The sequence below is a fragment of the Streptomyces sp. NPDC048275 genome (assembly GCF_040652275.1).
GTDB lineage: Bacteria > Actinomycetota > Actinomycetes > Streptomycetales > Streptomycetaceae > Streptomyces.
In genome coordinates this window covers 57,672-114,734 of the sequence record NZ_JBEZLR010000018.1, presented here as the reverse complement: position 1 = coordinate 114,734, position 57,063 = coordinate 57,672, and the positions used below count along the sequence as shown (strand labels likewise).

At 69.0% G+C, this 57,063-nt stretch carries 49 protein-coding genes, 2 pseudogenes and 1 riboswitch (1 of these 52 cut by a window edge); of the genes and pseudogenes, 27 read left to right on the top strand and 24 right to left on the bottom strand.

Annotation, left to right across the window (positions count from 1 at the left end):
* Nucleotides 1-208: sensor domain-containing protein (locus AB0D57_RS14185; RefSeq protein WP_362071425.1), on the bottom strand; the 208-nt coding region annotated here is incomplete at its 3' end.
* 276 nt (nucleotides 209-484) lie between these two features.
* On the opposite strand from AB0D57_RS14185, the gene AB0D57_RS14180 reads away from it, so the two are divergent.
* The gene (locus AB0D57_RS14180; protein ID WP_362071423.1) at nucleotides 485-2,614 is read left to right on the top strand and encodes an MMPL family transporter; all 2,130 of its coding nucleotides are present in this window, start codon (nucleotides 485-487) and stop codon (nucleotides 2,612-2,614) included.
* Between the two features lie 107 nt (nucleotides 2,615-2,721).
* On the opposite strand, the gene AB0D57_RS14175 is transcribed toward AB0D57_RS14180, so the two are convergent.
* Complete coding sequence (locus AB0D57_RS14175; RefSeq protein WP_362071420.1) at nucleotides 2,722-3,177, bottom strand: ATP-binding protein; 456 nt, start codon at nucleotides 3,175-3,177, stop codon at nucleotides 2,722-2,724.
* A gap of 279 nt (nucleotides 3,178-3,456) precedes the next feature.
* Here AB0D57_RS14175 and AB0D57_RS14170 point away from each other — a divergent pair, with 279 nt between their 5' ends.
* The 9 genes from AB0D57_RS14170 (at nucleotide 3,457) to AB0D57_RS14130 (ending at nucleotide 13,443) form a co-directional block, all read left to right on the top strand.
* Entirely contained in the window at nucleotides 3,457-4,272 is an 816-nt protein-coding gene (locus tag AB0D57_RS14170; protein WP_362071418.1) for a hypothetical protein, read from the top strand.
* A gap of 142 nt (nucleotides 4,273-4,414) precedes the next feature.
* Nucleotides 4,415-5,164 carry a YcnI family protein gene (locus AB0D57_RS14165; RefSeq protein ID WP_362071416.1) on the top strand — a complete coding sequence of 250 codons (750 nt, stop codon included), beginning with the start codon at nucleotides 4,415-4,417 and terminating at the stop codon, nucleotides 5,162-5,164.
* A gap of 106 nt (nucleotides 5,165-5,270) precedes the next feature.
* Complete coding sequence (locus tag AB0D57_RS14160) at nucleotides 5,271-5,924, top strand: SCO family protein (RefSeq protein WP_362071414.1); 654 nt, start codon at nucleotides 5,271-5,273, stop codon at nucleotides 5,922-5,924.
* Nucleotides 5,921-6,382, top strand: a complete 462-nt coding sequence (locus AB0D57_RS14155; protein WP_362071412.1) for a copper chaperone PCu(A)C — start codon at nucleotides 5,921-5,923, stop codon at nucleotides 6,380-6,382. The genes AB0D57_RS14160 and AB0D57_RS14155 overlap by 4 nt, the downstream gene beginning before the upstream one ends.
* A 130-nt stretch (nucleotides 6,383-6,512) precedes the next feature.
* Complete coding sequence (locus tag AB0D57_RS14150; RefSeq protein WP_362071410.1) at nucleotides 6,513-8,396, top strand: copper resistance protein CopC; 1,884 nt, start codon at nucleotides 6,513-6,515, stop codon at nucleotides 8,394-8,396.
* 8 nt (nucleotides 8,397-8,404) lie between these two features.
* Entirely contained in the window at nucleotides 8,405-9,745 is a 1,341-nt protein-coding gene (gene efeB / locus AB0D57_RS14145; RefSeq protein ID WP_362071408.1) for an iron uptake transporter deferrochelatase/peroxidase subunit, read from the top strand.
* 70 nt (nucleotides 9,746-9,815) lie between these two features.
* The gene (gene pheA / locus AB0D57_RS14140; protein WP_362071406.1) at nucleotides 9,816-10,748 is read left to right on the top strand and encodes a prephenate dehydratase; all 933 of its coding nucleotides are present in this window, start codon (nucleotides 9,816-9,818) and stop codon (nucleotides 10,746-10,748) included.
* Between the two features lie 605 nt (nucleotides 10,749-11,353).
* Nucleotides 11,354-12,631 carry a serine--tRNA ligase gene (gene serS, locus AB0D57_RS14135; protein ID WP_362071404.1) on the top strand — a complete coding sequence of 426 codons (1,278 nt, stop codon included), beginning with the start codon at nucleotides 11,354-11,356 and terminating at the stop codon, nucleotides 12,629-12,631.
* Nucleotides 12,628-13,443, top strand: coding sequence for an HAD family hydrolase (locus AB0D57_RS14130; RefSeq protein ID WP_362071402.1), 816 nt, complete (start codon nucleotides 12,628-12,630; stop codon nucleotides 13,441-13,443). The genes serS and AB0D57_RS14130 overlap by 4 nt, the downstream gene beginning before the upstream one ends.
* A gap of 429 nt (nucleotides 13,444-13,872) precedes the next feature.
* On the opposite strand, the gene AB0D57_RS14125 is transcribed toward AB0D57_RS14130, so the two are convergent.
* The 5 genes from AB0D57_RS14125 to AB0D57_RS14105 all read right to left on the bottom strand — a co-directional run bounded on the left by AB0D57_RS14125 (nucleotide 13,873) and on the right by AB0D57_RS14105 (nucleotide 17,747).
* Nucleotides 13,873-14,106 carry a hypothetical protein gene (locus tag AB0D57_RS14125; protein WP_362071400.1) on the bottom strand — a complete coding sequence of 78 codons (234 nt, stop codon included), beginning with the start codon at nucleotides 14,104-14,106 and terminating at the stop codon, nucleotides 13,873-13,875.
* A gap of 76 nt (nucleotides 14,107-14,182) precedes the next feature.
* The gene (locus tag AB0D57_RS14120; RefSeq protein ID WP_362071398.1) at nucleotides 14,183-14,902 is read right to left on the bottom strand and encodes an ABC transporter permease subunit; all 720 of its coding nucleotides are present in this window, start codon (nucleotides 14,900-14,902) and stop codon (nucleotides 14,183-14,185) included.
* 10 nt (nucleotides 14,903-14,912) lie between these two features.
* A complete protein-coding gene (locus AB0D57_RS14115; protein ID WP_362071396.1) occupies nucleotides 14,913-15,824 on the bottom strand; it encodes an ABC transporter ATP-binding protein in 912 nt (303 codons plus the stop codon).
* Entirely contained in the window at nucleotides 15,821-16,738 is a 918-nt protein-coding gene (locus tag AB0D57_RS14110; RefSeq protein WP_362071394.1) for an ABC transporter permease, read from the bottom strand. The genes AB0D57_RS14115 and AB0D57_RS14110 overlap by 4 nt, the downstream gene beginning before the upstream one ends.
* A complete protein-coding gene (locus AB0D57_RS14105; protein ID WP_362071392.1) occupies nucleotides 16,728-17,747 on the bottom strand; it encodes an ABC transporter ATP-binding protein in 1,020 nt (339 codons plus the stop codon). Before AB0D57_RS14105 ends, AB0D57_RS14110 begins: the two co-directional genes overlap by 11 nt.
* A gap of 225 nt (nucleotides 17,748-17,972) precedes the next feature.
* Between AB0D57_RS14105 and AB0D57_RS14100 the strand changes: the two genes are divergently transcribed.
* From AB0D57_RS14100 to AB0D57_RS14075, 6 genes are all read left to right on the top strand, one after another.
* A complete protein-coding gene (locus tag AB0D57_RS14100; RefSeq protein WP_362071390.1) occupies nucleotides 17,973-18,815 on the top strand; it encodes a M24 family metallopeptidase in 843 nt (280 codons plus the stop codon).
* Nucleotides 18,812-20,578, top strand: a complete 1,767-nt coding sequence (locus AB0D57_RS14095; RefSeq protein ID WP_362071388.1) for an SDR family oxidoreductase — start codon at nucleotides 18,812-18,814, stop codon at nucleotides 20,576-20,578. The genes AB0D57_RS14100 and AB0D57_RS14095 overlap by 4 nt, the downstream gene beginning before the upstream one ends.
* Before the next feature lie 99 nt (nucleotides 20,579-20,677).
* Nucleotides 20,678-21,622: a MerR family transcriptional regulator gene (locus tag AB0D57_RS14090; protein WP_362071387.1), complete on the top strand. Its 945-nt coding sequence runs from the start codon at nucleotides 20,678-20,680 to the stop codon at nucleotides 21,620-21,622.
* Nucleotides 21,623-21,743: 121 nt separating this feature from the next.
* A complete protein-coding gene (locus AB0D57_RS14085) occupies nucleotides 21,744-22,292 on the top strand; it encodes an RNA 2'-phosphotransferase (protein ID WP_362071385.1) in 549 nt (182 codons plus the stop codon).
* A 131-nt stretch (nucleotides 22,293-22,423) separates the two neighbouring features.
* On the top strand, nucleotides 22,424-23,344 hold the full coding sequence (locus tag AB0D57_RS14080) for an LLM class flavin-dependent oxidoreductase (RefSeq protein WP_362071383.1): 921 nt from the start codon (nucleotides 22,424-22,426) through the stop codon (nucleotides 23,342-23,344).
* 98 nt (nucleotides 23,345-23,442) lie between these two features.
* On the top strand, nucleotides 23,443-24,369 hold the full coding sequence (locus tag AB0D57_RS14075) for a Cof-type HAD-IIB family hydrolase (RefSeq protein ID WP_362071382.1): 927 nt from the start codon (nucleotides 23,443-23,445) through the stop codon (nucleotides 24,367-24,369).
* Between the two features lie 49 nt (nucleotides 24,370-24,418).
* Here AB0D57_RS14075 and AB0D57_RS14070 read toward each other — a convergent pair whose 3' ends face one another.
* The 6 genes from AB0D57_RS14070 to hisC all read right to left on the bottom strand — a co-directional run bounded on the left by AB0D57_RS14070 (nucleotide 24,419) and on the right by hisC (nucleotide 34,854).
* Complete coding sequence (locus tag AB0D57_RS14070; protein WP_362071380.1) at nucleotides 24,419-25,483, bottom strand: peptidoglycan DD-metalloendopeptidase family protein; 1,065 nt, start codon at nucleotides 25,481-25,483, stop codon at nucleotides 24,419-24,421.
* Between the two features lie 161 nt (nucleotides 25,484-25,644).
* A complete protein-coding gene (locus AB0D57_RS14065) occupies nucleotides 25,645-27,330 on the bottom strand; it encodes a GAF domain-containing protein (RefSeq protein ID WP_362071379.1) in 1,686 nt (561 codons plus the stop codon).
* 114 nt (nucleotides 27,331-27,444) lie between these two features.
* Complete coding sequence (gene cydD, locus AB0D57_RS14060) at nucleotides 27,445-30,954, bottom strand: thiol reductant ABC exporter subunit CydD (RefSeq protein WP_362071377.1); 3,510 nt, start codon at nucleotides 30,952-30,954, stop codon at nucleotides 27,445-27,447.
* Between the two features lie 60 nt (nucleotides 30,955-31,014).
* The gene (gene cydB, locus AB0D57_RS14055) at nucleotides 31,015-32,022 is read right to left on the bottom strand and encodes a cytochrome d ubiquinol oxidase subunit II (RefSeq protein ID WP_362071375.1); all 1,008 of its coding nucleotides are present in this window, start codon (nucleotides 32,020-32,022) and stop codon (nucleotides 31,015-31,017) included.
* A gap of 20 nt (nucleotides 32,023-32,042) precedes the next feature.
* Nucleotides 32,043-33,560 carry a cytochrome ubiquinol oxidase subunit I gene (locus AB0D57_RS14050; RefSeq protein ID WP_362071373.1) on the bottom strand — a complete coding sequence of 506 codons (1,518 nt, stop codon included), beginning with the start codon at nucleotides 33,558-33,560 and terminating at the stop codon, nucleotides 32,043-32,045.
* Between the two features lie 217 nt (nucleotides 33,561-33,777).
* Entirely contained in the window at nucleotides 33,778-34,854 is a 1,077-nt protein-coding gene (gene hisC, locus AB0D57_RS14045; protein ID WP_362071371.1) for a histidinol-phosphate transaminase, read from the bottom strand.
* 408 nt (nucleotides 34,855-35,262) lie between these two features.
* Here hisC and AB0D57_RS14040 point away from each other — a divergent pair, with 408 nt between their 5' ends.
* The 3 genes from AB0D57_RS14040 (at nucleotide 35,263) to AB0D57_RS14030 (ending at nucleotide 38,733) form a co-directional block, all read left to right on the top strand.
* Nucleotides 35,263-36,375: a LacI family DNA-binding transcriptional regulator gene (locus AB0D57_RS14040; RefSeq protein WP_362071369.1), complete on the top strand. Its 1,113-nt coding sequence runs from the start codon at nucleotides 35,263-35,265 to the stop codon at nucleotides 36,373-36,375.
* Between the two features lie 235 nt (nucleotides 36,376-36,610).
* Nucleotides 36,611-37,681, top strand: coding sequence for a metallophosphoesterase (locus tag AB0D57_RS14035; protein WP_362071367.1), 1,071 nt, complete (start codon nucleotides 36,611-36,613; stop codon nucleotides 37,679-37,681).
* A 182-nt stretch (nucleotides 37,682-37,863) separates the two neighbouring features.
* Nucleotides 37,864-38,733: a hypothetical protein gene (locus AB0D57_RS14030; protein ID WP_362071365.1), complete on the top strand. Its 870-nt coding sequence runs from the start codon at nucleotides 37,864-37,866 to the stop codon at nucleotides 38,731-38,733.
* A 157-nt stretch (nucleotides 38,734-38,890) separates the two neighbouring features.
* Here the strand turns inward: AB0D57_RS14030 and AB0D57_RS14025 are convergent, their stop codons facing one another.
* The gene (locus AB0D57_RS14025; RefSeq protein WP_362071363.1) at nucleotides 38,891-40,393 is read right to left on the bottom strand and encodes a VWA domain-containing protein; all 1,503 of its coding nucleotides are present in this window, start codon (nucleotides 40,391-40,393) and stop codon (nucleotides 38,891-38,893) included.
* Between the two features lie 247 nt (nucleotides 40,394-40,640).
* Nucleotides 40,641-42,443 (bottom strand): phosphomethylpyrimidine synthase ThiC, encoded by a 1,803-nt coding sequence (gene thiC, locus AB0D57_RS14020; RefSeq protein WP_362071361.1) that lies wholly within the window; start codon nucleotides 42,441-42,443, stop codon nucleotides 40,641-40,643.
* Nucleotides 42,436-42,592, bottom strand: a riboswitch (TPP riboswitch). Its footprint overlaps the gene before it by 8 nt.
* Nucleotides 42,593-42,663: 71 nt before the next feature.
* On the opposite strand from thiC, the gene AB0D57_RS14015 reads away from it, so the two are divergent.
* Nucleotides 42,664-44,154, top strand: coding sequence for a YibE/F family protein (locus AB0D57_RS14015; RefSeq protein WP_362071359.1), 1,491 nt, complete (start codon nucleotides 42,664-42,666; stop codon nucleotides 44,152-44,154).
* 62 nt (nucleotides 44,155-44,216) lie between these two features.
* Here the strand turns inward: AB0D57_RS14015 and AB0D57_RS14010 are convergent, their stop codons facing one another.
* From AB0D57_RS14010 to AB0D57_RS13995, 4 genes are all read right to left on the bottom strand, one after another.
* Nucleotides 44,217-44,654 carry an SsgA family sporulation/cell division regulator gene (locus tag AB0D57_RS14010; protein ID WP_362071357.1) on the bottom strand — a complete coding sequence of 146 codons (438 nt, stop codon included), beginning with the start codon at nucleotides 44,652-44,654 and terminating at the stop codon, nucleotides 44,217-44,219.
* A 99-nt stretch (nucleotides 44,655-44,753) separates the two neighbouring features.
* Entirely contained in the window at nucleotides 44,754-45,527 is a 774-nt protein-coding gene (locus AB0D57_RS14005; RefSeq protein ID WP_362071431.1) for an IclR family transcriptional regulator C-terminal domain-containing protein, read from the bottom strand.
* Between the two features lie 364 nt (nucleotides 45,528-45,891).
* Nucleotides 45,892-46,104 carry a DUF5326 family protein gene (locus AB0D57_RS14000; protein ID WP_362071355.1) on the bottom strand — a complete coding sequence of 71 codons (213 nt, stop codon included), beginning with the start codon at nucleotides 46,102-46,104 and terminating at the stop codon, nucleotides 45,892-45,894.
* A 165-nt stretch (nucleotides 46,105-46,269) separates the two neighbouring features.
* The gene (locus AB0D57_RS13995) at nucleotides 46,270-46,587 is read right to left on the bottom strand and encodes a cupin domain-containing protein (RefSeq protein ID WP_362071353.1); all 318 of its coding nucleotides are present in this window, start codon (nucleotides 46,585-46,587) and stop codon (nucleotides 46,270-46,272) included.
* An 81-nt stretch (nucleotides 46,588-46,668) separates the two neighbouring features.
* Here AB0D57_RS13995 and AB0D57_RS13990 point away from each other — a divergent pair, with 81 nt between their 5' ends.
* The 5 genes from AB0D57_RS13990 to AB0D57_RS13970 all read left to right on the top strand — a co-directional run bounded on the left by AB0D57_RS13990 (nucleotide 46,669) and on the right by AB0D57_RS13970 (nucleotide 50,409).
* The gene (locus AB0D57_RS13990; protein WP_362071351.1) at nucleotides 46,669-47,049 is read left to right on the top strand and encodes a phage holin family protein; all 381 of its coding nucleotides are present in this window, start codon (nucleotides 46,669-46,671) and stop codon (nucleotides 47,047-47,049) included.
* 9 nt (nucleotides 47,050-47,058) lie between these two features.
* Entirely contained in the window at nucleotides 47,059-47,550 is a 492-nt protein-coding gene (locus AB0D57_RS13985; protein ID WP_362071349.1) for a low molecular weight protein-tyrosine-phosphatase, read from the top strand.
* A complete protein-coding gene (locus AB0D57_RS13980) occupies nucleotides 47,547-48,692 on the top strand; it encodes a cystathionine gamma-lyase (protein WP_362071347.1) in 1,146 nt (381 codons plus the stop codon). The genes AB0D57_RS13985 and AB0D57_RS13980 overlap by 4 nt, the downstream gene beginning before the upstream one ends.
* A 250-nt stretch (nucleotides 48,693-48,942) precedes the next feature.
* Nucleotides 48,943-49,848, top strand: coding sequence for a LysR family transcriptional regulator (locus tag AB0D57_RS13975; RefSeq protein WP_362071345.1), 906 nt, complete (start codon nucleotides 48,943-48,945; stop codon nucleotides 49,846-49,848).
* 78 nt (nucleotides 49,849-49,926) lie between these two features.
* Nucleotides 49,927-50,409 (top strand): NUDIX hydrolase, encoded by a 483-nt coding sequence (locus AB0D57_RS13970; RefSeq protein WP_362071343.1) that lies wholly within the window; start codon nucleotides 49,927-49,929, stop codon nucleotides 50,407-50,409.
* Nucleotides 50,410-50,457: 48 nt separating this feature from the next.
* Here the strand turns inward: AB0D57_RS13970 and AB0D57_RS13965 are convergent, their stop codons facing one another.
* The 4 genes and pseudogenes from AB0D57_RS13965 to AB0D57_RS13950 form a co-directional block, all read right to left on the bottom strand.
* Nucleotides 50,458-52,122: a globin domain-containing protein gene (locus AB0D57_RS13965; protein ID WP_362071341.1), complete on the bottom strand. Its 1,665-nt coding sequence runs from the start codon at nucleotides 52,120-52,122 to the stop codon at nucleotides 50,458-50,460.
* A gap of 396 nt (nucleotides 52,123-52,518) precedes the next feature.
* Nucleotides 52,519-52,962: pseudogene (locus AB0D57_RS13960) on the bottom strand (hydrolase); the annotation flags it as partial.
* 174 nt (nucleotides 52,963-53,136) lie between these two features.
* A pseudogene (locus tag AB0D57_RS13955) lies at nucleotides 53,137-53,559 on the bottom strand (heme-binding protein).
* Nucleotides 53,560-53,649: 90 nt separating this feature from the next.
* The gene (locus AB0D57_RS13950) at nucleotides 53,650-54,858 is read right to left on the bottom strand and encodes an MFS transporter (RefSeq protein WP_362071339.1); all 1,209 of its coding nucleotides are present in this window, start codon (nucleotides 54,856-54,858) and stop codon (nucleotides 53,650-53,652) included.
* A gap of 142 nt (nucleotides 54,859-55,000) precedes the next feature.
* Here AB0D57_RS13950 and AB0D57_RS13945 point away from each other — a divergent pair, with 142 nt between their 5' ends.
* Complete coding sequence (locus tag AB0D57_RS13945) at nucleotides 55,001-55,459, top strand: MarR family transcriptional regulator (protein WP_362071337.1); 459 nt, start codon at nucleotides 55,001-55,003, stop codon at nucleotides 55,457-55,459.
* 41 nt (nucleotides 55,460-55,500) lie between these two features.
* On the top strand, nucleotides 55,501-55,953 hold the full coding sequence (locus AB0D57_RS13940) for a GNAT family N-acetyltransferase (protein WP_362071335.1): 453 nt from the start codon (nucleotides 55,501-55,503) through the stop codon (nucleotides 55,951-55,953).
* 69 nt (nucleotides 55,954-56,022) lie between these two features.
* On the opposite strand, the gene AB0D57_RS13935 is transcribed toward AB0D57_RS13940, so the two are convergent.
* Nucleotides 56,023-57,063 carry the 3' portion of a serine hydrolase domain-containing protein gene (locus AB0D57_RS13935; RefSeq protein ID WP_362071333.1) on the bottom strand. Its footprint extends 345 nt past the window's final position, so 1,041 of the gene's 1,386 nt are visible here — the last part of the coding sequence; its start codon lies off the right edge, out of view — the gene reads right to left on this strand; it ends in the stop codon at nucleotides 56,023-56,025.

Sequence of the window (57,063 nt, the reverse complement as noted above, 5' to 3'; positions counted from 1 at the left end):
TCAACGTGCCGGGGTCACGGACGACCGTGCGCAGCCGCTCCCGCAGCGGGCCCTCGATGGGCTGATACACCTCGGGGATCTCCCGCCCCGTCCACTGGGCGACCTGGCGCCGCTTGGACCCGGCGAAGCGGCGCACGAGCAGCACCGTCTCGGGAAGCAGCCCGGCACCGACCACCGCGAGGGTGGCGACGGCCGTGAACAGCAGCACCGTGATGAAGATGATCGAGCCGAACGCCAGGCAGCCGCGAGCGCCAGCTGGACCGTGGCCAGCGCCGCCTGCCGCACCCTCTTTCTCATAGCCATCAGGCTAGGAAGCCCTGAGCCCCGACGCGGGAGAGCAGACCACCGTGCCGATGGTGGAGCCCGCTACACCACGGGTTCGGGAGAGCACTCTCTCGTGACGGCGAGCCTGCGACGGGATCGTTGAATGCGGAAGCTCACGCCCCCGCAAAAGGAAAAGTCATGAAGTCGCCTGCCCTCCTCGATGGTGCTCCGGTCAGCGCTCCGGTCGCTGTTCCTGGCCGGCTTCTCCGCCGCCGCGGCCTCCGCCGCCAGGCCACGGGAGCCCCCGGCCCCATCGCTTGAAGTACCCCCGGCCCGAACGCTTGAAGTACCCCCGTGGATCGTCTTCGTCGCCCCCGACGGGCAGAAGATCACCGCCGCCGAAAACAAGGCGGTCGTCGACGAACTCGTCGACGAGGCGTCCGAGGGATCCCAGGTCGTCGGCGCGGTGAGCCCCTTCCAGGCCGACGCCGTGAGCAAGGACGCGACGACCGCCTACGCGACCGTCACCTACAAGGTGAAGGCCGACGACCTCACCGACGCCACCAAGAACCACCTGGAAGACGCGATAGCCCAGGCCAAGGACGCGGGCCTGACCGTCGAGGTCGGCGGCGACGCGCTGGCGACCCAGCCCTCCGCGGGCGGATCGGCCGAGGCGATCGGCATCGCGATCGCCGCGGTCGTGCTGCTGATGACCTTCGGTTCCCTGGCCGCCGCCGGGCTCCCGCTGCTCACCGCGGTCCTGGGTGTCGGTGTCTCGATGGCTTCGATCATGGCTCTGGCCAGCGCGTTCGACCTGTCCTCGACGACCGGCACACTCGCCACCATGCTCGGCCTGGCCTGCGGCATCGACTACGCCGTCTTCATCGTCTCGCGCTACCGCGAGGAGCGCGCCAAGGGCCACACCCCGCAGGAAGCCACCGCCCTCGCCACCGGCACCGCCGGCTCCGCCGTGGTCTTCGCCGGCCTCACCGTCGTCATCGCACTCGCCGGACTCTCGGTCGTCGGCATCCCGATGCTCACCAAGATGGGCCTGGCCGCCGCCGGAGCGGTCGTCGTCGGCGTTCTCATCGCCCTCACCCTGGTCCCCGCCCTGCTCGGGTTCTGGCCCAACGCCGTCCTGTCCCGCTCCGCCCGCAAGCGCGGCAGGATCAAGGAAGGCGGCGAGAACAACGGCGGCAGCCGCTGGGCCCGCTTCGTCCTGCGCCGCCCCGTGCCCGTACTCCTCGCCTCGGTCGCGGGTCTGGGTGCCCTCGCCGTCCCCGTCACGGACCTCCAACTGGGCATGCCCGGAGCCGAGGCCAAGCCCACCTCCACCACCGAGCGCCGCGCCTACGACGACCTCGCCAAGGGCTTCGGCCCCGGCTTCAACGGACCCCTGTCCATCGTCGTGGACGCCAAGGGCGCCGAGGACCCCGAGGCCGCGGTGAAGGTGATCGAGGAGAAGATCGGCGCCACCGAGGGCGTCGTCTCCGTCTCGGCCGCCCGGTTCAACCCCGCCGGTGACACCGCGGTCTTCTCCGCCGTCCCGGCCACCGCCCCCACCAGCACGCAGACCCAGGACCTCGTCAAAACCATCCGGGACCAGCGTCCCGCCACCGAGTCCGCGACCAATGGGGCGAGCTTCGAGGTCACCGGCACCACCGCGCTCAACATCGACATGGCCGAGAAAACCCAGAAGGCGCTCATCCCCTACCTGATCGTGGTGGTGGGCCTGGCCATCCTGCTCCTGATGATCGTCTTCCGGTCCGTCCTCGTCCCGATCAAGGCGGCTGTCGGCTTCCTGCTCTCGGTGCTCGCCGCGCTCGGCTCCGTCGTCGCGGTCTTCCAGTGGGGCTGGGGTGCCTCGCTCCTCGGCGTCGAGTCGACCGGCCCGATCATGAGCCTGATGCCGATCTTCCTGGTGGGCATCGTGTTCGGCCTCGCCATGGATTACGAGGTGTTCCTGGTCGCCCGGATGCGGGAGGCCTACGTCCATGGCGACAGCCCCAGCCAGGCCATCCAGAGCGGCTTCCGCTACAGCGCCCGCGTCGTGGTCGCCGCCGCACTGATCATGATGGCCGTGTTCTCCGGGTTCATCGGCGCCGGCGAATCCATGATCAAGATGATCGGCTTCGGACTCGCCATCGCCGTTCTGTTCGACGCGTTCGTCGTCCGCATGGCCTTCGTACCCGCCGTCCTCGCCCTGCTCGGCAAGGCCGCCTGGTGGATGCCTCGCCTGCTGGACAAGGTCCTGCCCAAGGTCGACGTCGAGGGCCAAGGTCTTGTCCGACAGTCCGCCGTCACCCCGGCGCGGACCAGCCCGGCCGAACGCCAACCGGCCCGCGCCTGACACCCACACCCACGCCGAGGGCCGCCCGTGACGACACGGGCGGCCCTCGGCCCGCCACCTGTCCAGCACGGCCAGGACCTGTCCGGCCGATCACGGTGGAGGACTCGCTACACCACCATCAAAGGGGCGTCCTTCCTCCACTTGAGGATCTTGTCGAAGCTGACCACCGCGCCGCCCCGCCCCGGCTCATTGACGATCTGGACGTGGTCGGCGAGTTCCTGGATGAGACACAGGCCCCGACCGTGCTCGGCGTCGCCGTGGGCGGGGCGGAACGGGGCGCGGGCACGTCCTGAGGGGAAGCCGGGTCCGGAGTCGGAGACTTCGATGCGGCACTTCTCGCCGTCGAGGTAGGCAGTGACCCGGTAAGCCTCGGAAGAGGCACCGTGGGCGGTGTCGCCGCCGTGCTCGACGGCGTTGGCGCAGGCCTCGCTGAGGGCGACGGACAGGTCGTACGAGACATCCGGGTCGACGCCCGCCGTCTCCATCGTGCCGAGCAGCAGACGTCTGGCGAGCGGAACGCTCGCAGCCTCGCGCCGCAAATGGAGTGACCACCAGATGCTCATGCTCCAGCCTCCTGGCCGCGGCTCGACATACCGTTACGTATTGCCGCAAGCACCCGTGCGCAATCGCCCACTTGACGTGATGCCGCCCATACGGTGGACGCGCGGGCGACAGGGATCGGTGTATGGGCGGGCGGATCCCCCAGATGGCGCCGCCGATCCCCCCAGGCGGCGCGGGCGAATTCACCCCAGATGATGATCTTCCGTATCGTACCCAGCGGAACGTCACCTTGTGGACCTGCCGTGGGGAGCGGATAAGGCCAGTGCGATGATGAGCCCGCCATGACTGCCCCCCACCAACGAACGGCGCGCTCCGGATACGAGGTCCGGACCCTGCGGGCCGCGGTGTTCGCCGCGGTCTGCGTCGCGCTGGCCGCGGCAGGTCATGGGATCGCCTCCTGCACCACGGTCCCCCTGTGGACACTGGGCGCAGGATTCCTCGCGGTCTTCGCCGTCGCCGCCGTGCTGGCGGGGCGCGAACGTTCACTTCCGGGCATCGCCGCGCTGCTCGCCGTCGGCCAGACCGCGCTGCACACACTGTTCGGGCTCGGTACGACGACTGTCGGCTCCAGCGTCTCCCCGTCCATGTCGATGGCCGACACCTCGCTCGTGGAACGCGCCGCGCGGCTGGTGTGCGGTACGACCGCGGCAGCGATCAGCCCCGTGCAGGCCCAGAAGATCCTCGCCGACGCGCGGCTCGACACAGGTACGACGTTCTCCATGCACCACCCCGCGGACGCGATGTCGACCACCGCGGGCTCCTCGATGACGGTGCTGCCGTCCCTGCCGATGCTGCTCGGCCACATCCTCGCGGCCCTCGCCGCCGGATGGGTGCTGCGCCACGGGGACCTGACACTGCTGCGGCTCATGCGGCTGTCCGCGCACGGGGTCACGGAAGGGGCGCTCGTACGATCCCTGTGCGGGGCGCTCGCACTCGTACGCGCCCTGCGGGCCGGACTGCCGGAGACGCCCGGTGTGACACCGCGCGCCCCGCGCACCGCGCTGCTCACACCGCCGAAGCCCCGTACCACCACGCTTCAGCACATCGTGATCCGGCGCGGGCCGCCACACTCCACCGCTCTCGCCCTCGCCGCCTGACACGACGCGCCACTCCACGAAGACCAAGGGGATGCCGTCGTGCGGCACGCGCGCGTGCCGTTGTCGTACGCGCGCTCCTCACCTCATCGGAATTCCGTCATCGGAGTTCCGTCATCGGACTCACAGTGGAGTGTTCCCTTCCATGAAGGCTTCCCGTATCGCCGCCGCCGGCGCTGTCGCCGCCTCGGCCGTCCTCGCCGTGTCCGCCCCTGCCTTCGCGCACGTCAGCGTCCAGCCGGAGGGCGAGGCCGCCAAGGGCGGCTACGCCGTCGTCGACTTCAAGGTCCCGAACGAGCGTGACGACGCCTCGACCACCAAGATCGAGGTCACCCTCCCGACGGACCACCCGCTCTCGTCCGTCATGCCGCAGCCGCTGGACGGCTGGTCCGTGAAGGTCACCAAGAGCAAGTTGGACACCCCGGTCACCCTGCACGGCGAGAAGATCTCCGAGGCCGTCTCCAAGGTCACCTGGACCGCCACGGGCAAGGGCATCGAGCCGGGCTTCTTCCAGAAGTTCCCGCTCTCCATCGGCCAGTTGCCCGAGGACGCGGACGAACTGGTCTTCAAGGCGATCCAGACGTACGACAACAAGGAGGTCGTGCGCTGGATCGAGGTGCAGGAGGAAGGCGCGGAGGAGCCCGAGAACCCGGCTCCGGTGCTCGCGCTCTCCGCCGCGTCCGAGGACGGCCACCACGGGGCGTCCGCCACGGACGAGGCCACCGCCGAGAAAGCCTCCGACGAAGCCACGACCGCCGCCGTCCCCGCGGCCGCCGAGTCCTCCTCCGACTCCAGCGACACCACCGCCCGCGTCCTCGGCGTCGTGGGCATCGTCGTCGGCGCGGCGGGCGTGGCCTACGGCGTTCTGGCCGGGCGTCGGCGTACCACCGCCTGAGGCCCACGCAACCCTTCCGTTGTGCACCGGCGGGTCGTACGGCCTCGTCAACGACGTCGTACGACCCCGGTGCACGCCGGATTCCTCACATCTGGGACATTTTTCTATGCGCAAGAAGACGTATGCCGCGGCCGCCCTGTTCGCCGCCGCCGCACTGACCCTTTCCGCCTGCGGCAGTGGCGACGACGGCAACAAGCCCATCGCCGACGTGTCCGCCGAGTCCGGCTCGGGCAAGGTCGCGACGGTACTCGACCAGCCGTTCGAGAAGCCGGACCTCGTACTCACCGACACGCAGGGCAAGAAGTACGACCTCCGGGCGCAGACCAAGGGCGCGCCGACGCTGATCTACTTCGGCTACACCCACTGCCCCGACGTCTGCCCGCTGACGATGAACAACGTCGCCGTCGCCAAGAAGCAGCTGCCCAAGGCCCAGCAGGACAAGCTCCGCGTCGTTTTCGTCACCACCGACCCGGACCGCGACACCCCCTCCGCGCTGGGCAAGTGGCTCAAGGGCCTGGACTCCGACTTCGTCGGCCTGACCGGCGACTTCGCCACGATCCAGGCCGGCGCCCGCACTCTGGGCATCTCCATCGATCCGACGTCGAAGGACAAGGACGGCAAGCTCGTCTCCGTGCACGGCACGCAGGTCATCGCGTTCTCGCCGAAGACCGACGGCGGCTATGTGCTGTACGGCGAGGACGCTGACGTCGACGACTACACCAAGGACCTGCCCAAGCTCATCAAGGGGCAGAACCCGTGAGGCGTCCGGTGGGAACCGCCGTAGTGATCGCCGCGGCCCTGACGCTCGCGGGGTGCGGCGCGGACAGTTCCGCGAACACCTCGGCCAAACCCGAACTGAAGGTCACCGGCGCCTACATGCCCGCCCCCATCATGGACACCATGGCGGCCGGCTTCTTCACCGTCACCAACTCCGGTGGTGCCGACACCCTGACCTCGGTCACCAGCGACCTCTCCGACGACGTCACGCTGCACTCCACCCAGGGCGGCGCGATGAACGAGGAGAAGTCTTTCGCCATACCTGCGGACGGCACGCTCGCCTTCGCGAGCGGCGGCAACCACCTCATGTTCGAAAAGCTCACCCACAAGCCCCAGGAGGGCGAGAAGGTGTCGCTCGAGCTGCACTTCGCCAAGACCGGCACGGTGAAGATCTCCATGCCGGTGAAGTCCGCGACGTACAACCCGAAGACCGGACACTGAGGGAGCGATCACTGTGACGCAGACCATCTCTCCCACAGCCGCTGGCCGCAGCACTTCTGACGCCTGTCCCCGTGGCGCTTCCAGCGCCTGCGCCCGTGGCACTTCTCGTGCCGCTCTTCGGGTACGGACGTTGCTGTTGCTGTTGCTCGCCGTCGTGGGCTCGGTCCTCGCCGGTGCGGCGCCGGCCTCCGCGCACGCCGCGCTGACCGGAAGCGACCCGCAGCAGGGAGCGGTGGTCGAACAGGCACCCACCCAGGTCTCGCTCACCTTCTCCGAGCAGGTCGCGCTGTCCGACGGCTCGCTCCGCGTACTCGACCCCAAGGGCAAGCGCGTCGACACCGGCAAGGCGACCAACCTGAGCGGCACCACGTACGGCGTGAAGCTGCACTCGGGGCTGCCCGACGGCACCTTCACCGTCACCTACCAGGTGGTCTCGGTGGACAGCCACCCCGTCTCGGGCGCCTTCACCTTCTCCATCGGGGCACCCTCGCAGACCTCCGTCGCGCTGTCCGACGAGACGGCCGGCGGCGGAGTCGTCGGCGCACTCTACGGAGTCGGGCGCTATGTCTCGTACGCCGGATTCATTCTCCTCGTCGGCGGCGCGGCCTTCGTACTGGCCTGCTGGCAGCGGGGGGCCGGAGTCCGGCCGGTGCAGCGGCTCGTGGTCTCCGGGTGGCTCGCGCTGACCGGAGCCACCCTCGCGCTGCTGCTCCTGCGCGGCTCGTACGTCGGCTCCGGCAAGGTCGGCGACATCTTCGACCTGACGCTTCTGGGGCAGGTACTGCAGACCAAATCAGGTGCGGCGCTGATCTCGAGGCTGCTGCTGCTCGCCGCGGGCGCGCTGTTCATCGCGGTGCTCTTCGGGGCGTACGCGCGGCGTGACGAGGCAGACGGGCCCGACGCGTCCGACGAGGCAGCCGACGAGAAGAAGGACCTCACCTTCGGGCTCGCGATCGGCGGCGCCGTCATCGCGGCGGGCCTGGCCGCGAGCTGGGCGATGGCCGAGCACGCCTCGACCGGCGTCCAGGCGGACCTCGCGATGCCCGTCGATGTCCTGCACCTGCTGGCGGTCGCCGTCTGGCTGGGCGGTCTGTCGACGCTCCTCGTGGCGCTGTTCCGGGCGCCGGCCGAGGCACAGATCGAGGCGGCGACCGTACGGCGCTTCTCTCAGGTCGCGTTCGGCAGCGTGACCGTGCTGGCCGCGACCGGGATCTACCAGTCGTGGCGCCAGGTCGGCTCCTGGTCGGCACTCACGGGCACGGCGTACGGGCAGCTGCTGCTCGTCAAGGTCGGCCTGGTGGCGGTGCTCGTCGGCATCGCGTGGATCTCGCGGCGCTGGACGGCGCAGCTGTCCGAGGCACCGCCCGCGAAGGCCGTGGCAGGCAGAGCAGCACCGGCCAAGACGGCGAAGGAACCCGCCGCGGTGGCCGCGGGCACCGGAGACTCCCGGCGCGCCTCCCAACTCGCCCGGCAGCGGGCCGCCGTGGCCACGGCACGCGACAAGCGCATCCGCGCTGCCGACCCGATCCGTACCGGCCTGCGCCGCTCGGTGCTCGCGGAGGCGGGTGTCGCGGTCGTACTGCTGGCCGTCACGACCTTGCTGACGTCCACCGAGCCGGGGCGCACGGAGGAAGCCGCCCAGCAGGCCACCGCGTCCACGTCGCAGCGGTCCGGACCGCTGTCGCTGAAGATCCCGTTCGACACCGGCGGCGAGGACGGCAAGGGCACCGTGGAGGTCACCCTCGACCCGGCCCGGATCGGCAGCAACGAGATGCACGTCTTCGTGGTGCGGCCGAACGGCAAGGCCTTCGACGTCCCCGAGGTGAAGGTCGCCTTCACCCTCGCCGCCAAGGACATCGGCCCACTGCCCGTGACCCCTGACCACATCGCCACCGGGCACTGGTCGGCGAGCGGGGTCCAGCTCCCCATGGCGGGCGACTGGAAGATCGCGGTGACCGTGCGCACCTCCGACATCGACCAAGCGACCGTGAACAAGAACGCGAAGATCGGCTGAACCTCACCATGGCTGACCAGTCCACTCCGGGGGCGTCCGCTCAGAAGTCCGCTCAGGGCTCGGCTCAGGACACTTCCCGGGAGACCACTCAGGCGGACTCTCCCCAGGTGACCTCTCCTCGGGGGGTCGATGGCGTCTTTACGCGGCGCCGACTGCTCGGCACCGCCGGTGCCACCGGTCTCGCCCTGGGCGCGGCCGGAGGCGCCGCCGGGTATGCGGCGGCACCCTCCGCCGACAACGCCACGCCCTTGACCTCGCTCGGCGCGGACACGGTGATGTTTCACGGGAAACATCAGCCGGGCATCACCACGGCCCTCCAGGCACGCGGCCATCTCGTCGCGTTCGACCTGGCGGCGGGCGCGGGCCGCAAGGAGGCAGCCGCACTGCTGCGCCGCTGGTCGACGACGGCCCAGAGGCTGATGGCGGGCGAGGCCGCCGCGCACGACGACACGGACGTCGCCCGCGACGCCGGCCCGTCGTCCCTGACGGTCACCTTCGGCTTCGGCCACAGCTTCTTCGCGCGTACGGGCCTGGAGAAGCAGCGCCCGGTCGCCCTCGACCCGCTGCCCGACTTCTCCTCCGACCACCTCGACAAGGCGCGCAGCAACGGCGACCTGTGGGTGCAGATCGGCGCGGACGACGCGCTGGTCGCCTTCCACGCCCTGCGCACGATCCAGAAGGACGCGGGCAGCGCGGCCCGGGTGCGCTGGCAGATGAACGGCTTCAACCGCTCGCCCGGCGCCACCTCCCAGCCGATGACGGCCCGCAATCTGATGGGCCAGATCGACGGCACCCGCAATCCGAAACCGTCCGAGTCCGACTTCGACCAGCGCATCTTCGTGCCCGCCTCCGGCGACCCGGAGTGGATGGCGAACGGCTCGTACGCCGTCGTACGACGGATCCGGATGCTCCTCGACGACTGGGAGAAGCTCTCGGTCACCGCCCAGGAGGACGTCATCGGGCGGAAGAAGTCCAACGGGGCGCCCCTGACCGGCGGCACCGAGACCACCGCGATGAACCTCGACAAGACCGACGCCGACGGGAAGCTCGTCGTCCCCATCAACGCGCACGCCCGCATCAGCCGGCCCGACCAGAACGGCGGCGCCGCGATGCTGCGCCGTCCGTTCTCCTTCCACGACGGCTTCGACCCGGACGGCGTGCCCGACGCGGGCCTGCTCTTCGTCTGCTGGCAGGCGGATCCGCTGCGCGCCTTCGTCCCCGTCCAGCGCAAGCTCGACCGGGGCGACGCGCTGTCCACGTTCATCCGCCACGAGGCGAGCGGGCTGTTCGCGGTGCCGGGCGGGGCGGCGGAGGGGGAGTACGTGGGGCAGCGGCTGCTGGAGGGGTGAGGGTCCCCCTTCGGGGCCGCGGTTTCCCCAGGCGTCAGCCGGGTGGGACACGGCCCATTAGGGTGAGGTCATGCCAGCCAGCTATGCGTATCTCGGTCCCGAAGGCACCTTCACCGAAGTCGCCCTGCGCACGCTTCCGGAGACTGCCACCCGGCAGCTCGTCCCGATGGTGTCGGTTCCCGCCGCGCTGGACGCCGTCCGCAACGGCGAGGCCGAGGCCGCGTTCGTGCCGATCGAGAACTCGGTGGAGGGCGGCATCACCACGACCCTCGACGAGCTGGTCGCGGGCAAGCCGCTGATGATCTACCGCGAGGTGCTGCTGTCGATCACCTTCGCGCTGCTGGTCAGGCCCGGCACGAAACTGTCGGAGATCAAGACCGTGACCGCGCACCCCGCCGCGCAGCCGCAGGTGCGCAACTGGATGAAGGCGAACCTCCCGGACGTGCTCTGGGAGTCCTCGGCCTCGAACGCGGACGGTGCCCGACTCGTGCAGGAGGGCCGGTACGACGCCGCCTTCGCGGGCGAGTTCGCCGCTGCCACCTACGGTCTGGAACCGCTGGAGACCGGTATCCACGACGCGGAGAACGCGCAGACACGCTTCGTACTGGTGGGCAGGCCCGCCCGGCCCGCCGCGCCGACCGGTGCGGACAAGACGTCCGTGGTCATCTGGCAGCGCGACGACCACCCGGGCGCCCTTCTGGAGCTGCTCCAGGAGTTCGCGGTGCGCGGCGTCAACCTGATGCTGTTGCAGTCCCGGCCGACCGGCGAGGGCATCGGCAACTACTGCTTCGCCATTGACGCCGAGGGCCACATCTCGGACAGCCGTGTGGGCGAGGCGCTCATGGGGCTCAAGCGGGTCTGCCCTCAGGTGCGTTTCCTCGGCTCGTACCCCCGCGCGGAGGTCGACCCCAAGGACGTACGCGCGCCCCGGGCCGGTACGTCGGACGGCGAATTCGCCGCCGCGTCGGACTGGCTGGCGCGCTGCCAGGACGGCCGGTTCTAAGCGGTTCGCGCACCGCCGCCGCGAGTCGTTCTCGCCAGTCTTACCTGCAGATTTTCGTCATCCACAGTGTTATCCACAGGTGGGCTTCTCGACCTGGGGACAAGTCGACAACGAAGCACTACATCGTCGACAAATCGGCCTACAGGCCCCAACTTCGTCCACAGCCCGGCACATCACCCCTCGTCCACTCTTTTCCCTTGATCAATCCTTTGGGGGGAAGCATTTCCACTCGAACGTGGGTGTAGGGGTGGTTTGACCCGGGAATCCTTCGTCCCGCATGCGGCTTTCGGAATGATCACCTCCGAAGTCCACAGATCTTCCGCACAGCCTGTGGATAACTTTTCGGGGGCATGGATTCCTGTGGACAACCCTCACCAAGTCCCGTTCTCCACAAGGGAGTCCGGTCAACCGATCAACCACTGTCTGCCCCGTTTCAGGGAGCACCGTCCCATTTATTGACGCCCATTGACGCTCACTGACGATCAAGGGAGCGAGTAAGGGAGCGGAGAAGGGATTCGGATCGGCATTTCACTCATAACGCAACAGACCCCACACACCGGAATATCGAGTCGTTGGCCGGAAGCACGCACCGGTAGCCTTGAGGGGTGATTGACCTTCGCCTGCTCCGTGAGGACCCCGACCGTGTGCGTGCGTCGCAGCGCGCCCGTGGAGAGGACGTCGCACTCGTCGACGTCCTCCTTTCCGCCGACGAGCGGCGCAGGTCGTCCGGCGTCCGCTTCGACGAGCTCCGTTCCGAGCAGAAGGCGCTCGGCAAGCTGATCCCCAAGGCCTCCGGTGACGAGAAGGCAGAGCTGCTGAAGAAGGCTGGCCAGCTGGCCGCCGACGTCAAGGCGGCCGACGCCGAGCAGCACGAGGCGGACGAGGAGGCCAAGCGGCTCCTGCTCCAGCTCGGCAACCTCATCCACCCGGACGTCCCGGTCGGCGGCGAGGAGGACTTCGTCGTCCTGGAGACGCACGGCACGATCCGTGACTTCGGCGCCGAGGGCTTCGAGCCCAAGGACCACCTGGAGCTCGGCGAGGCGCTCGGCGCCATCGACGTCGAGCGCGGCGCCAAGGTGTCCGGCTCGCGCTTCTACTACCTGACGGGTGTGGGCGCCCTCCTGGAGCTCGCCCTCGTCAACGCGGCGATCGCGCAGGCCACCGAGGCCGGCTTCGTCCCGATGCTGACGCCGGCGCTGGTCCGCCCGCGCGCCATGGAGGGCACCGGCTTCCTCGGCCAGGCCGCGGAGAACGTGTACCACCTGGAGAAGGACGACTACTACCTGGTCGGCACCTCCGAGGTCCCCCTCGCGGCGTACCACATGGACGAGATCCTCGACGCCGACAAGCTGCCGATGCGCTACGCCGGCTTCTCGCCGTGCTTCCGCCGCGAGGCCGGCACCTACGGCAAGGACACCCGCGGCATCTTCCGGGTGCACCAGTTCGACAAGGTCGAGATGTTCTCGTACGTCGCCCCCGAGGACGCGGAGAACGAGCACAAGCGGCTTCTGGACTGGGAGAAGCAGTGGCTGACCGGCCTCGAGCTGCCCTTCCAGGTGATCGACGTGGCGTCGGGTGACCTCGGCGCCTCCGCTTCCCGCAAGTTCGACTGCGAGGCGTGGATCCCGACTCAGGGCAAGTACCGCGAGCTGACCTCGGCCTCGAACTGCGACGGCTTCCAGGCCCGCCGCCTGTCCGTGCGGATGCGCGACGGCAAGAAGGTCCAGCCGCTGGCCACGCTGAACGGCACGCTGTGCGCCGTACCGCGCACGATCGTGGCGATCCTGGAGAACCACCAGCTGGCCGACGGTTCCGTGCGGGTGCCGGAGGTGCTGCGTCCGTACCTGGGCGGCCGTGAGGTCTTGGAGCCGATCTCCAAGTGACCGGCGCTCCTGGCTCGTTCCCCTACAAGCTCGTAGCGACCGATCTCGACGGGACGCTGTTGCGCTCCGACGAGACGGTCTCGGAGCGTACGCGTGAGGCGCTCGCCGCGGTGACCGCCGCGGGCGCCGCGCACATCGTCGTCACCGGGCGCGCGGTGCCCTGGACCCGGCACATCCTCGACGACCTCGGCTACGAGGGCCTCGCGGTGTGCGGCCAGGGGGCACAGGTGTACGACGCGGGGGAGCACCGGCTGCTCACCTCGGTGACGTTGGACCGGCAGCTGGCCGGTGTCGCACTCGCCAAGATCGAGGCGGAGGTCGGCCCGCTGCTGCTGGCCGCGAGCCGCGACGGGCTCGACGGCGAGGTGCTGGTCGGGCCCGGTTACCGGATGATGGAAGGCTCGCTCCCGGCCCTGCCGATCAAGGACGCGGCGGACCTCTGGTCGGCGCCCCTGAACAAGGTGTACGTGCAGCACCCGACGCTCTCCGACGACGAGCTCGCCGCGGTGGCCACCGAGGTCGCGGGCGGACTCGTCGGCGTCACGATGGCCGGAGCGGGGATAGTGGAACTCCTCCCCCTCGGCCTCTCGAAGGCGACGGGGCTGTCCCTGGCGGCCCGTCGCCTCGGCGCGAAGGCCGCGGACACCATCGCCTTCGGCGACATGCCGAACGACATCCCGATGTTCGCCTGGGCCGCCCACGGCGTGGCCATGTCCAACGCCCACAACGACCTCAAGGCGGTCGCGGACGAGGTGACTTCGTCGAATGAGGAGGACGGGATCGCCGTGGTGCTGGAGCGGTTGCTGACGTAGCCGAAGCATGGGCCGCAGCTGAAGCATTGGCCGTGATCGGGCCGGCCCCGCCCGCCCTGAGACGAGGGCGGGCGGGTGGGGAAATCCCGCCGCGTGGCGGCGGATCGGAACGCCGCCGAACCACAGCGGCAGAGTTTGGGTGGGCGGCCCGCGCGGCGAACGCGCGCTCGAAGCGGCCGCCCCGGGCAGCCCCCCGTGCGAGGCGGTTCGACAGAGAGGTGACTACTCCGAAACCACCTGCGGGCTGCCCTGTAGGGAGCTCGACGGACTGCTACTGATGGGCATCGTCGCGCTCCTCTCCCAGAACGTGGCGCCGACTCGATGCGGCGGCGCGGACAGAACTACTGTGCCCGTACGCCGACTTGGGCGCCACTGATTAAGACGCCGCCCTCCAATTGCCGGTCGGTCTGAAGACCGCCCCGAAGGGGTTCACCGGCGGCGCCACCTGCGCCGCCGGGCCTTGCTGAAGAACCACCCCGCGGGCGGCTCGTCGGAGCGCCAGGGCTGTGGGTCGGGTCCCCCTTCCCGCCAGCGGGCGGCGAGCATACGGGCACGGGCCGAGGGTTCGGTCGTCCCCGCGGACCGTATGAAGTTCTCGTCGAGTTCGAGGTCGTCCCAGATGTCCTCGGACTTCCGCTGTTCCTCACCCTGCGGTTCTGCCATCCCCGTTCCTCCTAGCCGTACATCCCCTTCGGCCAGTGTGCCCAGACAGGGGTCAATTTCCTGTCAAGAAGAGGGCTCACTCCTCACCGGCAAGCGTCAGCGTCCGCAGCTTCTGCCCGGCGTACCAGGTGGCGAGTACGGTGACCGCGACCAGCAGCACCGTCGCGGTCGGCAGGCTCACGTCCGAGGTGACGAGGTCCCCGTCGGCGACCTTGTGGCCCACCGCAAGCGCCCACTGCTGGACGCTGAGCGTGCGGGCGCCGGACACCAGCGACCCGAAGAGGGTCTCCCAGACGAGCGCGTAGATGAGCCCGAAGACCACCGCGTGCCGGGTCACCGTCCCCAGGAGCAGGAACAGGGCGGCGTACGTGATCGACGCGACCAGCGCGGCCACGGTGTAGGCGACGGCGATCTGCTGCCCGTTGCCGTTCAGGATCATGCCCGCGATGAAGGTCGGCACCGCCGAGAACGCCATGGTGACGCCGACGGCGACGATCAGCTTGGTGTAGATGATCGTCGGCCGCTTCAGGGGCTTGGCGAGCAGATACACCACCGAGCCGTCGTCGATCTCGGGGCCGATCGCGCCCGTACCGGCGATGACGCCGATGATCGGCACCATCGTGGCCAGCGCGAACCCGCCGAGCAGGTCGGAGGCCACCTGGTCGTCGGCTCCGGTGAAGCCGCGTACGGCGGCCGAGATCACGATGAGCAGGACGGGCAGCGCGCAGAGGATGAGGGCCCTGCGTCGGCCGAGCAGGGCTCGATAGGTGAGCCGGGCGACTGTGGGGTCGTACATTTTCGGCCTCCTACGCCGCGACGAGATACGAGAAGACGGACTCGAGGGACTCGTCGGAGGGCGAGACCGTGAGCAGCCGGATGCCGTGCTCGCGCGCGACGCGCGGCAGCAGAGCGGTGAAGCGGCCGAAGTCGACCGCCTGGATGCGCAACGCGCCCTCGTCCAGGTCCACTTCGATGCCGGCCGTCGACGGGTCGGCGATCAGCGCGGCGGCCAGCGCCCGGTCGTCGCTGGAGCGGACGAGGTAGCGGTGCGGGCGGTCGGTCATCAGCCGGCGGATGCGCCGGAAGTCACCGCTCGCCGCGTGCCGTCCGGCGACGATCACCTCGATGTGCGCGGCGAGTTGTTCGACCTCTTCGAGGATGTGGGACGAGAACAGCACCGTGCGGCCCTCGTCGCCCATGCGCCGCAGCAGGTCCATGAGCTGCATGCGCTGGCGCGGGTCCATGCCGTTGAAGGGCTCGTCGAGCAGCAGCAGGGAAGGGTCGTGGACGAGCGCGGAGGCCATCTTCACGCGCTGTCGCATGCCCTTGGAGTACGTCGAGATCTTGCGGTCCTGCGCGTACTCCATCTCGACCGTGTTCAGCGCCCGCTGGGCGGCCTTTTCGTCGAGGCCGTGCAACTCGGCGTTGGCGACGACGAATTCGCGGCCGGTGAGGAAGTCGTACATCCCCTCGCGCTCGGGGACGATGCCGATGTGCCGGTAGATCTGTTCGTTGCGCCAGACCGACTGGCCGTCGAGGGTGACGGTGCCCGTGGAGGGGGCGAGGAAGCCGCCCATCATGTTGATGAGGGTGGACTTTCCGGCGCCGTTCGGGCCGAGCAGGCCGGTGACGCCGGGCCCGATCGTCATGGTGATGTCGTTGACCGCCACCACGTTGCCGAACCAGCGCGAGACGTGGTCGATGTTGAGCGTGGTCACAGCCCGACCTTTCGGTAGCGGCGCATCAGGAGGCCGTAGCAGCCCGCGATGAGACCCAGGACGACGATGAGGTGGACGACGCCCTGGCCGGTCGAGGGGCCTTCCCCTCCGGGGTAGGCGGAGGTGGCGCCGAGGAAGGCCGTCTGCACTCCGTCGATGAGCGTGATGGGCGAGAAGAGCCCGAGCCAGGGGACCGCCGTGGTGCTGGACTGCTCGAAGGCGATGGCCTGGACGGTGGACACCGCTCCGTAGGAGATCGTCAGCACGGCGATGACGGCCGCGATACCGAATCCTCGGCGGGGGGTGACGGCCGAGATGACCAGGCCGATCCCCGCGAAGAGCAGCGACAGCAGTGCCACGGAGACCATTGCCTGCGCGAATCCCTTGGTCTGGTCGGCGAAGTCGAGTTTCGCCAAAAGCGCCCCTGCATAGAGCACGATCAGCGGCGCGGCCGTCAGGACGAACAGCGCCGAGGCGAGCGCGGCGTATTTGGCGCGTACGTAGTCGACGGTCTCGATGGGGCGGGAGAAGTACAGCGGCACGGTCTTGAAGCGCAGGTCGCGCGAGACGGCCTGGGGTCCCTGGGAGGCGACGTACAGGCCGATGACGGCCTGCAGGACGACCGCGTAGCGCGTGTAGTCGAGGGGCAGGTCCTTCGCGTTGGTGGCGACCGTCACCGCCACCATGATGACCGCGGGCACGCACATCACCACGAGGAGCAGCATCGGCAGCACCTTGGACCTGGTCGAGCGGCCCAGGCCGTAGGCGCCGCGCAGGGACTGCGAGTACAGCGAGCGGCGGGCGTAGGCGCGGCCGAGGCGCGGGCCGTCGTAGTGGCGGTAGCCGATGTTGTGGATGCGGGTCTGCTCACCGCGCTGGGCCGGTGCCTGGATCCGGGGCTGCTCAACTGCCATGTCGGACCGCCTCCTTCCGCTGCTCGTGCTCATCGCCTTCGGTCTCATCGCTTCCGGTGTGGAAGACCTCCGCGATGTGGTGCCTGCGCTGTTCCATCCGGACCAGGCCGAGGCCGAGGTCGGCGACGATGTCGCGGACCAGGTCGTACGTCTCCTCGCCCTCCGCCGTCAGCAGCAGGATGTGCCCGGCGCCCGGCAGCCCGCTGCCGTCGTGGGTCTCGACCCCGCGCGCGTGGAGCGCGTCGCGCACCGCGCGGGTGCCGTCCGGGTGCTCGTCGGTGTCGGTGACCTCGATGGCGAGGGTCGTGGTGGTCTGGGTGAAGTCCGTGGTGGAGCTGGAACGCAGCAGCTTGCCGCCGTCGATGACGACGACGTGGTCGCAGGTACGCTCCAGCTCGCCCAGGAGGTGGGAGGTGACCAGGACCGAGATCCCGAAGTCGGTGTGGATGCGGCGGATCAGGCCGAGCATCTCGTCGCGGCCGACCGGGTCGAGGCCGTTGGTCGGCTCGTCGAGGAAGACCAGCTGGGGGTCGTGGACGAGGGCCTGCGCGAGCTTGACGCGCTGCTTCATACCCGTCGAGTAGCCGCCGATGGGGCGGTAGCGCTCCTCGTACAGGCCGACATGGCGCAGCGTGTCCGCGGTGCGCTCGCGGGCCGCGGCCGGCGGGAGCCCGGACATGCGCGCCATGTGGACGACGAACTCGGTGGCCGAGACGTCGGGCGGCAAGCAGTCGTGCTCGGGCATGTACCCGACGCGCTCGCGGATGGTGCCGCCGTCGGTGGCGACGTCGAGGCCGAGGACCTGTGCGCGGCCCTCCGTGGCGGGGGACAGCCCCAGCAGGATCTTGATCAGCGTGGACTTCCCGGCTCCGTTGGCTCCGACGAGTCCGGTCACGCCGGGCCCCACGTCCACGGAGAGCCGGTCAAGAGCGGTCACCCTGGGGTACCGCTTGCTCAGGCTTTCGGTAGCGATGACAGTCACGTCGTCGACGGTAGTGGCGCACGCCACAGCAGGCGTCACCCCACGGAGCTGGATCCGCGTCCGCCTTCAGTCGTACGGGCCCGTAGGGGTCCCCCTGAGGTCGAACAACCGGCACCCGCTCATCCACATCGCGGCGGTTGTCCACAGGCGCCCTGCAGGTCTATTGACGCAGCCTCTAACAACTGTCACATTCACGAGTGTCACGTTACGAACACGTACCGCGGTCAGCGTGGACATGGTGGGGCGGGTGGCATGACAACGGCAGTGGCAGGCGAACTCTCGGCGGAGCTGCGGGGGTTCAGAGACGTACAGCGCCTCGCCTACGAGTGCGCGGAGGCGGTCGCGGCGCGGCTGAAGCCGGGTGTGACCGAGCGCGAGGCGGCGCGCATGCAGCGCGAGTGGCTGAGCGAGCGCGGCGTGCGCGACTGGTTCCACCTGCCCTTCGCCTGGTTCGGCGACCGCACCGCGTTTGTGAACTTCCGCATCCCCCTGCAGTTCTTCCCCACCGACCGCCGCCTGGAAGCGGGGATGCCGTTCATCCTCGACATGGCCCCCGTCCACAAGGGCTTTACGGCGGACATCGGCTACTCGGACTCCCTGGGCCCGAATCCCCTGCAGGACAAGCTGCTCGCCGACCTGGAGGCACACCGCGAGCTGATCCTGCGGGAGGTGCGCGAACGCAGGCCCCTGCGCGAGATCTACGAGGACGTGGACCGGCTCATGGTCCGCCAGGGCCATGCGAACCGGCATCGCGCATACCCCTTCGGCGCGATCGCGCACAAGGTCGACCGGGTGCGGGAGCGTCCCTGGTCGCCTCGCCTGTTCGGGTTCGGCACGCAGGCCCTGAAAGGGCTGGCGAGCGACGCGTTGCACGGGCACCGCGAGGGCTGGTCGCCGCTGTGGTCGCCGTACAAGTTCTCCGACCATCCGCCCCGGCCGGGGCTGTGGGCGGTCGAACCGCACCTCGGATTCCGGGGCACGGGTGCGAAGTTCGAGGAGATCCTGGTCGTCACCGACTCCAAGGACCCTGATCAGAGCGCGTTCTGGCTGGACGACGAGCTGCCGCACGTGCGGCGCTGGGCGGAGGACAAGTGAGTCTCGAGGGCGCGCGCGAGCGCTGGATCCGGACGGGCGGAGTCGAGCTGTGCGTCGCCGAGTTGGGCGACTCCGCACAGCCCACGGTGGTGCTCGTGCACGGCTATCCGGACTCCAAGGAAGTGTGGTCCGAGGTCGCGACACGCCTCGCCGAGCGCTTTCATGTCGTGCTCTACGACGTCCGGGGACACGGCAGATCGACGGCGCCGCAGCCGCTGCGCGGCGGGTTCACGCTGGAGAAGCTGACGGACGACTTCCTGGCGGTCGTGAACGCGGTCAGCCCCGACAGGCCGGTGCACCTGGTGGGGCACGACTGGGGCTCGGTGCAGTCCTGGGAGTTCGTGACGGTGGAGCGCACGGAGGGCCGGATCGCATCCTTCACCTCGATGTCCGGGCCGTCCCTCGACCACTTCGGGCACTGGATCAAGCAGCGGGTGAAGCGGCCCACCCCGCGCAGGATCGGCCAACTTCTGGGCCAGGGAGCCAAGTCCTGGTACGTGTATCTGCTGCACACCCCCCTCCTGCCCGAGCTGGCCTGGCGCGGCCCGCTCGGCAAGCAGTGGCCGAAGATCCTCCAGCGGGTCGAGAAGGTGCCTTTGGGTGCGGGCGACTATCCGACCCCGTCACTGTCCTCGGATGCGGCGCACGGCGCCTGGCTGTACCGCGACAACGTCCGGGCACGGCTGAGCAGGCCGCGCCCGGACGCGCACGCGCACGCGCCCGTGCAGCTCGTCACGCCTCTGGGGGACGCGTTCCTCTCCGAGCGGCTCTACGACGAGCTGGAGCAGTGGGCCCCGGGGCTGGTGCGTCGCACGCTTGAGGCCAAGCACTGGATTCCGCGCACGCGTCCCGATCAACTGGCCTCCTGGATCACGGAGTTCGCGCAGGCCCATAAGGACGGCGCATCCGTGCCGGCCACCCTGGCCGCCGGCAAGTACGCGGACCGGTTCGGCGGACAGCTCGTGCTGGTCACCGGCGCGGGCAGCGGCATCGGGCGGGCCACCGCCTTCGCGTTCGCCGAGGCCGGTGCGCGTGTGGTGGCCGTCGACCGGGACGCCGAGGGCGCGACCCGCACGGCGGAGATGTCCCGGCTGATCGGCTCCCCCGAGGCCTGGGCCGAGACGGTCGACGTCTCGGACGAGCAGGCCATGGAGAAGCTCGCGGAGAAGGTCGCCACCGAGTACGGCGTCGTGGACGTGCTGGTGAACAACGCCGGGATCGGGTTGTCGGGCTCCTTCTTCGACACGACTCCGGAGGACTGGAAGAAGGTCCTCGACGTCAACCTGTGGGGCGTCATCCACGGTTGCCGGCTCTTCGGGAAGCAGATGGCCGAACGCGGCCAGGGCGGCCATATCGTCAACACCGCGTCGGCGGCGGCGTACCAGCCGTCGAAGGCGCTGCCCGCCTACAGCACCTCCAAGGCGGCCGTGCTGATGCTCAGCGAGTGTCTGCGCGCGGAGCTGGCAGGCCAGGACATCGGCGTCTCGGCGATCTGCCCCGGCTTCGTCAACACGAACATCACCTCGACCGCGCACTTCGCCGGTGTCGACGCCACCGAGGAGAAGCGCCGGCAGAAGAAGTCGGCGCGGCTGTACGGGCTGCGCAACTACCCGCCGGAGAAGGTGGCCGACGCGATCCTGCGCGCGGTCGTCCGCAACGAGGCGGTCGTGCCCGTCACCCCCGAGGCGCGTGGCGCCCACCTCATGTCCCGTTTCATGCCACGGGCGTTGCGGGCGATCGCACGCATGGAGCCTCCGCTGTGAGCGACTGAAAGGAGCTCGGCACGGCTGTACTCCGGTGTCCACAGCGGCCGTACCATCCCTCGCAGGAGTGCCGGGGACGGACTCGGGAGGGCGGGGAGCGTGAACGACGAGCCTGTCGGTGCCGCGTACCGCATCGAGGATCTGGCGCACCGCAGCGGCGCCACGGTTCGCACGATCCGCGCCTATCAGGACCGCGGGCTGCTGCCCCGCCCCGAGCGGCGCGGCCGCGCCAATGTGTATGCGGACGCGCATCTCGCCCGGCTGCGGCAGATCGCCGATCTCCTGGACCGCGGCTACACGCTGGCCTCCATCAAGGAGCTTCTGGAGGCCTGGGATACGGGCCGTGGCCTGGGCGGGATCCTCGGGCTGGTCACGGAGGTCGACGGACCGTGGACCGACGAGGAGGCGATACGGATCTCGCGCTCGGAGCTGGACGAGCGGTTCGGCAACATCCCCGCCGACGCGGCGGTGGCGGACGCCGTGGAGCTCGGCGTGCTGGTACCGGTCCCGGGCGACGAGGACTCCTTTCTCGTTCCGAGCCCCCAAGAGCTGGCCGTGGCCGTGGAGTTGTACGCGGCCGGTGTTCCGCTGTCCGCGATCTCGCGCCATCTGGGGGAGTTGAGGGTCAAGGTCGAGCACATCGCTTCCGGTTTCCTCGAGTTCACCACCGAGCACGTCTTCGCGCGCTATCTCGGTGAGCGTCCGCCGACCGACGCGGAAGCGGCCGAGGCGGCATCGCTCGTACGCCGCCTGCGGCCACTCGCGCAGCAGACGGTGGACGCGGAACTGGCCCGCGCCATGCGACTGTTCGCAACTCGGCATCTGCGTCAGCACCTGGGCGCGGAGCAACCACGGGAGCGTCGAGACGCGACACATTCTGTGGAGATCCCCGCGGACACAATGCGCGCTGTGGAGCGGCTGGTTGGCGCGGACCAGGTGGCCGCGTTCATCACGGCGGCCGCCGAACGGGAGGTGCAGACACGGATCTTGTACCGGCTCACCTCAAACCAGAACAATGACAGCACTGTTGATGAAATACCCTAAATCGCCTTTGAGTTGTCCACAGATTCTCCAATCCCCCTGTGGATAACAGCACTTGGTTGTGGATCAAACCTCCGTACCAAAATCAAATGCGTGATCCGTCTCTCGCAGGCACCCTGGAGTGATGGACGAAAGACGCACCGTGAAGGTGTCGAAATACCTCTCGAAGCATCTGCGGCATCAGCCCGAGCGGATCGGGCTCACGCTCGGCGAGGGTGGCTGGGTCGAGATCGACACCCTGATCGCGGCAGCCGCCGCGCACGGCTTCCGGTTCAGCCGCGACGAGCTCGACCACGTCGTGGCCACGAACGACAAGCGGCGCTTCGCCGTCGAAGGCACCCGCATCCGGGCCAGCCAGGGCCACTCCGTCGAAGTCGACCTCGGACTGCCCCCGGCGACCCCGCCGGCGTATCTCTACCACGGGACCGTGGCCCGCAACCTGGACGCGATCCGCGCCGAGGGCCTCAAGCCCATGAACCGGCACGACGTGCACCTGTCACCGGACCGGGAGACCGCCACCCGGGTCGGCGCGCGCCGCGGCCGACCGGTCGTGCTCGGCGTGGACGCCGCCGCCATGCACCGCGACGGCCATGTCTTCCGGGTCAGCGCGAACGGAGTGTGGCTCACCGAGGCCGTCCCGCCGGGCTACCTCCGGTTTCCCGGACCGCACTGACCGGGCGCCGTCACCGAGAGCCGCCGCGGTCATCCCGCGCTCACGCTCCGCGTCGGGCACGGTCACGGTCACCCCGCGCTCACGCTCCACGCCGGGCACAGTCATTCCGCGCCTCCGCTTACGCTCGATGCATGAGTCTGCGTCTGAGCACTGTGATCCTGCCGTACCTCCGCTGGCACGAGGGCGGGCGTCACGCCTGGCAGCGTGCGGAGCACCTGGGCTTCCACGCCGCGTTCACGTACGACCATCTGGCGTGGCGCACCTTCCGGGACGGCCCCTGGTTCGGTGCCGTCCCGACGCTGACCGCTGCGGCCGCCGTCACCGACCAGCTCCGCCTCGGCACGCTGGTGACCTCGCCCAACTTCCGGCACCCGGTGACCCTCGCCAAGGAACTGATCTCCCTCGACGACATCTCGAACGGCCGGATCACCCTGGGCATCGGCGCGGGCGGCACCGGTTTCGACGCCACGACGCTGTTGAAGAGCGACCAGGAGCCCTGGACGCCGCGCGAGCGCGCCGACCGCTTGAGCGAGTTCGTACCGCTGCTCGATCGCCTCCTCACCGAGGACGGTACGGACGGGGTCTCGCACGACGGCGACTTCTACTCGGCGCACGAGGCGCGCAACATCCCCGGCTGTGTCCAGCGCCCCCGGCTGCCCTTCGCGGTGGCCGCCACCGGTCCGCGCGGACTGAAGCTCGCCGCCCGGTACGGGCAGGCGTGGGTGACGACGGGAGACCCGAAGCTTTACGAAACGGGCACCCCTGAACAGTCGATTCAGGCCATTCGCGGTCAGGCCGAGAAGCTGGCCGCCGCCTGCGCCACGGTCGGCCGGGACGTGGCCGAGCTCGACAAGATCCTGCTCACCGGTTTCACCCCGGACCGCGGCCGCCCGCTGCAGTCCCTGGACGCGTTCGTCGACTTCGCGGGCCGACACGCGGAGCTGGGCTTCACCGACATCGTGATCCACTGGCCCATCCCCGACTCCGACTTCGCGGCGGACCAGAAGGTCTTCGAGCGCATCGCCATGGAGGCCCCTGCGCAGCTGCGCTGACCCCGAGGTTGTCGGCAGCCGCGACAGCGGGGTGGAAAGGTGCTGGTGAGGGCGGTAACCACTCACCTGTACGGACTGCCGCACGACCGTGCGGGCATATGCGCGAGAATGGCCGGGTGACCTCAGCGACTCGACAGCCCGAACCCCCGGCCTCCCCCAAGCCCTCGGCTGCGCTCGAGCAGGGAGGTACCCCCATCCTCCCGCCACGGCTGATCGCCACGGACCTCGACGGCACCCTGCTGCGCGACGACAAGTCCGTGTCCGAGCGCACGGTCGCCGCCCTCGCCGCCGCCGAGGAGGCCGGCATCGAGGTCTTCTTCGTCACCGGCCGCCCGGCCCGCTGGATGGACGTCGTCAGCGAGCATGTCCACGGACACGGACTGGCGATCTGCGGCAACGGCGCCGCCGTGGTCGACCTGCACGGCGGCCCCGGCGCCCACCGGTTCGTGAAGGTCCGGGAGCTGGCCCGGGACAACGCGCTCGACGCCGTACGACTGGTGCGCGAGGCCGCGCCGGGCACCGTGTTCGCCATCGAGCAGACCTACGGCTTCTACCAGGAGCCGGAGTACCCCAAGCTGCACATGGAGACTCCCGACGGCCTCGCGCCCGCCGAGAAACTCCTGGCCCCGGATGCGCCTGGTGCCGACGAACCGGTACTCAAGATCCTCGCCTTCCACCACGAGCTCGACCCCGACGCCTTCCTCACCGCGGCCCGCATCGCGGTGGGCGACCGCGCCACCGTCACCCGCTCCAGCCCCAGCGCCCTGCTGGAGATCAGTGGCCCCGGCGTCTCCAAGGCCAGCACGCTCGCACTGTGCTGTGCCGAGCGCGGTATCTCCCCCGAGGAGGTCGTCGCCTTCGGGGACATGCCGAACGACGTCGACATGCTCACCTGGGCGGGCACGTCGTACGCGATGGGCAACGCGCACCCCGACGTGATCGCCGCGGCGTCCGGCCGCACGGTCGCCAACAACGACGACGGGGTCGCCGTCGTCATCGAGCGGATCATCGCCGAACGGCAGTAAGAGGCGCCCACCAGGAGAACGCCTCTTACAGGCCGTCGGCTGAGGCCCCCTACCGGACCGTGATCCCGTGCTCGGCCAGCCACGGCACCGGGTCGACGGCCGAGCCCAGCTCGGGTGAGACCCGCGCTTCGAAGTGCAGATGAGGCCCGGTCGAGTTGCCGCTCGTGCCCGACTGTCCGATCCACTGCCCGGTCGTCACCACCTCACCCTGGTCGGCCGTGACGGAGGCGAGGTGCGCGTACTGCGTGCAGTAGCCACCCGGGTGCTCGATCACGATCTCGATGCCGAAGGCGCCGCCGCACGACACCTTCACCACCCGGCCCTCGCCGACCGCCCGCACCGGAGTGCCGATGGGCACCGCGAAGTCCTGGCCGGTGTGCTCGTTCGCCCACAACTCGCCATCGCTGCCGAAGCCCGCGGAGAGTCGATACGACTCCACCGGCGCGACCCACGCGGGCAAGGGCCCCGACACCGGCTGACCGAGCCGGACGGCACCACGGCAGGAGCCGGACGCCACGGAGGCGTCCGCCTGGCTCTGCAGTGTCCACCGCGCCATCTCCAACTTCGCCTGGATGTTCCGCTTCAACTCTGCGAGATCGGCCTTCCACCGCTCCACCGCCTGCCACTCCGACCGGGCCTTCGCCTCGTCGGCGGCGAGCTTGGCCTCGGCCCGACGATTCTTGGCAACGGCGTTGTTGACGGCGAGGTCCGCCTGCCACAAGGCGTGCTGGCCGCGCATCATCTCCTCGGCGTTGTCCGCGAGCAGCAAATGCGCGACATAGGGCAGCCCACCGCCCTCGCGGTACTGGGCGCGCGCCATCCGGCCCAGGTCCGCGTGCAGTGCCGCGATGTCGCGCCGTTCGCGCGCGAGGCGTTGCTCGGCCCGCCGCGCCTCGACCCGCCGTGCGTCGGCTTTCTTCCGTCCCACTTCGTACTGCCGTGTCGCCACGGAGACGTCGTCGTACAGCCGCGCCACCTGCGCGGCGATGCCTGGGTCACTCCCGGGCCCGCTCTCCTCCTCGGCCGCCGAGGGCGCCGCCGAGGGCGCGGCCACCAGCGCGAACACGCACAGCAGCGTCGGCACGAGCAGGGGATGACGACGATATGAGCGCATGTCAGCAATCGTGTGCCGATCCGGCGGCCGCAGTCCTGTTCACGTCGTACGCCCGGGGGACGCACACCCCCTGATGGCTCACCGAGTCGACTCGTAAGGGGCACGGACCGAGGCATCATGCGGCTCCGCCGCATGGGCGCGCTCACAAACCACCCGCAGACTCAAAACGGCTCGACCCGTGGAGCGACCAGCGCCTGCCACACCACCGTCGCACCGCCGCCGTCTTCGCCGAGCCCCGGCCCGTACCAGCTGTCGCCGCCCAGCGACTCGGCGCGCTGCTTGAGGCTCTTCAGGCCGCTGCGTCGGCCGCCGTCGGGGATGCCGACGCCGTCGTCCGCGACGGTCAGCCGTACGCCCTGCCGCCCGTCCGGCAGCACCACGGTCGCATCGACGACGACCTCGACGCGGGCGGCCCGGGCATGCCGGAAGGCGTTGGAGAGGGCCTCGCGCAGGGCGGCGATGAGGTTCTTGCCGGTGAGTTCGCCGACCGCCGTGTCGACGGGCCCGACAAAGCGGTGTGCGGGCTTGAAGCCGAGGGGCACGGCAGCCATGTTGATCTCGCGCAGCACCCGGGTGCTCAGCCCGGACGGCACTTCGGCGGGGCCCTCTTGGAGTGCGAAGACCGCGGTGCGAATCTCCTGAATGGTGACGTCGAGTTCGTCGACCGCCTTGCCGATGCCCTCCCTCACCTCGGGCGCGGCGGAGCTGCGCTGGGCGCTCTCCAGCATCATCCCGGTGGCGAACAACCGTTGGATGACGAGGTCGTGCAGATCATGGGCGATCCGCTCGCGGTCCTCGTAGACCGCGAGCCGCTCCCGGTCGCGCTGCGCCTCGGCCATCACCAGCGCGAGCGCGGCCTGCGAGGCGAAGTGGGCGGTGAGGGTCCGCTCGTTCGCCGTGAACGGGCGTCCGCCTCGCAGACGGGGCGTGCAGAGGGCTCCCAGGAGGCGGCCGTCGCTCAGCAAGGGAAGGATCATGGTCGGCCCGTAGGGGCGGGCGATTTCGGTGAGCGCGCGTGGGTCGGTGGCCGCGTCGTCCATGAACACGGCCTCGCCGTCGAGGAGTTCGACGACTATCTCGCTCTCCGGCGGGACGACGAGCCCGAGCGTCGTGGGCGGGTGCTCCGAGGCGACGGCGACGATCTCCAGTCCGCCCTCGTCGGCGGGCAGCAGTACGAGTCCGGCGGCCGAGCCGGAGAGCCGGCGAGCCTGTTCGGCGACGACCCGGAGCGCGTCCTCGGCGTCGCGGCCCGACAGGAGCGCCGTGGTCACGGCCACCGAGCCGTCGATGCAGCGCTCGCGCTGCTTGGCAGCCTCGTACAGCCGGGCGTTGCCGATCGCGATGCCCGCCTGCGTGGCCAGCACGTGGACCATTTTGAGGTCGTGGTCGTCGAACGGGCCGCCGCGTTTCTCGGTCAGGTACAGATTCCCGAAGACCTCGCCCTGCACGCGGATCGGAACACCCAGAAAGGTGCGCATCGGTGGGTGGTGCTCAGGGACGCCGCACGAGCGCGGGTCCTCGGCCAGTTGCGCGAGCCGTACCGGTTCCGGGTCGTGGATGAGCGCCCCGAGCAGCCCCTTGCGTCCATCGGGCAGCCGCCCGATCCGCCGGGCGGTCTCCTCGTCGACCCCGTGGTAAACGAAGTCCACGAGCCCCCCACCGTCCTCCGCGGCGACCCCGATGGCGGCGTAGCGGGCGTCGGCCAGCTCGGCCGCCGTCTCGCAGATCCGGATCAGCGTCGAGTGCAGCTCCAAGCCCGATCCGACCGTCCGCATCGCCTCCAGCAGCCTCGGCACCGACGGGTCCGGGCTGCCGCCGGGGTCGGGCGAGGCGGGGGCTACTGACATGCCTCGAGAGTAGTTAGTCCCATTTGCCATGGAAAGCCGAAGCCTGGCGGCCGGACGAGAACGTTCCCCGCCGAGAACGTCCCCCGCCGCCTCCGGCTCCTACGTCGTGTCGGCCTAGGGCCTGACTCCCACGGCCTCGAACAGCAGATTCCCCGCGGCTTCCCGCTCCACCATCTCCCGCAGCGGCCCCTCCAGCACGGACAGCTCGGCATACGCACCACGCTGCACCACACGCCCCTCGGCCAGCACGATCACCTCGTCCACCGCTTCCAGCCCGGCCAGCCGGTGCGTGATCAGCAGCGTCGTGCGGCCCTCGGTCACGGCCAGCAGGTCCGCGGTGAGCGCATCGGCCGTAGGCAGGTCGAGGTGTTCCGCGGGCTCGTCGAGGACGAGGACGGGGAAATCGGCGAGCAGCGCGCGGGCGAGGGCGAGCCGCTGGCGCTGGCCGCCGGACAGCCGCGCCCCATGCTCGCCGATCAGTGTGTCGAGTCCGGCGGGCAGCCCGTCCGCCCACTCCAGGAGCCGGGCCCGCGCGAGCGCGTCACGCAGCTCGGTCTCCGTGGCGTTCCTCCGGGCCAGCAGCAGGTTCTCGCGCACCGTGCTGTCGAAGAGGTGCGCGTCCTGGGCGCAGAGCCCGACCAGACGGCGTACATCGTCCCCGTCCATCTCGTTGGCGTCCACACCGCCCAGCGTGTACGACCCCGCCTCCGCGTCCAGGAACCGCAGCAGCACCTGCGCGAGCGTGGTCTTTCCGGAACCGGAGGGGCCGACGACGGCGATCCTGCGGCCCTGCTCGAGGGTCAGGTCGAGGCCGGCCAGCGCGTCCCGGTCCTGTCCGGCGTGTCGGGCCTTGAGCCCTCGCACGCGCATCGGGAACGGTGACACGGGGGCCACCTGCGGCCGCTCCGGTTCGCGTACGGGATCGGGGGCGTCCAGCACCTCGTACACACGCTCCGCGCTCTTGCGCACACGCTGCCGGTACTGAACGGCCAGCGGCAGCCCCAGGACGGCCTCGAACGCGGCCAGCGGCGTGAGGACGACAACAGCCATCGCCACCCCGCTCAGACGCCCTGCGGCGACCGCCTGGGCGCCGACGAGAGCGGTCACCGCGACGGTCAGCCCGGTCGCCAGCGCGGTGAGCCCGTCCCCGAGCGCGGTCGCGGTGGCGGCCCGGGAAGCGATACGGGTGAGCACGGTGTCGGCCTGGCGGGCAGCGGCCGTACGGGCGGGCAGCGCGCCCGCGACCGTCAACTCGGGCGTCCCGGTGAGGAGATCGGTCACGCGGGTCGCCAGGGCGCCGCGGGCGGGGGCCAGCCGCTGTTCCGCCCGGCGCGCCACAGCACCGGTCACCAGCGGGACACCGGCTCCCGCGGCCAGCAGCCCGATGGCAAGGACGGCCCCGGCCTCGGGCAGCAGCCAGGTGGTGAAGCCGACGGAGGCGGCGGACACGAGGACCGCCGCGCCGGCGGGCAGCAGCCACCGCAGCCAGTAGTCCTGCAGGGCGTCCACGTCGGCGACGAGCCGCGACAGCAGATCGCCGCGCCGGGTCGTGCGCAGCCCCGCGGGTGCGAGGCGCTCGAGGCGTCGATAGACGGCGACCCTGGTGTCGGCCAGCATCCGCAGCACCGCGTCGTGCGACACGAGCCGCTCCGCGTACCGGAAGACGGCCCGGCTGATCCCGAACGCCCGCGTGGCCGTCACGGCCAGCATCAGATACATGACCGGCGGCTGCTGAGAGGCCCGCGAGATGAGCCACCCGGAGGTGGCCATCAGCCCGACGGCACTGCCGAGCGCGAGACTCCCGAGAAGCAGGGCCAGGGTGAATCGGCCGCTCCGGGGGCCTGCCATGGCACGGACCCGGGCCAGCACGCCGCCGCTCGGCCGCGGGGACAGGTACACCTCTTCCACGTCCGCCGCGGGCAGGCCTTCCGGCTCGACCGGCCGCAGCTCCTGTGCGCCTCCGCTGTGCACGGAGCCGTCCACCGCGACAGGGTCCCCCGACTCCAGCCGCACCACCCGGTCCGCCACCGCCAGCAGTGCGGGCCGGTGCGCCACCAGCAGCACCGTCCGCCCGACGGCGAGCCGGCGCACCGCCGCCACGATCTCTTCCTCCGTCGCTCCGTCGAGCGATGCCGTGGGCTCGTCGAGGAGGAGCACCGGCCGGTCCGCCAGGAACGCCCTGGCCACGGCGAGCCGTTGACGCTGCCCGGCGGACAGACCGGCGCCGTCCTCGCCGAGGACCGTCTCGACCCCTTCGGGGAGGGCGTCGACGAATTCCAGTGCCCCCGCGTCGGCCAGCGCCCGCCGCACCGCCGCGTCGTCGGCATCGGACCGCGCCAGCCGCACGTTCTCGGCGATCGAGCCGACGTAGAGATGCGGCCGCTGCGGCACCCAGGCCACCCGGGAACGCCACTCCTCCACATCGGCCTCGGCAAGATCGACTCCTCCGATCCGCACTCGGCCCGCAGTGGGCTCCACGAATCCCAGCAGCACGTTCAGCAGCGTCGACTTGCCCACACCGCTCGGCCCGACCAGGGCGACCGTCTCGCCGGGCTCGACCACGAAGGAGACATCGGAGACCGCGTCCCCTGAACGCCCCGGATACCGGACCGTCACCCCCTCGAAGCCGATCTCCCCCTTCGGCGCGAGAAGCGCCCCGGCGGCCGGCGCCGGGGTCTCCAGCACCGAGAAGATCTCCTCCGCCGCCGCGAGCCCCTCGGCGGCGGCGTGGTACTGCGCCCCCACCTGGCGCAGCGGCAGATACGCCTCGGGCGCGAGGACGAGGATGACGAGCCCCACGTAAAGATCCATGTCGCCGTGGACGAGCCGCATCCCGATGGTCACCGCGACCAGCGCGACCGAGATCGTGGCGAGTAGTTCCAGCGCGAAGGACGACAGAAAGGCGACCCGCAGCGTCCGCATGGTCGCCTGCCGGTACTCCCCGGTGATTCGCCGGATCGACTCGGCCTGCGCCTTGGCCCGGCCGAAGACCTTGAGCGTCGGCAGCCCGGCGACCACGTCCAGGAAGTGCCCGGAAAGCCGTGACAGCAGCCGCCACTGCCGGTCCATCTGCGACCGCGTGGCCCAGCCGATCAACGCCATGAAGAGAGGGATGAGCGGCAGCGTGACGACGATGATCGCCGCCGACACCCAGTCCTCGGTGACGATCCGCGCGAGCACTGCCACGGGCACCACGACCGCGAGCCCCAACTGCGGGAGATAACGCGAGAAGTAGTCGTCGAGCGCGTCCACTCCCCGCGTGGCGAGGGCGACGAGCGAGCCTGTCCGCTGTCCGCTCAGCCACCCGGGACCGAGCGCGGCGGCCCGCTCCAGCAACCGTCCCCGCAACTCCGACTTCACCGCCGCGCTTGCCCGGTGCGCGGCGAGCTCGGTGAGCCATGCGACAACCGCCCGGCCGATCGCAACCGACGCCAACAACACGAGCGGCGTCCGCAGTTCGGCAACCGACATCTCGTGCTGGAAGGCGCCGACCACCACTTCGGCGATGAGCATCGCCTGGGCGATGACCAGCGCCGCCCCGAGGCCTCCCAGGCCGACGACCGCCACGAGGAAGAGGCGGGTGGCGCGGGCATATCGGAGAAGACGCGGGTCAATTGGTTTCACGTGAAACACACCCTTGGCTCATCGGGCACGTTTCACGTGAAACATGCCGGTAGTTCGGAATCAGTGCGCGGTGTCCACCGCGAGATGCTGCGTACCGATCCGCTTGCGGAACACCCAGTACGTCCACGACTGGTAGAGCAGGACCATCGGCGTGGCGATCCCCGCGCACCAGGTCATGATCTTCAGGGTGTACGGACTCGACGAGGCGTTCGTGACGGTCAGGCTCCAGTCCTCATTGAGCGAGGACGGCATGACGTTCGGGAAGAGCGTCAGGAAGAGCATCGCGACGGCCGCCACGATGGTGAGCCCCGACCATGCGAACGCCCAGCCCTCACGCCCGGCCCTGACCGCTACCAGAGCCGCCACCAGCGCGACCACGGCCACGATCATGGCGGCCAGGGACTTGCCGTCGCCCTGGTCGGCCTGCGTCCAGATCAGGAAGACGAGCGCCAGCACGGCGGTCACCAAGCCGACCTGAAGCGCCAGCTTCCGAGCCCGTTCCCGTATGTTCCCGACAGTCTTGAGCCCGACGAACACGGTCCCGTGGAAGGTGAACAGCGTCAGCGTGACCAGCCCGCCGAGAAGGGCGTACGGGTTGAGCAGGTCGCCGACCGTACCCACGTACTCGAAGCTCTGGTCGATCTTCACGCCGCGCACGATGTTGCCGAAGGCCACACCCCACAGGAACGCGGGGAGCAGCGAGGTCCAGAAGATCGCGGTCTCCCAGTTGCGCTGCCAATTCTCCTCGGGCCGCTTCACCCGGTACTCGAAGGCGACACCGCGCACGATCAGGCACACCAGGATGAGCAGCAGTGGCAGATAGAAGCCGGAGAAGAGCGTGGCGTACCACTCGGGGAAGGCAGCGAAGGTCGCGCCGCCCGCGGAGAGCAGCCACACCTCGTTGCCGTCCCAGACGGGGCCGATCGTGTTGATCAGGACCCGCTTCTCGGCGCGGTCCCGAGCCAGCAGCTTGGTGAGAACACCGACCCCGAAGTCGAAGCCCTCCAGGAAGAAGTAGCCGGTCCAGAGGACCGCGATGAGGACGAACCATACGTCGTGGAGTTCCATGACTTGAGCGCTCCCTGGGCCTAGTAGGAGAAGGCCATCGGCTTGTCGGCGTCCCGGGAGTCGCCGCCGATCTTGGTGGGCGGGTTGAGGTCGGCCTCGGTGAGCTCCGGCGGCCCCTGTTTGACGTACTTGAGCATCAGCTTCACCTCGATGACGGCGAGGATTGCGTAGATGAGGGTGAACACGATCAGAGAGGTCAGCACCTCACCCTGCGAGACCCCCGGCGAGACTGCGTCCTTGGTCCTCAGCAGGCCGTACACCACCCAGGGCTGACGCCCTGTCTCGGTGAAGATCCAGCCCCACGAAATACCGATGATCGGGAAGATCAACGTCCACTGGGCCAGCCGCCACCACCAGATGCCGAGCCTCGGCGTCAGCTCCCGGCGCTTGGTCAGCATGAGCTTCGGTACGTCCTCCTCGCCGGTGCGGTGTTCCGGTGCCACCCAGAGTTTCCGCCTGGTCAGCCAGAGGCCGGCGGCGCACACGGTCATGGAGACCCCGCCGAATCCGATCATCCAGCGGTACGACCAGTAGGCGGTGGGGATGTTGGGACGGTAGTCGCCGGGCCCGAACTGCTCCTGCTCGGCCTTGTTGATGTCGTTGATGCCGGGGACCTCGGCGCTGAAGTTGCCCTTGGCGAGGAAGGACAGGATCCCCGGGACCTCGATGGCGACCGTGTTGTGGCCCTTGGCGACATCGCCGTACGCGAAGAGAGAGAAGGGCGCGGGCTGCTGCGATTCCCACAGGGCTTCGGCGGCCGACATCTTCATCGGCTGCTGCTCGTACATCACCTTGCCGAGGGTGTCGGCGCTGACGACGGTGAGGATCGTGCCGACGAGCGCGGTGACCAGGCCGAGCCGCAGGGACATCCGCATGGTGCGGATGTGCCGCTTCTTGCGGAGGTGGAAGACCGCGATGCCGGTCATGAAGGCGCCGCCGACCAGGATGGAGGCGCTGATGACGTGCCAGAAGTTGACGAGCGCCGTCTCCTGGAAGAGCACCTTGGGAAAGTCGGTGAGCTCGGCCCGCATCGTGCCGTCCGCCTTCTTCACGAGCCGGTAGCCGACCGGGTGCTGCATGAAGGAGTTGGCCGCCATGATGAAGTACGCCGACAGGATGGTGCCGATGGAGACCATCCAGATACAGGCGAGGTGGATCTTCTTCGGCAGCTTGTCCCAGCCGAAGATCCACAGCCCGATGAAGGTGGACTCGAAGAAGAAGGCGATCAGGGCCTCGAAGGCGAGCGGGGCACCGAAGACGTCACCGACGAAGCGTGAGTAGTCGGACCAGTTCATGCCGAACTGGAACTCCTGCACGATGCCGGTCACGACACCCATGGCGATATTGATCAGGAACAGCTTTCCCCAGAACTTGGTCGCCCTGAGGTAGTGCTCCTTGCCTGTCCGCACCCAGGCGGTCTCCAGAATCGCCGTGAGCGCGGCGAGCGAGATCGTCAGGGGAACGAAGAGGAAGTGGTAGACGGTGGTGATGCCGAACTGCCATCGCGCCAGGGTCTCCGGCGCCAAAGCCAATTCCACGTCGTCAGTCTCCTTACGTCGCCGTGGCCACTGCGGCAGTTTGCCCCGTTTGTCAGGCACATCACGGGAGCAACCGGGACACGCTTGTGAACGCGTTCACATTCACAAGCAATTATGACGCATAGCCGTTCGAGACTGGAAGGGAGGGGGGGTCCCTAAGACCGAACCGACCGGCCCTCCACGCAAACGGGCCGGTCGGAACCTTCGCGAGCGAGTACTAGAGCCCCCCGCGGAACGCCTCCGTCGTCTTCAGCAAGATGTCGTTCGCCTCGGTCTCGCCGATCGTCACACGAACCCCCTCCCCGGCAAACGGCCGCACAACGACCCCCGCCTGCTCACACGCGGCGGCGAAGTCGAGCGTGCGCTCTCCCAGCCGGAGCCACACGAAGTTGGCCTGCGTCTCGGGCACCGTCCAGCCCTGGCCGCGCAACGTCTCGACCACGCGGACACGCTCGGACACCAGCGAACCGACCCGGCCGAGCAGCTCGTCCTCGGCCCGCAGACTCGCCACAGCGGCGTCCTGGGCCAGCTGGCTCACGCCGAAGGGCACCGCCGTCTTGCGCAGCGCCGCCGCCACCGGCTCGTGGGCGATCGCGAAGCCGACCCGGAGGCCGGCCAGCCCGTAGGCCTTGGAGAAGGTGCGCAGCACACAGACGTTGGGCCGGTCTCGGTAGATCGAGACGCCGTCCGGCACCTCGAGGTCGCGGTTGAACTCGCGGTACGCCTCGTCCAGGACCACCAGGACATCGCTGGGCACGCGGTCGAGGAACCGCTCGAGCTCGGCCCGGCGCACCACGGTGCCGGTCGGGTTGTTCGGGTTGCAGACGAAGATCAGCCGTGTTCTGTCGGTGATCGCGTCGGCCATGGCGTCCAGGTCGTGCACGTCGCCCGGCGTCAGCGGCACCTGCACCGAGGTCGCCCCGCTGATCTGAGTGATGATCGGGTACGCCTCGAAGGACCGCCAGGCGTAGATGACCTCGTCGCCCGGACCGCTGGTCGCCTGCAGCAGCTGCTGGGCGACCCCGACCGAGCCGGTGCCGGTCGCCAGGTGCGACAGGGGGACCCCGAAGCGGTCCGACAACTCGTTCATCAGGCCCGTGCACGCCATGTCCGGATAGCGGTTGAACGACCCGGTCGCCGAGGTCACGCTGTCGATCACGCCCGGCAGCGGCGGGTAGGGGTTCTCGTTGGAGGACAGCTTGTACGCCACCGCGCCGGCCGCGGCAGGCTTACCCGGCTTGTAGGTGGGGATACCCTCCAGCTCGGCACGCAGCTTGGGGCTCGTCTCGCTCACCGCAGTCCTCCTCGTCGACCATCAATACTTCTCACCTTATGAGGATTCGGCACGCCTGCGTACGGCCGAGCAGTCATCCACGCAACGGCAGAGCGGCCATCCACGTACGGCCGAGCAGTCATCCACGTACGAAGGCGTACGAAATGGGGGGCGCGCCATCCGTAACCTCACGCGCTGGTGGCTCACGCCGTGGCGCGCATCCCTCGTGAAGGTGAGTTGAGACCTCTTCGAAACATGGCTCACTTGGCAGGCCCATGCGCGTCGACAAGCTACGTCCTACCATTGGATCGTTCAACTGCCTTTGTTTCCAAGGTACTTACCCAGACTTGATCATGCAGAAACGTTCCTGTCAACGAGTGCATATGCGTCCGCACTACCCCACCGCATGAGCCCTACTATCGGCTCGCCATGACAGCAGCAGGGAAGCACCAGGTGAGCCGGGCGGAGACCTCCCGCCGAGGCGGTCGACCGGGCCGGGCGGGTATCAGAGACGTGGCCGCGGCCGCAGGGGTCTCGATCACGACCGTCTCCGATGCCCTCAACGGGAAGGGCCGGCTCCCGGACGCCACCCGACGCCACGTCCGAGAGGTCGCCGACCGGCTGGGCTACCGCCCGTCGGCCGCGGCCCGAACCCTCCGTACCGGCAAGTCGGGCCTCATCGGCCTGACCGTGACGACATACGGGGATGAACCTTTCACCTTCACGGAGTTCGCGTACTTCGCGGAGATGGCCAGAGCCGCCACCTCGGCCGCGCTCGCCCGGGGCTACGCCCTGGTCATCCTCCCCGCGACCTCGCGCCACGACGTGTGGTCGAACGTCGCCCTGGACGGAACCGTGGTCATCGACCCGTCCGACCAGGATCCCGTCGTCAGCGAGCTGGTCCGGCAGGGCTTACCGGTCGTCTCCGACGGCCGCCCGGCGGGATCACTCCCGGTCACCGCCTGGGTGGACAACGACCACGAGGCCGCCGTACTGGGCATCCTCGACCACCTGGCCGATGCCGGCGCCCGCCGGATCGGCCTCCTCACCGGCACCTCCACGGACACGTACACCCATCTCTCCACCACCGCGTACCTGCACTGGTGCGAGCGGGTCGGACAGGATCCCGTGTACGAGGCCTACCCCGCCCACGACCCGTGCGCGGGCGCCGTCGCCGCGGACCGGCTGCTGGCCCGGCCCGACCGGCCCGACGCCGTCTACGGCCTCTTCGACCCGAACGGCACCGACCTGCTGGCCGCGGCCCGGCGCTACGGCCTGCGTGTACCGGACGACCTGCTGCTGGTCTGCTGCAGCGAGTCCACCGTCTACGCCAGCACCGAACCGCCCATCACCACGCTCTCGCTCAAACCGCGCCGGATCGGCACGGCCGTGGTCCAGCTCCTCATCGACGCCATCGAAGGGGTTGAATCGGACAAGACGGTTGAACAGGTGATACCGACGGAATTGATCGTGCGGACGTCCTCCGAGCGTCGTCCACCCCGGACGACGGTCAGTCCACCCCGATCACCCGAGAAGGGGTAGCCCGGCCTCGGGCGAAGTTGACGTCCGGAATACTTGCGGCGGGGCATCCACCAGGGAAAGCTCCGCCCAATTCGGGCGAAAACCGCGATGAACTGGACTCCCGCTCCGATTCACCACCCCTGGGTCATCACATGGCGCGATCCGCATTCCTATGATGGGCCCACGACACCGCGGGCAGCTGCGACCAGGCAGTCCGATCCGGTGCAGATGCGGCGCGATGGTGGTGGAGGGGTCGATGACTCAGGGGGCCGGTCAGGGACCCGAGGCGGTGCGGACGGCGACGTTGCGCGACTTCCGGGTGCCCGCGTACGTCCACGAGACCGGTCCGTACGCGCATAACACGCCTCCCGACGCGGGGACCAGACCCGCCGAGGAGCCCGAGGGGTACACGCCCACGCGGCGCGATCTGCCCGTGATCAACCGGGGCGACACGGTTCAGGTCGTCATCGACCCCGAATCCGTACCGGCCCCACAGCCGGCCGCCGGTCCGGGCCCCCTGTACGTCGTCGGCGACGTACACGGCTATCTCGACGAGCTGGTCGCCGCGCTCCAGGAGCAGGGCCTCATCGACGCCGCGGGCAGCTGGTCCGCCGGGACCGCGCGCCTGTGGTTCCTCGGCGACTTCACCGACCGCGGCCCGGACGGCATCGGTGTGATCGACCTCGTGATGCGGCTGTCCGCCGAGGCGGCCGCAGCCGGCGGTTACTGCAAGGCGCTCATGGGCAACCACGAGCTGCTGCTGCTCGGCGCCAGGCGGTTCGGCGACACGCCCGTCAACTCCGGAGCGGGCACCGCCACCTTCCAGGCCGCCTGGCTGCTCAACGGCGGCCAGAAGACCGATATGGACCGCCTCCAGGACCACCACTTGCAGTGGATGGCCCGCCTCGACGCGATGGAGCAGGTCGACGGGCACCTGCTGGTGCACTCCGACACCACCGCCTATCTGGACTACGGCGACTCCATCGAGGCGGTCAACGACACCGTCCGCGAGACCCTCACACGCAACGACGCGGACGAGTGCTGGGACCTCTTCAGGAAGTTCACCAAGCGCTTCGCCTTCCGCGACGACGGGGGCGCCGAAGCCGTGCTCTCCCTGCTGGACACATACGGCGGCACGCGCATCGTCCATGGTCACAGCCCCATTCCCTACCTCCTGGGCGAGGTCGGCTCGGAGGACAGCGAGGACGGCGCGGGGCCGGTGGTCGACGGACCGCATCTGTACGCCGACGGGCTGGCCATCGCAATGGACGGCGGAGTGACCATGGCCGGAAAGTTGCTGGTACGGCAACTGCCGCTGGATAGCTGAGGGTTCTTCGGGCAGGCGTCCCCCACGGAGGAGTGCGCCGACGAGGGGGCCAATTTCTGCAAACCCCCTGTCATGGCGTGCCGTCACCGCTCTACCATCGGTTTATCCGTAGCAGGCTCCCCTCCGTTTCTGCCCAACGGCTCGTCAGCGTGCGAGCCATCAGCCCTACGGAGCATCGGGGGATGCACATGAACAGCGTTCCGCAGCACCTGCTGAGCGAGGACCGCCAGGAATACGAGCGGATCCTCGGCGAGGCGCTGCGCTCCGCCCCACACCGCCCGGAACTCGCCGCTGTCGGCCAGCGGCTCAACCCCGAACAGCTGCGCACCATGGCGCTCAACGCCACCGCGCTCATCACGGCGGCCGCGGCGACCGAGTACGCGCACTATGTGAAGGTCCGCGAGGAACTGCGCCAGCCGACGCCGTCCCCCCCGACCGTGAGTGAAGAAGCCGGCTCCACGGAGTCGGGCACGACCGCGATGGGGCTCGCCACCACCATGGGGGAGGTGGCCGAGACCGCCGGAGCGGGCGTCATGGCCGTCGTCGCGGTGCTCGCCCCCGTCCTCGCCGGAACAGCCGCGGCGATCTTCCTGATCGTCGGTTACATCCTGAAGATGCTCAACCCCGAGCCGACGTTGGCCAAGACTCTCCTGACCACCGGCTGGGTCTTCGGCGCGGTCGCGGCGGCCGCGACGCTGGCCGCCGCGGTCGGGCTGCTGCTCACCGCGCTGCGCGACGGCTCGTCCTCGCTCCAGGCCGGAGCACACGGCGAGCGGAACGCGGAGGTGTCCCGGGCCAGGGAAGCCTGGCGCCTGGCCCTGCTGGAGCGCGGCATCATGCCGTTCCTCCGGGAGGCACTCGCCGATCCGGGTACGGCGGCACTGGGTCGTCCGTCCCCGACGCCGACCACCGGCCGCATGCCGCAGCTCGGCTACAACCGGCCGGGGTTCAGCAGCCCCGAGGGCGGACCCGCGGCGGGCCCGCGCCCGAGCTTCACCAGCCCGGACTTCACGAGCCCGGACTTCGGAGGACCCGAGCACCAGCCGGAGTGACACCCGCCGGTCCCACACCGGAGCGACGGCTCAGCGAACACTGGGACGACGGGCTCGGCAGACACCGCGGTGACGGGAAGGACCGGGGCCCGCGCTGATGCAGCGCGGGCCCTGCCCCGTGCGCGGCACACGCTCGTACGCTCCTCGGCGAGCGGGCTCAGACGATGCCCAGCTGCCGGGCCGCGGTCACCCAAGCCGGGAACTGTGAGAGCAGCCGGTCGTACAGCGCCGGGTCCGGGACACGGCTGATGTCGTCCACGGCGAAGAACCCGACGTTGTCGACGCGTCGTCCCGGCAGGGTGTCGAACCGCTCCAGCACCCCGTAGTTGGACCGTCCCAGACCCACGAACTGCCAGAAGATCGGCTCATCCACCGCTTCCAGCAACTCCTTCTCGATCTCCCTGTTGCGGTAGACACCTCCGTCGGAAAAGAAGAGCACCAGCGTGGGGTCAGCGGCCGGATGCTCACGAACATACGAGCGAACCTCCGCGATCGCCTTCTGCTCCTCGTTCTGGATACCGACCGCCCGCATGTCCACCTGCCCCGGCAGCAGGCCCTTCCGCGGCTTCTTGCGCCGGAACAGGCTCAGCTCGCCGACCTTGACATGGAGTTCGAGCCACTCGGGCAACTCGCCCAGCCTCAGATCCGGCAGCCGGGCCGCGTTGGAAGCGAATGTCCACGCCTGCATCACACCGTCGTCGTCCAACTGCGCGGCCACCGCAGCCATCCGCTCCACCACGTCGGCCACGACGCCCTTCGAGTAGAGGAAGGACATGGAACCGGAAGCATCGAGGATCAGCACGACACGCGCCGTGACACCCACCGCACCGTGCTTCCGCAGACTGACGGCCACCTGCTCCTTGCGCAGTGAGAGCCGCTTGCGCATATCGACGGGCAGCTGCTCCTCGCCCTTGCTGAGGCTTGCTGCAGACGGTGTTGCGGTGGGTGTGGGTGCGGAGGGGCCCAAGGACGCGGCGGACACGGGCGTTGCCGCCGGCCTCGGGGGCATCTGCGGCGTCGGGGGCGTCGACGGGATCTGCGGGGCAGGCCCGGGGATCCCTGGCGTAACCGCGGCCGAAGCCGCCGGAGGGGTTGCAGGGTGGACCGGAGACGCATCCATGGACGCCTCCTCATCGACGCTGATGCCGAAGTCGGTTGCCAGGCCCGCGAGTCCGGACGCATACCCCTGTCCCACGGCGCGGAACTTCCACTGACCGCCGCGCAGATACAGCTCACCCCCGATGAACGCCGTCTCCGTCGTGGCCTCCATCTCGAAGCGCGCGACCTCCTGCTGCGTTCCGGCGTCCAACAGCCGCAGCGTCAGTCCGGACAGCTCACCGAAGGTGCCACCGTCGGCCGAGGCGCACAGAACGACCCGCTCGATCTCCGTTTCCAGGGCGCGCAGGTCCACTTCGACCGTGTCCGTCGTCGCATCGGCATCCCGCCGCTTGCCGAGATGGCGTACGGCGCGGGAGGCATGCTGCGGCTGGTTGTAGAAGACGAAGTCGCCGTCGTCCCGCACCCGTCCACCCACGCCGAGCAGCAACGCCGACGCGTCCGCGTCCGGTGCACCGGCTCCGCCTCTCCAGCTGAGCACGGCCTGCAGTGCCCCAGCGGTGACGGGAAGATTGGCGCCCTTGCTCATGGCTGTCGATGTCATGCGCCCAGTCTGCCGAGAGAACGCGGCCACGGAGCCGCTCGATGCACAAACATCCGCTTCGACCGGCCCACGGACACACTCACCACATACCTGCGCCTCCTCAAAGGAGACAGCAAAGGATTCAGTTTCGGCAGAGGCCGCCGCACGCCCCCTGACCGCGGTCGAGCGGCTGAGGAATGCCCAACGAAACTGAACTATGGCGGTGCTTCCTGGTCGACTGCCCCAAGGAGCACCGCCGTTCCAGCAATCAGTCTGTCAGCGGCAGGTAGACCCTGTTCCCGCTCGCCGCGAACTCCTTCGACTTCTGGAGCATCCCCTCGGCTACCTCCTCCGCCGTCGCCCCAGCGGCCGCCGTACCACCGAACCGCTCCGTGATGCTTTGGCTAATCTTCATGCTGCAGAACTTCGGGCCGCACATGGAGCAGAAGTGCGCCGTCTTTGCCGGCTCGGCCGGCAGGGTCTCGTCGTGGAACTCCCTTGCCGTATCCGGGTCCAGGGCCAGGTTGAACTGGTCCTCCCATCGGAATTCGAAGCGGGCGTCGGACAGCGCGTCGTCCCATACCTGCGCACCTGGGTGCCCCTTGGCGAGGTCGGCTGCGTGGGCGGCGATCTTGTAGGTGATGACGCCGGTCTTGACATCATCACGGTCAGGCAGGCCCAAGTGCTCCTTGGGCGTGACATAGCAGAGCATGGCCGTGCCCCACCAGGCGATCATCGCGGCACCGATGCCGGAGGTGATGTGGTCGTACGCCGGCGCGACGTCCGTCGTCAGCGGGCCGAGCGTATAGAACGGAGCTTCATCACAGATCTCCTGCTGAAGGTCGATGTTCTCTTTGATCTTGTGCATCGGGACATGTCCCGGGCCTTCGATCATCGTCTGTACATGAAAACGCTTCGCGATCGTGTTGAGTTCCCCGAGCGTCCTCAACTCCGCGAACTGCGCCGCGTCGTTGGCGTCCGCGATCGACCCGGGTCGCAGCCCGTCGCCCAGAGAGTACGTGACGTCGTAGGCGGCGAGGATCTCGCAGAGTTCCTCGAAGTTCGTGTACAGGAATGATTCCTTGTGGTGCGCCAGGCACCAGGCCGCCATGATCGAGCCGCCGCGCGAGACGATGCCGGTCTTGCGGTTCGCGGTGAGCGGCACGTACTGCAGGCGTACACCCGCATGGACGGTCATGTAGTCCACGCCCTGCTCGGCCTGCTCGATAACGGTGTCCTTGTAGATGTCCCAGGTCAGCTCCTCGGCGTGGCCGTCGACTTTCTCCAGGGCCTGATAGAGCGGCACCGTGCCGATAGGGACAGGGGAGTTGCGCAGGACCCATTCACGCGTGGTGTGGATGTTGCGGCCGGTGGACAGGTCCATGACCGTGTCAGCGCCCCAGCGGGTTGCCCAGGTCATTTTCTCGACCTCCTCCTCGATGGAGGAGGTGACAGCGGAGTTGCCGATGTTGGCGTTGACCTTCACCAGGAACCGCTTGCCGATGATCATCGGCTCGATCTCCGGGTGGTTGACGTTCGCGGGCAGTACCGCGCGGCCGGCGGCGATCTCCTCACGGACGATTTCAGGGTCGACGTTCTCGCGGATCGCCACGAACTCCATCTCGGGCGTGATCTCGCCGCGGCGAGCGTATGCGAGCTGTGTGACCGCCTCTCCGGGACGGCCCCGGCGCGGCTGGCGCGGCCGCCCCGGGAAGACGGCGTCGAGGTTGCGCAGGCCCCCGCGCGGCGAGGTGTGCTTGATCCCGTCGTCCTCAGGACGGACGGGACGACCCGCGTACTCCTCGGTATCACCGCGGGCAGTGATCCAGTTCTCGCGCAGCGGCGCCAAGCCCCTGCGTACGTCGGTGTCGGCCGTCGGATCGGTGTACGGACCGGAGGTGTCGTACAGCGTGACGGACTGCCCGTTGGTGAGGTGCACCTGACGGACCGGCACCCGTAGGTCGGGGCGAGAACCCCCGACGTATGCCTTGTGCCAGCCGATGGACTTCCCGGCCTCCTGCGGCTGTTCGCCCTGGCTGGAGGCAGGCGTGCGTACGTCCTTGTTGGTCATGAGACCTACTCCCTACGCCGGCATTACCCGGTAACAGGTTCAGCGGTCGACGCAGCGGCTTCCGTCTGCCGATGTTTCATGTGAAACATCGCTAAGACGAAGGTCAGCGCCCTCTCAGCCCGGTGCTCCGAGCTCCCGCGTGTGCAAAGGTGCCTCCACGCTAGCGTCATATCTGGCGCGGTGAACAGAGGGCCTCCGCCGTTCTTGCGATGATCGGTCGGTGACCACATCGCAGAAGCCCTCGTTCCCACCGCCCGAGCCGCCGCGCCGACCCGGCTCCGGTGACGGCCATGGACATGGCTCCGATAACGGCCACGGGCATGGACCGGACGGCGACCGTGGCCCCGGGCCCGGAGATGGGCACGGCCCCGGAGACGGACACGGATCGGGCGGCGGGCACGGATCGGACCACTCTCACAGTCACAGCCATGGCCCCGCCGCGCCTGTCTCCAAGCACCTGCGCAAGGTCATCGCCGCGGTGCTGATCCCCTTCGCCGCCGCGGTCTTTGTGGGTCTCCTGGTGCTCTGGCCCGGTGGTGCCCCGTCTCACGAGCGCACCGGCGTCGGCTTCGACCGGCAGACCCAGCAGGCCACCGTCACCAAGGTCGACAAGGTGGACTGCAAAGCCGTCAACGCGTCGGGGGAGACCCCGACCGGCGCCACGTCCACCGCCGAAGGCTCCTCCGCCCAGCAGCAGGCGACGGGCGACTGCAAGAAGGCGACGATCCGGGTCGACACCGGCAAGGACAAGGGCCGTACGTTCACCGAGATCGTCCAGCCCGACCAGTCACGGCAGTTGCACCAAGGCCAGAAGGTCGTGGTCGCATACGAACCCTCCGCGCCCAAGGATCTGCAGTACTCCGTCAGCGACGTGAACCGGAAGTTCCCCCTGGCGCTGCTCGCCGGGATCTTCGCCGTGGTCACCGTGGTGGTGGGCCGGATGCGCGGCGTCATGGCGCTGATCGCGCTGGCCGTCAGCTTCCTGATCCTGACGTTCTTCATCCTGCCCGCGATCCTGCAAGGCTCGGATCCACTGATCGTGGCGATTGTCGGGGCCAGCGCCATCATGCTGATCGCGCTGTACATGTGCCATGGCCTCTCGGCCCGCACGTCGGTGGCGGTGATCGGCACGCTGCTCTCGCTGGTGCTGATCGGCGTACTCGGCTCCATGTTCATCGGCTGGGCCGCGCTGACCGGCAACACGGACGACAACACTGGACTGATCCACGGCTTGTATCCGTCCATCGACATGAGCGGTCTACTGCTCGCCGGCGTCATCATCGGTTCGCTCGGTGTCCTCGACGATGTGACGGTGACACAGACGTCCGCGGTCTGGGAGCTGCACGAGGCCAATCCGACGATGGGCTGGCGCGGTCTGTACCGCGCGGGCATTCGGATCGGCCGCGACCACATCGCGTCGGTCGTCAACACGCTCGTCCTGGCATACGCCGGCGCCGCGCTGCCGCTGCTGCTGCTCTTCTCGATCGCGCAGAGCAGTGTGGGCGCGGTCGCCAACAGCGAACTGGTCGCCGAGGAGATCGTGCGCACTTTGATCGGCTCGATCGGTCTCGTCGCCTCAGTGCCGGTGACCACCGCGCTGGCCGCCCTGGTGGTCTCGGCGGACCGGCCAGGGGGCCCTGCCGTCCCCGTGGAGCCCGCCGGGAGCAGGACTCCGGTGCGTGGCGGGAGGGGGCGCCGCCGCAAGCGCTGAAGCCTCCTGGCACGCCTCACTTGTGAGGAAGCGTTACTCCACTTGGGGGTACCAGAGCGCTGTCAGCCCGCGCTCTGCTCCTCCGCGAGGATCCGGTCCAACGCCTCGTCGAGGTGGGCGTCGAAGTCGGCCAGCGAACGCTCCTGCCCCAACGGCACCAACTTGTCCGTGCGATCGAGGAATGCCACGAGCGGCGCCGCCCCGGACCGGAACAGCGCGTGGTCGCTGCCCACCTGAAGCCGGATCAGCACCTCGCCGAACGCGTCCGGATCGGCGGGCGCGATGTGCACATCACCGTCGCCGCACGGCCGGCCCACGCCGTCGATCAGCAGCTCCCGCCCGAACGCCCAGGTCACGGGCGCATCTCCGGGCAAGTGGAAGGTCAGCCGCACCGCGTAGGGATCACAAGTCTCGTATCGCAGCTCCACCGGAATACGGAAGGAGAGCTCCTCCGACACGAGGAAGCTCATCATGATCTCTGCCTGTACCGACTCGCGCATCGCCTACCCCGTCGTTTGCCGTCGACTGGCCAGGAATCATCCCCCTGACACTGCCGAAATCTTGCTCAACGTACACAAGAGATCACAAGGAGTGAGTTTTCAGATGCTGATAGAGATCGCGAGTGACCCTAAAAGCCTGCCGATCTCACCCTGCAGCTGCCGTGCCGCGGGTAGCAGTCGATCGGCTTGGTGAACAGGCAGAGAAATGGCCAAAGTCGCGGCAGTTGTGCCGGCTGTGAGGGGGAGAGCGGCGCAGACCGTGCCCAGCGCGTACTCCTGCCGCTCGATGACGGGCTCCATCCGCCCCGTCCGCTCCAGGCGCCGCAACAGACTGGCGTTGTCACGCACCGTGTACGGAGTGATCGACTGCACCGGATAGCGATCGAGGTGATCCCGGCGGGCCTTCTCGTCCAGCTGGGACAGCAGACACTGGCCGACCGCGTGGGCGTGCCCGGTCTCCCGAAAGTCGGCCCACTCCTCCACCGCCGGATTCCCCGGGGTGTCAGCGACGCACATGACCTCGATCTCACCGTCGCGGTAGACCGCGTAGTACACCGGCACACCGATCGAATCGCGCCACTGGGCAAGCGTTTCACTCACCGTGCTGCGACGTTTCTGCTGGGCTCCGCTGCTGCTCAGCCGCTCGGCGGCCTCCCCCAGGAAGAACAGCCCTTTGTCACGGCGTAGATAGCCCTCGTGCACCAGCGTGCGCAGCAGATGGTAGGCCGTCGGCAGCGCGAGTCCGGCTTCCCGGGCGAGTTGCTTCGCCGGCGCCCCGTGCTCGCGTGCGGCGACGCCCTCCAGGAGCCGCATCGCCCGCTGCACGGAGCCGATCAAGGTCGTGGGATGCGGCTCCGAGGGCGGGACCTCCAGCGGAGGAGTACGCGGATCCGCAAGCGGGGTACGTGCCTCCGCAAGCGAGGTGCGTGGCTGTGCCGGCGGGGCACACGGCCCCGCGGAGGCGTTGGATCGCTGGATGGGTGGAGCGGGTGATTCTGCGGGTGCGGTGTCAACCGTGGCCAAGGGGCACTCCCGAAGCGCGAGGGGGACCGCCCGTGCGGGGGAACACGGGAGGGAGCTGTGCGCTGCCCGCGGGGATCGCCCCCGCGTCGAATTCCGGACTTTAACGGCCTGCCATCGCTTGCAGACGGCCTCGCCGGAAACTTCCCTCGGCCGAGGGAACCTCGAGTTCCCCTTTACCGACCTGCTCGTTACCAGGTGCTCCCCCGGCTGCGCCTCACCAATCGCTGCGCGACGACGAACTCGACGTGAACTTCCGTACTACGTAGATCAAACCGCCGACGAGTGCGACGAAGACCAGCACCTTGAAGAGCAGGCCGATCACGACAGTGAGCACACTGACTATCACGGTGCCGAACACGACCAGGGCGATGACCGGCACCGCGATCCACTTCACCCACCACGGCATCCCGTTGAAGATCTCTTGCATCTCCCTTGTCCTTGCCTCTCTTCGCCCGTCGCCCCAACTCCGGGACTCTGATTCCGGGTTCTCTGATGTCCTGCACTCGATGCTAGAACCGACAGGGCGCCCGGCGGGGCCCCCGCACCCCTTGTCCTCCCCTGACCGTTCCCCTAGGGAACCCTGAGGCGGACGTCAGCTCTCGGGCGGAGAGAACACCACCACAACCCGCAGGTCCTCGGTGATGTGGTGGAACTTGTGGGCAACCCCCGCGGGTACGTACACCACGCTGCCGCGTGCCACCTGCGTGGTCTCCAGACCGACCGTGATCGCAGCCCGCCCGCTCACCACGAGGTACACCTCGTCCTGCTGGTGCGGCTTCTGTGAGTCCAGTTCGCCCGCATCGAGTGCGTACAGGCCGACCGACATGTTCCGCTCGCGCAGGAACTGCAGGTAAGCACCGTCGTTGGCGGCGCGTTCCGCCTCCAGTTCGTCCAGCCGAAATGCCTTCATCGCCCTTGTCCGCTCCCGTACTCCACAGGCTGTATCCACAGCCTCGCTCACCAGTCGATCTCTTCTGTCACGATCAGACACATGAAGAATTTCGTAGTCAAGACGATCGCCAACGCGGGGGCCCTGGCCGTCGCCGTCTGGCTGCTCGACAAGATCACCCTGACGGGCGGCGGCACCGGCAAGAAGGTCGGCACTCTGCTGCTCGTCGCGCTGATCTTCGGGCTGGTGAACTTCCTGGTCAAGCCAGTCGTGAAGGTGCTGACCTTCCCGCTCTTCATCCTCACGCTCGGTCTGATCACCCTCGTGGTCAACGCCCTGATGCTGCTGCTCACCTCGTGGCTGGCCGACAAGCTCGACCTGAGCTTCCACGTGGAGGGCTTCTGGACCGCGGTCCTGGGCGGCCTGATCATCTCGATCGTCTCCTGGGCGCTCAACGTCGTCCTGCCCGACAGCAAGGACTGAGTGCTCCCGATGCCCTATCGCGTCTGTTTCGTCTGCACCGGCAACATCTGCCGTTCCCCGATGGCCGAGTCCGTCTTCCGTGCCCGTATAGAAGAGGCCGGACTCGACGGCCTGGTCGAAGTCGACAGCGCGGGCACGGGCGGCTGGCACGAGGGTGACGGCGCCGACGCGCGCGCTGTCGCCGTGCTGGAGGCGGGCGGTTATGAGAGCGGCCATACGGCCCGCCAGTTCCACGCCGCGTGGTTCTCCCGCCTCGACCTCGTCATCGCCCTCGACGCCGGCCATCTCAAGGCCCTGCGCCGTCTCGCGCCCACGCCCGAGGACGCGGAGAAGGTCCGGCTGTTGCGGTCGTACGACCCCGCCGCGAGCGACGATCTGGACGTCCCCGATCCGTATTACGGACCCATAGACGGTTTCGAGGAGTGTCTTGAGATGGTGGAGGCGGCGAGCCCTGGACTGCTTGCCGCGGTAAAGGATCAAGTGAAGGGACGGGCGGCATGACGTCAGGGGATTTTGCGACGGACAGCGGCGACGGCACACGCGCGGTACGGGCTGGGCTGCCCGAACCCGTCAAGTACGAGCCGACGCTGCCGGGCCCGGTCTTCGCCGCGCACTTCCATCTGCCGGGCGAGCCGACCGGCCCATATACCTACGGCCGTGACGAGAACCCGACCTGGACACTCCTGGAGCGTGCCATCGGAGAGTTGGAGGCACCCGGACAGGACGACGCCACGACGCTCACCTTCCCCTCCGGCATGGCAGCCATCTCGGCAGTGCTCTTCTCCCAGCTGCGCGCGGGAGACATCGTGGTGCTGCCCAATGACGGCTACCAGGTGCTGCCGCTCGTACGCGAACAGCTGACCGCGTACGGCATCGAGGTGCGCACCGCCCCGACCGGCGGCGACGCCCAGCTCGAGGTGCTCGACGGCGCGAAGCTGCTGTGGATCGAGACGCCGTCAAACCCCGGGCTCGACGTGTGCGACGTACGACGGCTTGTCGCGGCCGCCCATGCGCAGGGCACGCTCGTCGCCGTCGACAACACCCTGGCGACCCCGCTCGGGCAGCGCCCGCTGGAGCTGGGCGCCGACTTCTCCGTGGCCAGCGGCACCAAGATGCTCACCGGGCACGGCGACATCCTCCTCGGGTACGTCACCGCGCTCGATGCCTCTCTGATGACGTCCGTGCGGCGCTGGCGGAAAGTCGTCGGAGCGATCCCCGGCCCCATGGAGGCCTGGCTTGCCCACCGCTCCCTCGCCACGCTCCAGCTGCGCGCCGACCGGCAGAACGCCAACGCACTGACGATCGCCGAGGCACTGCGGGCTCGGCCCGAGGTGACCGGACTGCGCTATCCAGGACTGCCCGATGACCCCTCGCACAAGATCGCCTCGCAGCAGATGCGGCGCTTCGGATGCGTGGTGTCCTTCACACTGCCCACGCGCGCGTATGCCGATCGTTTTCTCGACGCGCTGCGTCTGGTGGACGACGCGACGAGTTTCGGCGGGGTGCGGTCCACGGCCGAGCGGCGCGGCAGGTGGGGCGGCGACGCCGTGCCGGAAGGCTTCGTCCGCTTCTCGGCCGGTGCCGAGGACCCCGAGGACCTGGTGGCGGATGTGCTGCGCGCGCTCGACGAGGCCGCGAAGTGACCCCTTCCTGAGTGACCGGTAGGTGCGCTGTGACGCACAATCCGGGCCACCGGTTTAGTACCTCGCTACGTACAACGGACGGTCCGAGCCTCCCCCCTCGTGGCTCGGACCGTCCCGGTTCTGCGCGCGAAGAACCGCGCGAACAAGGCTAGTTGACTCTGTGTCAGTGTCCAATCACAGTAGCGACAGAGACCTATCGACTTATTTATAGTTGGGGCTCTGCCGGGGCGCTTGTGAGGGGAGGTGCGCCATGGATTTAGCACTGCTGCGCACGTTTGTGACCGTGCACCGTGCTGGTTCCTTCACCCGTGCCGCCGCCCTGCTCGGTCTGTCCCAGCCTGCCGTCACGTCGCAGATCCGCACGCTGGAGCGACAGTTGGGGCGACCCCTCTTTCTGCGCCAGGCCCGTGGGGTGACCCCCACGACGATCGGCGACGAGCTCGCCCACAAGGCCGCACCGCATCTCGACGCCCTGGTGGAGATCGCCGAAACCGGACTCGACGAGGACTCGTCGCTGCGCACTCTGCACCTGGCCGGGCCGCCGGAGTTCACCGCCGAGCGGGCCCTGCCCGCGCTGGCACAGCTGACGGGGGACGACGGCCAGGGTTTCGCACTGCGCGCCTCCTTCGGGAACGCCGAGGAAACACTCGAGGGCCTCGCCGCCGGACATCATGATCTGGCCATCACCACGGCCCGCCCGCGCGGCGCCCTGCTCACCGCGACTCCACTCTGCGACGAGGAGCACGTCCTGGTCGCCGCCCCCCGCTGGGCCGCCCGCATCGGTCCTGGGAAGCTGCGCCGGATGGGCTCGCATGCACTGGAGAACCTCCCCGTCGTCGAGGTCCACGAGTCACTGCCACTCGTCGCCCGATACTGGTCGTCCGTCTTCGACTCCCGCCCTGCCACCGCGGGCACCGTCGTCGTCCCCGATCTACGTGCGGTGCTCGCGTGCGCCGTCACGGGCGCGGGCCTCGCAGTGCTGCCCCGCTATCTGTGCGCCGCCGCTCTGGACCGCGGGGACGTCGTGGCCCTCCACGATCCCGCAGTACCTCCGCTGCGTACGTACTTCCTGGCCGTCCGCACCGGCACACTCGCCATGCCACATATCGCGCGGGCGTATGACTGGCTGCTTCACGCCGCGGCCGACTGGTCCTGAGGCCCCTCGTGAGGCCCTCCTGAGGCTCTCGGAGCTCCCCGATGTTTCACGTGGAACCAGGCGGGCCACATTTCTCCCATGACCGTCCGACCCGTGGTCAAGCGCACCGCCCGCGCCATCCTGCTCGATGGCGATGACCTCATTCTGATCAAACGCACCAAGCCCGGCGTCGATCCCTACTGGCTGACTCCGGGCGGCGGGGTCGAGCCCGATGACACGACTGTCGTCGACGCGCTCCATCGTGAGGTGCACGAGGAACTCGGCGCCAAGATCACCGATGTGGTGCCCTGCTTCGTCGACACCGTCGAGCACATCGGCGACGACGGCGGGGCGACCGGCGTGAAGGTGCAGCACTTCTTCGTCTGCCGCCTGGAGTCCATGGATCCGGCCCTGCGGCACGGCCCCGAGATGGACGAACCCTGCGGCGAGTACGAAATCGTGCGGGTGCCGTTCACCCGGGTCGGGATCGCCTCCGTCCACCTCGTGCCGCTGTCCTTGCGGCACTATCTCGACGGGAACATCGAGGGCGTGCGGGCGATGCACGCGCCCGACCTGGGGTGAAGACGTTCTCTTACGGGGCTCGCGGCTCGTGCTGACAAGGCGGCCCCGTCAGTCCCCGGCGGCGACGAGTTCCTCGACGGAGTCGTGGCGTATACGGTCCGACGGAATGCCGATGTCCTTCAAGGCGTCCACCCCGCTGCGGATCATGCCGGGCGGGCCGGAGAGATAGGCGTCGTACTCGTTCCACGGCCCGTACTCGCGTACGACGTCGGGCAGCTGGAGATGGGCCTGCTGGTCGACCACGGGGCGTACGGCGAGCCAGGAGTGGCTCTGCTGCAGCCGCAACATGGTGTCGATGTCGTACAGGTCATGACCGGTGCGAGCGCCGTAGAAGACCTCGACCGGGCGTCGCTCCCCGTGCTCGGCAACATCCTCGACCAGTGCCTTGATGGGCGCGATACCGGTGCCGCCGCCCAGACAGAGGAGTCCGCTGTCGGTGGTGTGGTCGACGGTCATCGATCCGGCCGGCGGGCCGAGCCGGATGATGTCGCCGGGACGGGCACGATGCACCAGCGCGTTGGACACCCAGCCCGCCGGAACCGCCTTCACATGGAACGACAGCAGCCCGTCGGACCGGGGCGCCGAGGCGAACGAGTAGTGCCTCCATATGCGCGGCCACCACGGTGTCTCCAGGCTCGTGTACTGCCCGGCGAGGAATGGGTACGGCTGGTCCGGGCGGACGGTGATGACAGCGATGTCCTGGGTCCTGAGATCGTGCGCGACCACCTCGGCATGCCACCAGGCCGGCGCTCGCAGTTCGTCGGAGGCCGCCGCATCGATCATGACTTGGGAAATCGTCGTATACGCGCGGACCCAGGCCGCTTCGGTCTCCGCGTCCCAGATCGCCGAGGCGAACCGGCTGAGCGAACCGAGGAGGCACTCTCCGACGGCCGGATAGTGCTCGGGCCGGGTGCCGTACTTACGGTGGCCACGGCCGAGGTTCTGCAGATAGTCGATGAGAACCGGGGTGTTGTCGATGTGCTCGGCGGCGGTGAGCAGCGCTTTCAGCAGCCGGTCCCGCTGTGTATCCATCGCGGCGGGGAACAGCGACCGCAGATTCGGGTGGCGCACGAAGAGCAGCGCATAGAAGTAAGAGGTGACCTTGTCGGCGACGGGGCCGACCTCGGCCATGGTCCGGCGGATGAGCACGGCGTCGGGGGACGGCTCCGGAGTGGGGGCGGACCTTTGGGCGGGCACCCGCGACTCCGGCACATGTACGCGCGACTCCGGCAACCGCGGCTCCTGGGCGGGCCCTCTCGTGACGGGACCGAGGTCGGGCTGCTGCCTGCCAGGAGCCCGCTGCCCTCTGCCGAGGTCCGTCCGCTCCCGTCCAGGACCGGACCACACCCGGCCGGCATCAAACTGCGAAAGGCCATGATCGGACTGGGCGGGATCTGACTGCGGTCGTACGGATTCGTGGGCGATCTCCGGCTCGGAGCGCCAAGCCTCAGCGGGTGTGGCCTCATGAGGAGTCGGTGCTGCTTCCACGGCCGGGGATATTCGTTCCTGCTCCGCCGTTCCGCGGCCTGCGGTCGGCCGGCCGACCGGGCGCATCGCTGCCAGACGGCGACCGTCAGCGGACTCCCGCTCTCCACCGGATGGCGCCGGATCTTTGCGCGGCGCGAACCAGCCGCTCCCGCCGCGCCCTCCGGAAGTGCCGTTGTCGGCCGACGTGGTGGCCGGAGCGTCCATGGTGTGCCTCGCCTCGAGCATCTTTCGGTCGGTCTGCGCACCTCCGCGGTCGGAAGATGCCTAATTTCCCCCGTAGATGGCTTGCTTCCCTGCCCGTTCAACCCCCACCGGCCAATGCGGCCACATTCAACCCGGATTCCACTGCCGTAGGACAAGTATGGAGAGAATGTGACATTGGACGCACTTCCCTCATTGCACCATCCCACTCCGAGTCAACGCCCGGCTGCATAACGGAATATGCGGGTCTTCGATCTCTCCGTCCCGTTAAGCTGCATTGGCCTGCGTTCGCGCCCCCGCAAGACGTGCACACATCACGGCGGACGCGAACCGGAGTCGACCATACCGGCAGCCGCCCCAGGCACAAGTCCCCCCTTCCTTCACCACAAATTTGATGCCCTCGAACATCAACTGCCGCCACTACAGAGCGCGTCGGACCAACTCATAGGAATCCCGCAGATCCCGCCCTAGGCAGGAGTGGGTGGCGAGGCTTGCCAAGTGCCCATCCGTATTGACCGCAACGGACACCGGCACCGCCTCGAACAGGTACTCGCCCGACAGCAAGTCGCCGTGGGCAACACAATCGGCCCGCGTCACCCCGAACTCTTCACAGAGACAATCCGCGATCTGCACCTTCGCCGCGGCGCTGAGAACGCCGCCGAGGTCCACGGGCTCCGTGAAGGGCAGAGCGGGGAAACGCGATCCATATGCCGCATGCGCATCCCACCTGGTCAGTCGCTCCACTAAGAAGGAGGGCGAAAGCGAGACGACGGCGCAGTAGTCGCCGTTGCCTCTGTTCTCGGCCCAGACGTCCCCGATGCCGGACAGCCACGGCGCCCCCTCGACGGCCGCCGCCACAGGCGCCGAACGTCCCCCCCTGCCGGGTGGCCCATACAAAGTCCACCCGCCGGTTTCCGCTGTTTCACGTGAAACGTCTGCCCACGCTGAAGAACCACCGGCCTCCCACACCCCTCGTGCCGCAGCGAAGCGCCGGTCCCCGATATCTACTGGGGGCCGGCGCTTCATTGCGGGGTTCGGTCAGGCGAGCGCCTCCACGGCGGCGACGGCAAAGCCGTGGTCCTGCTCGGGTGCACCGCCGCCGACCCCGATCGCCCCGATGAGGCGGCCGTCGCGGTGAACCGGCACACCGCCCGCGATGAACAGGAGTGGCCGGTCAAGCGCCGTGGGCAGGGTGTGGAAGACGCCGCCGGGCTGGACCGCGTTGACGAGGTCAGCGGTGGAGGAGTTCAGCTGGAGCGCCGTGTAGGCCTTGCGGGTGCTGGTCTCGCCGGAGATCAGTACGGCCCGGTCGTCTCACCGGAAGGTGAGCAGATGGCCTCCCGCGTCGAGAACGGTGACGCTGACCGTGACCCCAGCGGCTTCGGCAGCACGGCGGGCAGCGGAGACAAGAAGCTCGGCGTCTTGCGTGCTCAGTGGTGCGACGGCAGTGGTGGTGCTCATGGGGACTTTCTCCTTGGGGGTGGCGCTCAACCGTGGTCGGCCAAAGGGCTGTGCTCGGTCATGGACGGTGGGTGGTTGTCACTCAGCGACTCAGTGGTGCACTGCAGGCCGCTGCTCGGCGGGCGTACCGCTGGCGATGACGACGCTGGGGGCAACCGTACGGCGCTCCAGAGCGGCCGAGAGGACGGCGAGGACCAGGGCACCCGCCGCGAGGATGGCGCCGACCCAGTTGGGGGCGGTGTAACCCAGGCCCGCGGCGATCACCAGACCACCGAGCCAAGCCGAGAGGGCGTTGCCGAGGTTGAAGGCGCCGATGTTCACGGCCGAGGCCAGTGTGGGGGCGCCGTGCGCCTGGTCGAGGACACGCTTCTGCAGCGGCGGCACGGTCGCGAACCCGAGGGCGCCGATCAGGGCGATCGTGACGGCCGCGAGGATCTTGTGGTGCGCGGTCACGGTGAACAGCGCGAGCACGACGGCAAGGCTGCCTAGAGACACGTACAGCATCGGCATCAGCGCGCGGTCGGCGAACTTGCCGCCGATGAGGTTTCCGCCGACCATGCCGAGGCCGAACAGCACCAGCAGCCAGGTGACGGAGCCGACGGCGAACCCGGTGACATGCGTCATCATCGGCGCGATGTAGGTGATGGCGGCGAAGACTCCGCCGAAGCCGAGAACGGTCATCGCCATGGCGAGCAGAACCTGAACGTTCTTGAAGGCGGCGAGCTCGTGACGGAGGTGCACACCTGCCGGCTTCGGCAGCTCGGGGACCAGCCTGGCGATACCCAGCAGACCGACCACGCCGAGCGCGGCAACACCGGCGAAGGTGACACGCCAGCCCACGGACTGGCCGATCAGCGTGCCCAGGGGGACACCGACGACATTGGCGATGGTGAGCCCGCTGAACATCATGGCGATCGCACCAGCCTTCTTCTCGGGCGCCACCAGTTCGGCGGCGACGACCGAGCCGATGCCGAAGAAGGCTCCGTGGGCGAGCGAGGCGACGACCCGGCCCGCCAGCATCAGTCCAAAGGCCGGGGCGACGGCGGAGAGCAGGTTGCCGAGGACGAACAACCCCATCAGCAGCATCAGCATCCGCTTGCGGGACACCTTCGTGCCGAGCGCGGTCATGATCGGGGCACCGATCACCACACCAAGGGCATAGCCGGTCACCAACAGTCCGGCAGTGGGGATGGAGACACCGAAGTCGCTGGCGACCTCGGGCAGCACGCCCATGATCACAAATTCGGTGGTTCCGATTCCGAAGGCCCCGATCGCGAGGGCCAGAAGCGCGAGAGGCATGGTGGAGTACACCTTCCCAGACGATTGCAGGAGCGCTTTACGTGCTCTCACAATACTTGCAGACGCGGGTCATATGCAACAGGGGACTATTGCGATGGTGTTCTATCCTTGAGCCAGCCGCTCCGGGACGGAGGAACACGCCATGACAGCCACGGACCCCGCACTCACCGCCCTTGCTCAGGGTTGGTGCGCACTCTCTCTGCTGCACGGGAGGATCGAGGCCCACATCGAGCGCGCTCTGCAGGCCGGGCACGACCTGAGCGTGCGGGAGTACTCCTTGCTCGACGTGCTCAGCCGACAGCACGACGGCGAGGGCGGCCATCTACAGATGAAGCAGGTCGCGGCCGCAGTCGTGCTCAGCCAGAGCGCCACCACCCGGCTCGTCACCCGGCTCGAGGACCGCGGGCTGCTTTCCCGCTATCTGTGCCCGACCGACCGTCGCGGCATCTACACGAATGTCAGCGAAGCAGGCCTCAAGCTCCTCGACGAAGCGCGGCCCACCAATGACGCCGCCCTGCGCGAGGCGCTCGACGAAGCGGCCAAGAACCCCGAGCTGGCCCCGCTGGTCCGCGTCGTGGAGTCGGCTGGCGTGCCGGTATAGGAGCACACGGACCCCATTCCGTGCCTGTATAGGGTGCGGCCATGGGAGATCTTGAAATACGACCGGCCGTCGCGAACGACATCGCTGCCATCGTTGCGATGCTCGCCGACGATCCACTCGGCGCCCAGCGGGAGTCGCCGGACGATCTGACCCCATACCTGGCGGCGCTCGAGCAGCTCAGCCGTGACCCGAACCAGCACCTTGTCGTCGCCGTGCGCGAGGGACGTGTCGTCGGCACCCTGCAGCTCACGATCATTCCCGGACTGTCACGCAAGGGTTCGACCCGCTCCCTCATCGAGGGCGTGCGCGTCCACGGTGACGAACGCGGCAGTGGCCTCGGCACCAGGCTCATGGAGTGGTCGATCGATGCATCCCGGCGCCAGGGCTGCCAGTTGGTCCAACTGACCTCCGACGTCACCCGTACCGACGCCCACCGCTTCTACGAGCGGCTCGGCTTCACGGCCTCACACGTGGGCTTCAAGCTGGCGCTCTGAGCGCATCCCTCGTCCACTCCGAGGCGGCCTGTTTCACGTGAAACAGGCCGCCTCGCGTCGTAACGATGCCTACTGGATCCCTCGCCAGCCCCCGGGATCCACCCCACCGGGCACAGGAGCGTCCTCACCGTACGGCTGACGAGTGAAGACGAACGACCCTAGGTCCAGATGACTCAAGGACCCGTCCGGGCGCCGTACGGCCCGCAGGGGCTCCCCTGCGTAGTATCCGTCGAGCCCCGTCCAGGTCCCGCCACCGTTCGCCCGAAAACGAGATCGGCGGCCGCCCCCCGACAGCGGGACCAACTCGACCAGACCGTCAGCCGTCAGGCGCAGCGTGCACGCCTGAGTGCCCCAGTACCAGGGTCCCGCCATCTCCAGTACGGAGTGGTCGACTTCGCGCGCCGGGCGCCATGGCTCGGGGATCCGGGGCTCGGCCTCGGCGACGATCCGTACGAGATCGGTGGCCACTGTCAGCGGTCGTGGACCGGAGGTGCAGTTCGACAGAACCACCGCAGCCACGTCGTCCTCCACTCCGATCACGAGGGCCGCCATGAAGCCGGGCAAGGAACCCGAATGTCCCACGAGAATCCGGCCGCCCCGATGCAGAACCTGCAAGCCCAGGCCATAGGAGTCTCCGGACGCCAACTCCTCGGCGTCCGGAGGAGCCGCGGGCGTGCGCATCTCCAGGAGCGACTCCGCGCTGAGCACCCGTTCGTCACCCTGGACCAGGAAGACCGCAAAGCGCGCCAAGTCACCTGTGGTGGACCATAGTTGTCCGGCCGGAGCCATCCGGCCGAGATCCTCGACGGGCTCCGGCATCATGACGTCCGCCCAGGGGTGCACGGCCCAGCCGCCCGCGTGGGGTGCCTGCGGACGCCCACTCGTCCGGTGCAGGCCCAGCGGTTCGAGCACCTCGCGCTGCAGGACCTCTTCCCAGGGGGCTCCCCTCAGTTCCTCAATCAGGGCGCCGAGCAGGGTGTATCCGGGGTTCGAGTAGTGGTGCCGGCGGCCGGCGGTATGCAGAAAGGGTTGTTCGCCGAGTACATCGGCGAGCTCGGGGCGCAGCGAGCCGGGTGTGCGCTCCCACCAAAGACCTGGCGTTTCGGCTGC

Bases quoted from the DNA above. Each gene is read 5' to 3' on its own strand.
- AB0D57_RS14175 (WP_362071420.1), bottom strand. From the start codon at position 3,177: ATGAGCATCTGGTGGTCACTCCATTTGCGGCGCGAGGCTGCGAGCGTT.
- AB0D57_RS13995 (WP_362071353.1), bottom strand. From the start codon at position 46,587: ATGAAGGCATTTCGGCTGGACGAACTGGAGGCGGAACGCGCCGCCAAC.
- AB0D57_RS14170 (WP_362071418.1), top strand. From the start codon at position 3,457: ATGACTGCCCCCCACCAACGAACGGCGCGCTCCGGATACGAGGTCCGG.
- AB0D57_RS13985 (WP_362071349.1), top strand. From the start codon at position 47,059: ATGCCCTATCGCGTCTGTTTCGTCTGCACCGGCAACATCTGCCGTTCC.
- AB0D57_RS13950 (WP_362071339.1), bottom strand. From the start codon at position 54,858: ATGCCTCTCGCGCTTCTGGCCCTCGCGATCGGGGCCTTCGGAATCGGA.
- AB0D57_RS14085 (WP_362071385.1), top strand. From the start codon at position 21,744: ATGGACGAAAGACGCACCGTGAAGGTGTCGAAATACCTCTCGAAGCAT.
- AB0D57_RS13990 (WP_362071351.1), top strand. From the start codon at position 46,669: ATGAAGAATTTCGTAGTCAAGACGATCGCCAACGCGGGGGCCCTGGCC.
- AB0D57_RS14030 (WP_362071365.1), top strand. From the start codon at position 37,864: ATGCACATGAACAGCGTTCCGCAGCACCTGCTGAGCGAGGACCGCCAG.
- AB0D57_RS13980 (WP_362071347.1), top strand. From the start codon at position 47,547: ATGACGTCAGGGGATTTTGCGACGGACAGCGGCGACGGCACACGCGCG.
- AB0D57_RS14110 (WP_362071394.1), bottom strand. From the start codon at position 16,738: ATGGCAGTTGAGCAGCCCCGGATCCAGGCACCGGCCCAGCGCGGTGAG.
- AB0D57_RS14065 (WP_362071379.1), bottom strand. From the start codon at position 27,330: ATGTCAGTAGCCCCCGCCTCGCCCGACCCCGGCGGCAGCCCGGACCCG.
- pheA (WP_362071406.1), top strand. From the start codon at position 9,816: ATGCCAGCCAGCTATGCGTATCTCGGTCCCGAAGGCACCTTCACCGAA.
- AB0D57_RS14125 (WP_362071400.1), bottom strand. From the start codon at position 14,106: ATGGCAGAACCGCAGGGTGAGGAACAGCGGAAGTCCGAGGACATCTGG.
- cydB (WP_362071375.1), bottom strand. From the start codon at position 32,022: ATGGAACTCCACGACGTATGGTTCGTCCTCATCGCGGTCCTCTGGACC.
- AB0D57_RS14165 (WP_362071416.1), top strand. From the start codon at position 4,415: ATGAAGGCTTCCCGTATCGCCGCCGCCGGCGCTGTCGCCGCCTCGGCC.
- AB0D57_RS14100 (WP_362071390.1), top strand. From the start codon at position 17,973: ATGACAACGGCAGTGGCAGGCGAACTCTCGGCGGAGCTGCGGGGGTTC.
- AB0D57_RS14120 (WP_362071398.1), bottom strand. From the start codon at position 14,902: ATGTACGACCCCACAGTCGCCCGGCTCACCTATCGAGCCCTGCTCGGC.
- AB0D57_RS14160 (WP_362071414.1), top strand. From the start codon at position 5,271: ATGCGCAAGAAGACGTATGCCGCGGCCGCCCTGTTCGCCGCCGCCGCA.
- AB0D57_RS13975 (WP_362071345.1), top strand. From the start codon at position 48,943: ATGGATTTAGCACTGCTGCGCACGTTTGTGACCGTGCACCGTGCTGGT.
- AB0D57_RS13970 (WP_362071343.1), top strand. From the start codon at position 49,927: ATGACCGTCCGACCCGTGGTCAAGCGCACCGCCCGCGCCATCCTGCTC.
- AB0D57_RS14070 (WP_362071380.1), bottom strand. From the start codon at position 25,483: ATGCGCTCATATCGTCGTCATCCCCTGCTCGTGCCGACGCTGCTGTGC.
- AB0D57_RS14040 (WP_362071369.1), top strand. From the start codon at position 35,263: ATGACAGCAGCAGGGAAGCACCAGGTGAGCCGGGCGGAGACCTCCCGC.
- AB0D57_RS14035 (WP_362071367.1), top strand. From the start codon at position 36,611: ATGACTCAGGGGGCCGGTCAGGGACCCGAGGCGGTGCGGACGGCGACG.
- AB0D57_RS13965 (WP_362071341.1), bottom strand. From the start codon at position 52,122: ATGCTCGAGGCGAGGCACACCATGGACGCTCCGGCCACCACGTCGGCC.
- thiC (WP_362071361.1), bottom strand. From the start codon at position 42,443: ATGACCAACAAGGACGTACGCACGCCTGCCTCCAGCCAGGGCGAACAG.
- AB0D57_RS14075 (WP_362071382.1), top strand. From the start codon at position 23,443: ATGCGCGAGAATGGCCGGGTGACCTCAGCGACTCGACAGCCCGAACCC.
- AB0D57_RS14080 (WP_362071383.1), top strand. From the start codon at position 22,424: ATGAGTCTGCGTCTGAGCACTGTGATCCTGCCGTACCTCCGCTGGCAC.
- AB0D57_RS14010 (WP_362071357.1), bottom strand. From the start codon at position 44,654: ATGCGCGAGTCGGTACAGGCAGAGATCATGATGAGCTTCCTCGTGTCG.
- AB0D57_RS13940 (WP_362071335.1), top strand. From the start codon at position 55,501: ATGGGAGATCTTGAAATACGACCGGCCGTCGCGAACGACATCGCTGCC.
- AB0D57_RS13945 (WP_362071337.1), top strand. From the start codon at position 55,001: ATGACAGCCACGGACCCCGCACTCACCGCCCTTGCTCAGGGTTGGTGC.
- efeB (WP_362071408.1), top strand. From the start codon at position 8,405: ATGGCTGACCAGTCCACTCCGGGGGCGTCCGCTCAGAAGTCCGCTCAG.
- AB0D57_RS14000 (WP_362071355.1), bottom strand. From the start codon at position 46,104: ATGCAAGAGATCTTCAACGGGATGCCGTGGTGGGTGAAGTGGATCGCG.
- AB0D57_RS14180 (WP_362071423.1), top strand. From the start codon at position 485: ATGGTGCTCCGGTCAGCGCTCCGGTCGCTGTTCCTGGCCGGCTTCTCC.
- AB0D57_RS14025 (WP_362071363.1), bottom strand. From the start codon at position 40,393: ATGACATCGACAGCCATGAGCAAGGGCGCCAATCTTCCCGTCACCGCT.